This is a genomic window from Streptomyces sp. F001 (assembly GCF_004187715.1).
In the GTDB taxonomy this organism is placed as follows: domain Bacteria; phylum Actinomycetota; class Actinomycetes; order Streptomycetales; family Streptomycetaceae; genus Streptomyces; species Streptomyces flavusporus.
Map to the genome: position 1 here is coordinate 283329 of NZ_QZWF01000001.1, position 56641 is coordinate 339969.

Annotated in this window: 47 protein-coding genes and 6 pseudogenes (2 of these 53 only partly in view); 16 read left to right on the forward strand and 37 right to left on the reverse strand. The window is 71.6% G+C overall.

Annotated features, from left to right (window positions below):
- From StrepF001_RS01370 to StrepF001_RS01390, 5 genes and pseudogenes are all read right to left on the reverse strand, one after another.
- Nucleotides 1-823: pseudogene (locus StrepF001_RS01370) on the reverse strand (MFS transporter) (it extends 414 nt beyond the left edge of the window).
- A pseudogene (locus tag StrepF001_RS01375) lies at nt 807-1851 on the reverse strand (enolase C-terminal domain-like protein). Before StrepF001_RS01375 ends, StrepF001_RS01370 begins: the two co-directional pseudogenes overlap by 17 nt.
- Nucleotides 1848-2930, reverse strand: a complete 1083-nt coding sequence (locus tag StrepF001_RS01380; RefSeq protein ID WP_129796420.1) for a pyridoxal-phosphate dependent enzyme — start codon at nt 2928-2930, stop codon at nt 1848-1850. The pseudogene StrepF001_RS01375 and the gene StrepF001_RS01380 overlap by 4 nt, the downstream one beginning before the upstream one ends.
- Nucleotides 2927-3766 carry a DUF364 domain-containing protein gene (locus StrepF001_RS01385; protein ID WP_129796421.1) on the reverse strand — a complete coding sequence of 280 codons (840 nt, stop codon included), beginning with the start codon at nt 3764-3766 and terminating at the stop codon, nt 2927-2929. Before StrepF001_RS01385 ends, StrepF001_RS01380 begins: the two co-directional genes overlap by 4 nt.
- The gene (locus StrepF001_RS01390; protein WP_206306755.1) at nt 3763-5019 is read right to left on the reverse strand and encodes an ATP-grasp domain-containing protein; all 1257 of its coding nucleotides are present in this window, start codon (nt 5017-5019) and stop codon (nt 3763-3765) included. Before StrepF001_RS01390 ends, StrepF001_RS01385 begins: the two co-directional genes overlap by 4 nt.
- Before the next feature lie 145 nt (nt 5020-5164).
- On the opposite strand from StrepF001_RS01390, the gene StrepF001_RS01395 reads away from it, so the two are divergent.
- Nucleotides 5165-6649, forward strand: coding sequence for an alpha/beta hydrolase (locus tag StrepF001_RS01395; RefSeq protein ID WP_129796422.1), 1485 nt, complete (start codon nt 5165-5167; stop codon nt 6647-6649).
- 229 nt (nt 6650-6878) lie between these two features.
- The gene (locus StrepF001_RS01400; RefSeq protein ID WP_240797305.1) at nt 6879-7361 is read left to right on the forward strand and encodes a GNAT family N-acetyltransferase; all 483 of its coding nucleotides are present in this window, start codon (nt 6879-6881) and stop codon (nt 7359-7361) included.
- A gap of 147 nt (nt 7362-7508) precedes the next feature.
- On the opposite strand, the gene StrepF001_RS01405 is transcribed toward StrepF001_RS01400, so the two are convergent.
- Together StrepF001_RS01405 and StrepF001_RS01410 are read right to left on the reverse strand one after the other, a co-directional pair.
- Nucleotides 7509-8150: a Rid family hydrolase gene (locus StrepF001_RS01405; RefSeq protein ID WP_129796424.1), complete on the reverse strand. Its 642-nt coding sequence runs from the start codon at nt 8148-8150 to the stop codon at nt 7509-7511.
- On the reverse strand, nt 8147-9757 hold the full coding sequence (locus StrepF001_RS01410; RefSeq protein WP_129796425.1) for a flavin monoamine oxidase family protein: 1611 nt from the start codon (nt 9755-9757) through the stop codon (nt 8147-8149). Before StrepF001_RS01410 ends, StrepF001_RS01405 begins: the two co-directional genes overlap by 4 nt.
- A gap of 243 nt (nt 9758-10000) precedes the next feature.
- Here StrepF001_RS01410 and StrepF001_RS01415 point away from each other — a divergent pair, with 243 nt between their 5' ends.
- Nucleotides 10001-10447 (forward strand): archease, encoded by a 447-nt coding sequence (locus StrepF001_RS01415; protein ID WP_129797470.1) that lies wholly within the window; start codon nt 10001-10003, stop codon nt 10445-10447.
- 12 nt (nt 10448-10459) lie between these two features.
- On the opposite strand, the gene StrepF001_RS01420 is transcribed toward StrepF001_RS01415, so the two are convergent.
- The 3 genes from StrepF001_RS01420 to StrepF001_RS01430 are packed head-to-tail and all read right to left on the reverse strand — an operon-like array spanning nt 10460 to nt 13123.
- Complete coding sequence (locus StrepF001_RS01420) at nt 10460-11872, reverse strand: RtcB family protein (protein ID WP_129796426.1); 1413 nt, start codon at nt 11870-11872, stop codon at nt 10460-10462.
- Nucleotides 11873-11931: 59 nt separating this feature from the next.
- Entirely contained in the window at nt 11932-12612 is a 681-nt protein-coding gene (locus StrepF001_RS01425) for a phosphoribosyltransferase family protein (RefSeq protein WP_129796427.1), read from the reverse strand.
- A 40-nt stretch (nt 12613-12652) separates the two neighbouring features.
- Nucleotides 12653-13123 carry an Hsp20/alpha crystallin family protein gene (locus StrepF001_RS01430; protein WP_240797254.1) on the reverse strand — a complete coding sequence of 157 codons (471 nt, stop codon included), beginning with the start codon at nt 13121-13123 and terminating at the stop codon, nt 12653-12655.
- A 276-nt stretch (nt 13124-13399) separates the two neighbouring features.
- Here StrepF001_RS01430 and StrepF001_RS01435 point away from each other — a divergent pair.
- Nucleotides 13400-14880, forward strand: a pseudogene (locus StrepF001_RS01435) (serine/threonine-protein kinase).
- A gap of 19 nt (nt 14881-14899) precedes the next feature.
- On the opposite strand, the gene StrepF001_RS01440 reads toward StrepF001_RS01435, so the two are convergent.
- From StrepF001_RS01440 to StrepF001_RS01465, 6 genes are all read right to left on the reverse strand, one after another.
- Nucleotides 14900-15724, reverse strand: a complete 825-nt coding sequence (locus StrepF001_RS01440; RefSeq protein WP_129796428.1) for an ATP-binding cassette domain-containing protein — start codon at nt 15722-15724, stop codon at nt 14900-14902.
- Nucleotides 15721-16752, reverse strand: coding sequence for an ABC transporter ATP-binding protein (locus StrepF001_RS01445; RefSeq protein ID WP_129796429.1), 1032 nt, complete (start codon nt 16750-16752; stop codon nt 15721-15723). Before StrepF001_RS01445 ends, StrepF001_RS01440 begins: the two co-directional genes overlap by 4 nt.
- 6 nt (nt 16753-16758) lie before the next feature.
- Entirely contained in the window at nt 16759-17610 is an 852-nt protein-coding gene (locus StrepF001_RS01450) for an ABC transporter permease (RefSeq protein ID WP_129796430.1), read from the reverse strand.
- Complete coding sequence (locus StrepF001_RS01455; protein ID WP_129796431.1) at nt 17607-18560, reverse strand: ABC transporter permease; 954 nt, start codon at nt 18558-18560, stop codon at nt 17607-17609. Before StrepF001_RS01455 ends, StrepF001_RS01450 begins: the two co-directional genes overlap by 4 nt.
- 6 nt (nt 18561-18566) lie before the next feature.
- Nucleotides 18567-20210 (reverse strand): ABC transporter substrate-binding protein, encoded by a 1644-nt coding sequence (locus StrepF001_RS01460; protein WP_129796432.1) that lies wholly within the window; start codon nt 20208-20210, stop codon nt 18567-18569.
- A 71-nt stretch (nt 20211-20281) separates the two neighbouring features.
- Entirely contained in the window at nt 20282-21448 is a 1167-nt protein-coding gene (locus StrepF001_RS01465; protein WP_129796433.1) for a C45 family peptidase, read from the reverse strand.
- Nucleotides 21449-21559: 111 nt separating this feature from the next.
- Between StrepF001_RS01465 and StrepF001_RS01470 the strand changes: the two genes are divergently transcribed.
- Nucleotides 21560-22474, forward strand: a complete 915-nt coding sequence (locus StrepF001_RS01470; protein ID WP_129796434.1) for a MurR/RpiR family transcriptional regulator — start codon at nt 21560-21562, stop codon at nt 22472-22474.
- Between the two features lie 31 nt (nt 22475-22505).
- On the opposite strand, the pseudogene StrepF001_RS01475 reads toward StrepF001_RS01470, so the two are convergent.
- Nucleotides 22506-22811: pseudogene (locus tag StrepF001_RS01475) on the reverse strand (alpha/beta hydrolase); the annotation flags it as partial.
- Nucleotides 22812-23121: 310 nt separating this feature from the next.
- Nucleotides 23122-23292, reverse strand: a complete 171-nt coding sequence (locus StrepF001_RS45410) for a hypothetical protein (protein ID WP_165396130.1) — start codon at nt 23290-23292, stop codon at nt 23122-23124.
- Between the two features lie 158 nt (nt 23293-23450).
- Between StrepF001_RS45410 and StrepF001_RS01480 the strand changes: the two genes are divergently transcribed.
- Nucleotides 23451-24014, forward strand: coding sequence for a CGNR zinc finger domain-containing protein (locus tag StrepF001_RS01480; RefSeq protein WP_129796435.1), 564 nt, complete (start codon nt 23451-23453; stop codon nt 24012-24014).
- A 121-nt stretch (nt 24015-24135) separates the two neighbouring features.
- On the opposite strand, the gene narI is transcribed toward StrepF001_RS01480, so the two are convergent.
- Genes narI through StrepF001_RS01500 form a run of 4 tightly spaced genes read right to left on the reverse strand, consistent with a single transcriptional unit; the run spans nt 24136 to nt 30997 of the window.
- Nucleotides 24136-24912: a respiratory nitrate reductase subunit gamma gene (narI, locus tag StrepF001_RS01485; RefSeq protein WP_129796436.1), complete on the reverse strand. Its 777-nt coding sequence runs from the start codon at nt 24910-24912 to the stop codon at nt 24136-24138.
- Complete coding sequence (gene narJ / locus StrepF001_RS01490) at nt 24909-25571, reverse strand: nitrate reductase molybdenum cofactor assembly chaperone (RefSeq protein ID WP_129796437.1); 663 nt, start codon at nt 25569-25571, stop codon at nt 24909-24911. The genes narI and narJ overlap by 4 nt, the downstream gene beginning before the upstream one ends.
- A gap of 39 nt (nt 25572-25610) precedes the next feature.
- Complete coding sequence (gene narH / locus StrepF001_RS01495; RefSeq protein ID WP_206306756.1) at nt 25611-27320, reverse strand: nitrate reductase subunit beta; 1710 nt, start codon at nt 27318-27320, stop codon at nt 25611-25613.
- Complete coding sequence (locus tag StrepF001_RS01500) at nt 27320-30997, reverse strand: nitrate reductase subunit alpha (RefSeq protein ID WP_129797472.1); 3678 nt, start codon at nt 30995-30997, stop codon at nt 27320-27322. The genes narH and StrepF001_RS01500 overlap by 1 nt, the downstream gene beginning before the upstream one ends.
- A gap of 335 nt (nt 30998-31332) precedes the next feature.
- Here StrepF001_RS01500 and StrepF001_RS01505 point away from each other — a divergent pair, with 335 nt between their 5' ends.
- On the forward strand, nt 31333-31797 hold the full coding sequence (locus tag StrepF001_RS01505) for a cyclic nucleotide-binding domain-containing protein (protein WP_129796438.1): 465 nt from the start codon (nt 31333-31335) through the stop codon (nt 31795-31797).
- A gap of 52 nt (nt 31798-31849) precedes the next feature.
- Here the strand turns inward: StrepF001_RS01505 and StrepF001_RS01510 are convergent, their stop codons facing one another.
- The 6 genes and pseudogenes from StrepF001_RS01510 to StrepF001_RS01535 form a co-directional block, all read right to left on the reverse strand.
- Nucleotides 31850-32542 (reverse strand): response regulator transcription factor, encoded by a 693-nt coding sequence (locus tag StrepF001_RS01510; protein ID WP_129796439.1) that lies wholly within the window; start codon nt 32540-32542, stop codon nt 31850-31852.
- 147 nt (nt 32543-32689) lie between these two features.
- Nucleotides 32690-35071, reverse strand: a complete 2382-nt coding sequence (locus tag StrepF001_RS01515) for a phosphoketolase family protein (RefSeq protein ID WP_129796440.1) — start codon at nt 35069-35071, stop codon at nt 32690-32692.
- Nucleotides 35072-35453: 382 nt separating this feature from the next.
- Nucleotides 35454-36720: pseudogene (locus StrepF001_RS01520) on the reverse strand (MFS transporter).
- Between the two features lie 157 nt (nt 36721-36877).
- Nucleotides 36878-37201, reverse strand: a complete 324-nt coding sequence (locus tag StrepF001_RS01525) for a hypothetical protein (RefSeq protein ID WP_224739586.1) — start codon at nt 37199-37201, stop codon at nt 36878-36880.
- 41 nt (nt 37202-37242) lie between these two features.
- Nucleotides 37243-38448, reverse strand: coding sequence for a globin domain-containing protein (locus StrepF001_RS01530; RefSeq protein WP_129796441.1), 1206 nt, complete (start codon nt 38446-38448; stop codon nt 37243-37245).
- 261 nt (nt 38449-38709) lie between these two features.
- Complete coding sequence (locus StrepF001_RS01535) at nt 38710-38859, reverse strand: universal stress protein (RefSeq protein ID WP_129796442.1); 150 nt, start codon at nt 38857-38859, stop codon at nt 38710-38712.
- A 299-nt stretch (nt 38860-39158) separates the two neighbouring features.
- On the opposite strand from StrepF001_RS01535, the gene abc-f reads away from it, so the two are divergent.
- Together abc-f and StrepF001_RS01545 are read left to right on the forward strand one after the other, a co-directional pair.
- Entirely contained in the window at nt 39159-40811 is a 1653-nt protein-coding gene (abc-f, locus tag StrepF001_RS01540; protein WP_129797474.1) for a ribosomal protection-like ABC-F family protein, read from the forward strand.
- Nucleotides 40812-40900: 89 nt separating this feature from the next.
- Nucleotides 40901-41851, forward strand: a complete 951-nt coding sequence (locus StrepF001_RS01545; protein WP_129796444.1) for a phosphotransferase — start codon at nt 40901-40903, stop codon at nt 41849-41851.
- A 32-nt stretch (nt 41852-41883) separates the two neighbouring features.
- Here the strand turns inward: StrepF001_RS01545 and StrepF001_RS01550 are convergent.
- Nucleotides 41884-42329 (reverse strand): annotated as a pseudogene (locus StrepF001_RS01550) (site-specific integrase); the annotation flags it as partial.
- A gap of 395 nt (nt 42330-42724) precedes the next feature.
- On the opposite strand from StrepF001_RS01550, the gene StrepF001_RS01555 reads away from it, so the two are divergent.
- Both StrepF001_RS01555 and StrepF001_RS01560 read left to right on the forward strand, forming a co-directional pair.
- Complete coding sequence (locus StrepF001_RS01555; protein WP_129796445.1) at nt 42725-43414, forward strand: pyridoxamine 5'-phosphate oxidase family protein; 690 nt, start codon at nt 42725-42727, stop codon at nt 43412-43414.
- A gap of 117 nt (nt 43415-43531) precedes the next feature.
- The gene (locus tag StrepF001_RS01560; RefSeq protein WP_129796446.1) at nt 43532-44272 is read left to right on the forward strand and encodes a maleylpyruvate isomerase family mycothiol-dependent enzyme; all 741 of its coding nucleotides are present in this window, start codon (nt 43532-43534) and stop codon (nt 44270-44272) included.
- Nucleotides 44273-44288: 16 nt separating this feature from the next.
- On the opposite strand, the gene StrepF001_RS01565 is transcribed toward StrepF001_RS01560, so the two are convergent.
- Nucleotides 44289-44693, reverse strand: coding sequence for a MarR family transcriptional regulator (locus StrepF001_RS01565; protein ID WP_129796447.1), 405 nt, complete (start codon nt 44691-44693; stop codon nt 44289-44291).
- Between the two features lie 86 nt (nt 44694-44779).
- Here StrepF001_RS01565 and StrepF001_RS01570 point away from each other — a divergent pair, with 86 nt between their 5' ends.
- Both StrepF001_RS01570 and StrepF001_RS01575 read left to right on the forward strand, forming a co-directional pair.
- Nucleotides 44780-46267 carry an MFS transporter gene (locus StrepF001_RS01570; protein WP_129796448.1) on the forward strand — a complete coding sequence of 496 codons (1488 nt, stop codon included), beginning with the start codon at nt 44780-44782 and terminating at the stop codon, nt 46265-46267.
- Between the two features lie 200 nt (nt 46268-46467).
- A complete protein-coding gene (locus tag StrepF001_RS01575) occupies nt 46468-46752 on the forward strand; it encodes a DUF6332 family protein (protein ID WP_129796449.1) in 285 nt (94 codons plus the stop codon).
- Here StrepF001_RS01575 and StrepF001_RS01580 read toward each other — a convergent pair.
- From StrepF001_RS01580 to StrepF001_RS01590, 3 genes are all read right to left on the reverse strand, one after another.
- Nucleotides 46713-47378: a response regulator transcription factor gene (locus StrepF001_RS01580; RefSeq protein WP_129796451.1), complete on the reverse strand. Its 666-nt coding sequence runs from the start codon at nt 47376-47378 to the stop codon at nt 46713-46715. The genes StrepF001_RS01575 and StrepF001_RS01580 overlap by 40 nt on opposite strands.
- The gene (locus StrepF001_RS01585; RefSeq protein WP_129796452.1) at nt 47375-48601 is read right to left on the reverse strand and encodes a sensor histidine kinase; all 1227 of its coding nucleotides are present in this window, start codon (nt 48599-48601) and stop codon (nt 47375-47377) included. The genes StrepF001_RS01580 and StrepF001_RS01585 overlap by 4 nt, the downstream gene beginning before the upstream one ends.
- Before the next feature lie 249 nt (nt 48602-48850).
- Nucleotides 48851-49618, reverse strand: a complete 768-nt coding sequence (locus tag StrepF001_RS01590; RefSeq protein ID WP_129796454.1) for a TetR/AcrR family transcriptional regulator — start codon at nt 49616-49618, stop codon at nt 48851-48853.
- 399 nt (nt 49619-50017) lie between these two features.
- On the opposite strand from StrepF001_RS01590, the gene StrepF001_RS01595 reads away from it, so the two are divergent.
- Nucleotides 50018-50485 carry a nitroreductase family deazaflavin-dependent oxidoreductase gene (locus StrepF001_RS01595; RefSeq protein ID WP_129796456.1) on the forward strand — a complete coding sequence of 156 codons (468 nt, stop codon included), beginning with the start codon at nt 50018-50020 and terminating at the stop codon, nt 50483-50485.
- Here StrepF001_RS01595 and StrepF001_RS01600 read toward each other — a convergent pair.
- Entirely contained in the window at nt 50475-51713 is a 1239-nt protein-coding gene (locus StrepF001_RS01600; RefSeq protein ID WP_129796458.1) for a geranylgeranyl reductase family protein, read from the reverse strand. The genes StrepF001_RS01595 and StrepF001_RS01600 overlap by 11 nt on opposite strands.
- Nucleotides 51714-51947: 234 nt before the next feature.
- Here StrepF001_RS01600 and StrepF001_RS01605 point away from each other — a divergent pair, with 234 nt between their 5' ends.
- On the forward strand, nt 51948-53303 hold the full coding sequence (locus StrepF001_RS01605; protein WP_129796459.1) for a dipeptidase: 1356 nt from the start codon (nt 51948-51950) through the stop codon (nt 53301-53303).
- Nucleotides 53304-53345: 42 nt separating this feature from the next.
- Here StrepF001_RS01605 and StrepF001_RS01610 read toward each other — a convergent pair whose 3' ends face one another.
- The 3 genes from StrepF001_RS01610 to StrepF001_RS01620 form a co-directional block, all read right to left on the reverse strand.
- Nucleotides 53346-54389 (reverse strand): NUDIX hydrolase, encoded by a 1044-nt coding sequence (locus StrepF001_RS01610; protein ID WP_129796461.1) that lies wholly within the window; start codon nt 54387-54389, stop codon nt 53346-53348.
- A gap of 142 nt (nt 54390-54531) precedes the next feature.
- Nucleotides 54532-54720 carry a hypothetical protein gene (locus StrepF001_RS01615; RefSeq protein ID WP_129796462.1) on the reverse strand — a complete coding sequence of 63 codons (189 nt, stop codon included), beginning with the start codon at nt 54718-54720 and terminating at the stop codon, nt 54532-54534.
- A 105-nt stretch (nt 54721-54825) separates the two neighbouring features.
- Nucleotides 54826-55779: an ROK family protein gene (locus StrepF001_RS01620; protein ID WP_129796464.1), complete on the reverse strand. Its 954-nt coding sequence runs from the start codon at nt 55777-55779 to the stop codon at nt 54826-54828.
- Between the two features lie 146 nt (nt 55780-55925).
- Between StrepF001_RS01620 and StrepF001_RS01625 the strand changes: the two genes are divergently transcribed.
- A protein-coding gene (locus tag StrepF001_RS01625; protein WP_206306757.1) for a LacI family DNA-binding transcriptional regulator crosses the window boundary here: on the forward strand, nt 55926-56641 show its 5' portion. The gene runs 391 nt beyond the window's last position; 716 of the gene's 1107 nt are visible here — the first part of the coding sequence; it begins with the start codon at nt 55926-55928; its stop codon lies beyond the right edge, outside the window.

The following is a 56641-nucleotide window of genomic DNA, read 5'->3' on the forward strand; positions in this document are numbered from 1 at the left end:
GGCTCTGCTGCCCCGCTCCTTGAGGGCACGGGTGAGCCGCAGTTGCAGGGTGAGGTTGACGAGTGTGCCGACGAGGAAGACGAGGCCGGCCGCGCCGTCCCAGCCGGTGGCCTGCCGGGCGCCGGACGGCAGCAGCAGGTAGAGCTGGTTCTCCAGGGTGAACATGCCGACCATGGCGAGCGCGAACGCCAGGAACGCCGGTTGCCGACCACCTCGCGCCAGTCGGCGACGATCCCGCTCCTGCTCGGTTCGACCTCCCGCGCGGGCAGCACCAGCGCCTGGGCGACGGTGAGCGCGGCGAAGACAGCGGCGGCGGTGAGCGCGGACGTGCGGAAGTCGACGAGGAGGAGCAGGCTGCCGAGGAGCGGGCCGATCAGCGCGCCGGTCGTGGCGAACACGTTGAACAGCGCGAACGCCTCGGCCTTGCGCTCCCCCGCCTCCTGCGCGAGGTAGGCCCGCACGGCCGGGTTGAACAGGGCGCCGGCCAGCCCGCTGAGCACGGACGCCGCGAGCAGTACGGCCAGTCCGTCGCCGAGGCGAACAGCCCGAACCCGACGGTGCGCAGGGCGCAGCCGGCGATGATCACGCCGCGTGCGCCGAGCCGGTCGGAGGCGGAGCCGCCGATGATGAACAGGCCCTGCTGGCTGAGGTTGCGGACACCGAGGACGATGCCGACGACGGCCGCGGACATGCCGAGGTTCTCGGTGAGGTGGGTGGCGAGATAGGGGATGAGGAGGTAGAAGCCGGTGTTGACGCCGAGCTGGTTGACCAGCAGGAGGCGGACGGCGAGCGGGAACTGCCGCATCTCATGCCACGTTTTCATGCGCCACCTCCTCGATGCCGAGCCCCGGCAGGTCACCGGCCCGTACGAACCCGTCCGCGCCGCCGATTCCGGTCCACGGGTCGTGGGCGAGCAGCAGATGCCCGTCGAGGTCGGCCCAGCGGGCGCGGTCGGCGAGGTGGACGGCGGGGGCGAGGCCGAGGGTGCTGGCGGTCAGGCAGCCGAGCATCAGCGCGGTGCCGCTGCCCTCGATGGCCTCGGCGATGCGCAGGGCGGCGTGGACGCCGCCGCACTTGGCGAGCTTGACGTTGACGCCGTGCACACGTCCGGCCAGTCGGCGGGCGTCCGCGAGGTCCACGGCGTCCTCGTCGGCGATGACGGGCAGCGGGGAGCGCTCGGCGAGGCGCCCAGCGCCTCGGGTCGCCGGGGGCGACGGGCTGTTCGACGGCCTCGACACCGAGGTCGGCGAACCGTGGCAACAGGGCTGCGGCCTGCGCGGCCGTCCAGGCGCCGTTGGGGTCGAGGAGCACCGGGCGGCGGGGGCGGCGTCGTGGATCACGCGGACGCGCTCGACGTCGTCCTCGGGGTCGGGGGTGCCGGCCTTGACCTTGATGACCTGGAAGCCGCTCGCGGCCAGACGCCGGGCCTCGGCGGCGGCGTGCAGGGGTGCGGTGATGCCGATGGTGCGGGCGGTGGCGGCCACGGGGGCGGCCGGGGCGCCGAGGAGCGGTGGACGGGGCTGCCGCGCGTTTGCCGACTAGGTCGAGGAGCGCGGCGTCGACGGCGGCGGTGACGGCGGGCGGTATGTCGCTCCCGGCCAACTCACCTGCCCGCAGGGCGTCGAGGGCGCTCTCTGGGTCGGCGAAGCGGTGCAGGTCGACGGCCGCGAGGAGCCGTCCCAGGGTGTCGGCATCCAGGCCGTAGTAGACGCTGGTGACGGCTTCCCCATGGCCGCAGAGCTCATCGTGTTTGACGGTGAGCCACACGGCGTCGCGTGCGGACATGGTGGAGCGGGAGATGCGCAGCGGCTCGGCGAGTTCGAGGCGTACGGTGCGCTGGGTGGCCTTCACTGGATTTCTTTCGGGGAGTCGAGCGGGTCGGTGACACGGGTGCAGCGGACCCAGCCGGTGGCCTCGGCAGCGCGCGGGTGCGGTATCTCCACGGGGCGCCGGGCCGCGCCGACCGGGTCGATGCCGTGCGCGGTGGTGAAGTCGTCGTCGTAGACCGTGCCGAGGTAGCGGTGCGGGCCGTCGGGAAAGATGGTGGCGACGACCGCCCCCGGGTGCACACGGGCCGCCCAGGCGGAGACGAGCGCGACCGCGCCGGTGCTCCAGCCGCCGGTGACGAAGCTGCCTCGGGCCAGCCGGCGGCAGCTGTCCACGGCCTCGGCCGGGCCGACCCAGTGCACCTCGTCGAAGGCGTCGTAGGCGACATTGCGGGGGTGGATGCTGCTGCCCAGGCCGCGCATCAGCCGGGGCCTCGCGGGCTGGCCGAAGATCGTGGAGCCGGTGGCGTCGACGCCGATGAGCCGCAGAGCGGGCCAGTGCCGGCGCAGCGGGCCGATGATCCCGGCGCTGTGGCCGCCGGTGCCGACGCTGCACACCAGGACGTCCAGGTGGTCGAGCTGGGCGGCGAGTTCGGCCGCCAGGGAGGCATAGCCGGCGGTGTTGTCCGGGTTGTTGTACTGGTCGGGCCAGTACGCGTCGGGCAGAACGGCGAGCAGTTCACGCAGCCGGTTCAGGCGGGCGGCCTGCCAGCCGCCCTGCGGGGCCGGGCGGTCGACGATCTCCAGCCGGACCCCGTGGGCGCGCAGCAACTGCCGCATGGACGGCTCGAGTTCGCTGTCACCGACCAGTACGACGGGGTGGCCGAGCGCCTGGCCCGCGAAGGCCAGCCCGAGGCCGAGCGTGCCGGAGGTGGACTCCACCACCGGCGCGCCGGGCCGCAGTTCGCCGCGCTCGCGGGCGCCCAGCAGCATCGACACGGCGGCCCGTGCCTTCATTCCGCCCGCCGCGAGCCCTTCGAGCTTGGCCCAGAAACCGGGCTGCGGTCCGGGCAGATCGGCGGTGATGCGCACCAGAGGCGTACGGCCGAGCAGGGCGAGCAGTTCCCTGCGCGCAGCGGGCCGTACGGCCGTGGTCACGGTCATCGCTCGCTCTCCGGACAGTGGCCGCCGTAGCGGTGGATGACGCCGGGTCCGCCGTCGAGCCAGAAGAAGGGGTACGGCTCCGCGCACACCGCGCTCACTCCCTGGCCGAGGAAACGGGGCAGGACGGCGCTGCCGGTCTGGGCGAACACCACCAGTTGCTTGCCGTGCCGCAGCGCGTGCCGGCGCAGCGGCTCGAAGGTGCCGTTGCCGAGCGTCATACCGGAGACGAGCAGGGCGTCGCAGCGGTCCGCGGCGTCGAGCGCGTCGGTGACGACCGGCTCGTCCCACTCGGTGACACCGCCCTTGAGGTCGCACGGCACGTAGCCGATGCCGCGCGAACGCAGCGCTTCCAGCAGGGAGTTGACGACACCGACGACGAGCACGGTCGAGCCGGGCGGCACATCGAGCAGCTCGACGACGGCCTGGGCGCGGGCCCGCGACTTCTCCAGCGACGATCCGGCGGGCAGCGGGAACGGGCGCGCCCCGTGGTCCGGAGTGTGCGGGGTGACGTGCATCAGGTACGCATCGAGAGCGGCCACGCGGACCGGTATCAGCGGATGGTCGAGGAGCCGGGCGACATCGGCGCCCACGCAGTCGTCGAGCGCACCGTCGGGCAGGGCGCCGGGTTCGACCGCGCAGGAGCCGACGGCCTCGGCCAGGCGCAGGCTGAGGACCTCGTTGCGGTAGCCGGTGCCGCGCCCGGCGTGCCGTACGGCCTGTCGTGTGGTGAAGGCGACGGAGATCCGCTGGGAGGCGGGGTCCGGGCCGAACTCGCCGGTGCGGACGCGGTCCACGAGATCGAGAAGCGCCGGATACGTCGCCGTGTCGGCGGTCATCGGATCACCAGCCCCGCCCGCAGCCCGGCCAGCAGCGCCTCGACGCGGTCGCGGGCGCCGGGCCCGTCGGCGTCGCCCGCCATGACGTGCCCGAGATACTCGTTGTTGCTGCCGGCCGCCTTGACGGCCTTGCCGGACTCGGCGAGCTGCACCTCCAGCACGCCGGGTGCACCTCGCAGTTCGCTGCCGTCGAGCGCTTCGAGAGTGCCTGCGGTGTGCGGTACGAGGAAGCCGATGGCGGCGCTGCTCAGCCCGGTGTCGGTGCGCCGCAGGTCGGGGGCGGTGCCGAGGGCTACGTCCACGAAGGCGGCGGCGAGGTCGATGCCGGTGACGTGGCGGACGAGTTCGGTGATGCGGTTGCCGGCCGGCCGGGGGTTGACCTCGACCACGCGCGGCCCGGCGGACGTCAGCTTGATCTCGGTGTGCGCGACCACGCCGTCGGTCAGGCCGAGCGCCTTCAGGGCGCTCAGCGCGGTCTGCTCGGCGGCCTCGGTGTCGGCGGGCGTCAGGGCCGCCGGGAACATGTGGCCGGTCTCGATGAAGGCGGGCGCTCCGCCGATGCTCTTGTCGGTCACGCCGACGACGTGCACCGCTCCGCCGTGGGAGACGGTCTCGACGCTCACCTCGGCCCCGTCCAGCAGCTCTTCGAGCAGCACGACGGGGGCCCGCCGCTGACCGCGCGCATTGACCGGGAAGTCCGCCAACGCCTGGAGTGCAGCGGCGAGTTCGGCCTCGTCGTCCACACGCCGTACGAACATGCCCGCACACAGGTCGACGGGCTTGACGACCAGCGGGTAGCCGATCTCCCGTGCGGCGCTCGCGAGGTCGGCCCACTCCTCGTGGACGGCGAAGCGTGGCTGGGGCAGTCCGGCGTCGGCGAGGATGCGGCGGGTGGCGTCCTTGCGACAGGCGTTCTCGACCGCCTCGGGGCCGGGTCCGGGCAGGCCGAGGAGTCCGGCGATCCGCGCGGCCGTCGGCAGGTAGTAGTCGCAGGACGTCAGCACCCCGTCGAAGCCCAGCACCGCGTGCAGCCGCTCGGCCTTGGGCAGCAGGGCCCCGAGGTCGTTGGTGTCGGCGGTGATGATGTTCCGGGCGCCCAGCAGCGGATGCGCCGTTCCCTCCGGCGCGGACCGCAGATAGTGGTGCAGGTCACGAGTGAGGAAGGTGAACTCGTGCCCGCCCTCCCGTATCGCACGCGGCAGCAGCCTGCTCATCGAGCCGACCCAGCTCTCGACCACCAACAGATGACCCACAACTCTCCTTTGCGTGGCGCGACGTTCGGACGTCAGGGCAACCCGACGGACCCCTGTTTCGACGGGGCGCCGGTTTTGCGCTGCACACGTTATCGATAATGATTCCCATTGTCATCTGATCATCGAGAGTTTTCCGGAGAGACTCGTGACCCCTCCCCCACGCCGCACCGCCCTGCTGTGCGCCCTCGCGGCCGGCGCCGCGACGCTCCTCCCCACGACACCGGCACCGGCCGCCACCCCCACCCTCCGCTTCGGCGCCTGCCCCGACTCCGTACCGGCCCCGCCCGCCCCGGACCGCGTCGAGTGCGGCAGCGTGACGGTGCCGCTCGACTGGAACCGTCCCCGAGGGCCACGCATGGAGATAGCCGTCTCCCGGGTTCCCGCCTCCGGCACGCCGTCCGAACGGCGCGGCATCCTGCTGGTGAACCCGGGCGGCCCCGGCGGTTCCGGACTGCCGTACGCGGTGACCAAGCGGGCCAGACTGCCGGAGAGCGTCCGGCGTTCGTACGACGTCATCGGCTTCGATCCACGCGGAGTCGGCGCGAGCGCCCCCGTCGACTGCGGCCCGATGGGCGGTCTCTTCGACAGTCCGGGCGCGGATCCCGTGCCGGTCGGACCGCAGACGGAACGCACCTACCTCTCCTCGCTCCGCGAGCTGGCCGACGACTGCGCGACGGGCGCGAACGGCACACTGCCGTACATGTCGACAGAGCAGACCGCGCACGACATGGATGCGATCCGCTCCGCGCTGGGCGAGCCGTCGACGGGCTTCCTCGGCGTCTCGTACGGCAGTTACCTCGGCGCGGCGTACGCAGCCCGGTTCCCGCACCGCGTGGGCCGCATGGTGCTCGACAGCGTGGTCGGACCGTGGGACTGGTACGACTTCGATGTCGTCCAGAGCCGCGCGCTGCTGCGTCAGCGCGACACCTTCTTCGCATGGACGGCCGCCCACGCGGACCGCTTCGGCCTCGGTGGCCGTGCGGGCGCGGTGCGGGAGGCGTATCTGCGGGTCCGGCAAGGACTCGCGGACAACCCGGTGGAGGGCGTCGGTGCGGCGGAGTTCGACCGCGCCGTGTACCGCGCACTGGGGCGTACCGAACGCTGGGCGGGCCTCGCCGACGCCCTGCGCGCTCACCTGCGGGAAGGCACCGTTGCGGGCCTGCGCCCCGCCTCCCCCTTCGACAGTCCCGCATCACGCAACTACGAGGCGGCGAACCGCGTCGTCAAGTGCGCCGACGGCCCCGGCCCCGACCCCGCCCGGATCCTGGCGGACATCCGCCGCACCCGCCGTATCGACGCCCAGCCATTGCTGAGCGGGATGGAGGCGTCCACGTGCGCCCACTGGCACCACCGGCCCGCCCACCGCACACCGCTCGGCAGCCCCGACGCGCCCCCGGCCCTGCTGGTGGCCTCGGCGCACGACCCCGTCACACCGATCGAGGGGGCCCGCGAGCTCCGGCGACTCCTGCCCGGTTCGCGTTTGGTCACGCTGGAGAACGACTACTCGCACGGTGTGTTCGCCAGCAGGGGCAACGCCTGCGTGGACGACACGGTGGCCGCGTACCTCATCGACGGCACCGCGCCGGCGGCCGATGTGCGCTGCGCGGGGCCGGGCCTGCCCACGGCCTGACGACACACCACGGGCAGGCCTATATGAAAACGATTTTCACCTGACTGGTAGGGTGAACCGTCCGAGCCGGAGCGTCCGCGCCGTCGCCGCGCGGACGCTCCGCCCTTCTCTCATGCACGAAGGCCACAGAAGCCGGAGAACAGGAGCTTTCCCCGTGAGCGAGACCGAGCACCGCGAGTACACGGTGCGCCCCGCGACCCCGGCCGACGTGGACAGTGCACGGCGCGTCATGCTCGACACCTTCTACCGGGAGTTCGGATACGGTTACGTGCCCCAGTGGCACGGCGACGTGATGGACATCGAGGGCACGTACCTGGACGACCCTCGCCATCTGCTCCTCGTCGCGGTCCGCGACGGCGAGGTGGTCGCCACAACCGGTGTGCGCTCCGCGGGCCCCGCCCACCCGCCGCATCCGCGCCATCTGGCCGAGCGCTACCCGTCGGGTACGACCGCCCAACTGGTCCGCGTCTACGTCCACCCGGACCACCGACGGCGCGGACTCGCCCGCACCCTGGTCGACACCGCCTGCGACTTCATCGCCGCCACTCCCGGCTACGAGCGCATCTATCTGCACACCAACGTCGACGTCGAGGGCGCGGAGGCCTTCTGGCGCGGGCTGGCCAAGGAGATCTTCGACGCCCGCACCACCGGCGAGCACGGCCCGGGAGTGGCCACGGTCCACTTCGAGATCCCGGTTCCGGTGGGCAGGTGATCAGTGGGCGTCGTGGCTCTCCCATGAGGATCCGCGGGTCTTCCGCGACCGCGGGGTCGGCACCGAGCAGGGGCTGCGCCGTGACCGTACGGGGCGGTGCCCGCCTTGCGGACCCCGCCCCGATACGTCTCGGCCGATCTTCAGCCCTCAGCGCTTCCGGTACGCCGCGGTGACCTCGACCTCCACCAGCCAGCCCTTGACGGCCAGCGAGGCGACCTCCATCGTGGCGCGCGCCGGGCGGGCCTTGTTGGCGAGCAGCGGCGGCTTCGGGGCGGACGTGCCCATGGGCACCGGCACGACCTGATGCGTGGTCAGGTCGATGTTGGCGAAATACTGCCGGTACGCACGGTTCCATCCCGCGTAGTCGGCGGTCTCCGCGCCGGGCGGCTTCATCAGGTAGCACTTCATCGTGATGACGTCGGCCGGGCTGAGTCCCGCGGCCTCCAGGTTGGTCTTGATGTTGCGCAGCACGACGAGCGCCTGCGCCTCGGTGATCGTGACGCCGGTCGCGCCCTCGGTGAGGGACGGGTCGGTGTAGTACTCCGGAGTCCCTGGCGGCGCTGCCGGGTTGAGGGCGGACGGCCCGAGCCCGCTGCTCTGGTACGCGGCCACTTCGCCGCCCGTCGCCACGCCGTTCGCGATGGCCGGGTTGGACTGGCCGTCGGGCAGCATGACGCGCACCTCCTTCGGGCCGGGCCACCAGCCCCGGGCGTCGGCGAGCGCGGTGCCGCCCGTGAGGAGCGAGGCGGTCAGGGCCGTACCGATGACAGCCTTCGTACGCCGGTTCATGCGGCCATCACCCTCTCGTGGATGTCGGTCACGACCTTGCGGGCCGAACTGAACGCGCCGTGCTGCCAGGCGATGACGTGGCTGAGCCAGTCGCCGGCGAAGTACACGTGTCCGGCGGGCTGGTTGAGGAGCTTGTACTCGGGGCCGTACTGCGAGGGCCAGCCGACCCAGCCGCCCTCGATGTGCGGGGTGCGGTGCCAGGCCACGCTGAAGGAGTTGGCGAGTTCCGTGCGGTACTTCTCGCCGTGGATCTTCACACCGCGGCTCACCGCCCGCGCGAGCCGCTCCTCGTGCGGCAGGGCGCTGTACGCGAGGGCGTTGGCGCCGAAGTTGTAGTAGCCGATGAGGGTGCCGCGGCGGCCGAAGTAGCCGTAGGACGGGTACCAGATGGTGGCCAGGTCCGTGTCGGTGGGCGTGATCCCGCCGTAGATGTGCTCGTCGGTCTCCCACCAGCGGCTGCGGTACTCCAGGCCGATCTTGCCGACGGGTGTCGAGACGGGGTACTTCAGCGCGGCGGTGACGTCCGTGCCGAGGTTGTGCTTGATGCGGGCCATGACCATGGGCGGTACGGCGGCCACGACGAAGTCGGCGTGCCGGGTGCGGGTGCGGCCCTGGGCGTCCTTGTAGGTGACGTCGGCGCCGTCGGCCAGGTTCTTGACCTCCAGCACTTCGGCGCCGTACGTGATCCGGTCCCGCCCGATCGCCTCGGCCAGGGCGTACGGGATGGCGTCCATGCCGCCGACCGGCTGGAACATGAGCATGGCCTGGTCGTAGCCGAGTTCGAAGGAGAAGCGCTGCCCGACGCCGCTCGCGATGACGTCCGACAGCGAGGGCACCGGCCCCAGCACCGTGCCCTCCTCGAACGCTGCGCCCGGTTCGACGGAGTAGCCGCGCCGGTCGGTGCCGGTGTAGGCGTAGCCGTCCGCCTTGCCCTTGATGGCGCCGAAGTTCTGCAGGAAGGCGATCAGCCGCTCCTTGTCGGCGGCGGTGAGCTGTGCGTCCAGGGCGCCCTGGTCGGTGGCCTTGGCGAGCAGTTCGGAGACGTAGCCGTAGACGTCGGCCTTCGCGGTGCGCCAGCGGATCGGCTGTCCGGCGAGGGCGGGGCTGTTCTCGTGGTAGATGTACGCGTTGGCGTTCTGGTTGGTGAACACCTCGACGGGGACGCCGAGTTCACGGCAGTACTCGAGCGTGACGTGCGACTGGGGCAGCCGGGCGGGCCCGGCGTTCATGTACTGGCCCTTGGAGAACGACGCGGTCTGTTTCCGGCCGTCCAGGTCGGTCAGGGTCGTGCCGCCGCGCACGGTCCAGTTGCGGCCGCCGGGCCTGTCCTTCGCCTCCAGGATCCGGCAGTCGTAGCCGGCCTTGCCGAGTTCGTAGGCGGTGGCCAGGCCGGCGATGCCGCCGCCGAGCACCAGGACCTTCCTGGCACTGCGCCCGCTGAGCGCGAAGTCGCTCTTGCGCGGTGCCCGGTACTCCGCGGCCCGTACGTCCGGCACCGGTGCGAGGCCCAGCGCGCCCATCGCCGAATAGAGCACTCCCGCGCCGCCCGCGATCCCGACGGAACGCAGGAAGTCGCGCCGAGATGCCGTGGATCTCTCCGCAGCCATCCACTCCTCCTCACCCGCGCCCGTGATGCGGGCGCGGCGTCCGATCAACCCGGTCACGTGGGGGGTGAGTTGTTGCCGATGAGACCGGAGGTGCGAGATGAGCCTCGGTCAGGAGTGTTACGTCGCCATACCGATGACGTATCCGTGACATGAGCATGCGAGCGACAGGTGCATGCGCCCGGTCATGCCATGGGGACCGGCGTGGTGGTGCGTGCGATCCGGCCGAGCGGGCACTCGGTGGGCATGACCGAGGGCACAGCGGCGGCGCACGGGCAGGGACGGAGCGGACACCGGTCGGTGCCGCACACGGCGGACGTGCGCATCGAGGCGTGGGGAGCGAGCCGGGAGCGCTGCCTGGTGGAGGCCGTCCTGGGGATGGTGGAGGGCTTCGCCGACGTCTCCGGTGCGCGGCCCAGCGGCGAGGCCCGGCTGCGGCTCGCCGAAGGGAATGACGAGGACCTTCTGACCGCGCTGCTGGACGAGGTCGTTTTCCGGCTGGAGGTGTACGGCGAGGTTCCCGTCGGCCTGGAGGTCGAGGCGTCGGACGGCGGCCTCGATGTCCGGATGGCGGTGGCCCACCTCGGGGCGGTGGAGGTCACCGGTGCAGCGCCGAAGGGCGTGTCGTGGGAGGACCTGCACATCGGGCCCGGTCCGGACGGCTGGTCCTGCGCGGTCACCGTCGATGTGTGACGCGCCGGGCGGTCACCCCTTGACCACACCCAACGGAACCAGCCGGGCCACCGTGCGGGACAGTCCCGCGGCCTCGGTCGCCGCCACCACCGCGCTCACGTCCTTGTAGGCCTCGGGAGTCTCTTCGGCCAGACCCCGCCATGACTTCGGGCGTACGGCGATACCGGCCCGTTCCAGTCGGGCGCGCAGTTCCCGGCCCGTGACCGTGCGGGCGGCCCGGTGGCGGCTCAGGGTGCGGCCCGCGCCGTGGCAGGCGGAGTGGAACGCGTCGCCGACCGGCACACCCACGAGGACGTAGGAGGCCGTGCCCATGGTGCCGGGGATCAGCACCGGCTGACCGAAGTCCCGCAGGTCCTCGGGCAGTTCGGGGTGGCCGGGCGGGAAGGCGCGGGTGGCGCCCTTGCGGTGCACGCACAGCAGGCGCGGTGTCCCGTCCACCGTGTGTGTTTCGATCTTGGCGAGGTTGTGGGACACGTCGTACACCAGGGACAGCGGCACCCCTGCGACGCGGCGGAAGACCCCGCGTGCCGCATCGGACAGCAACTGGCGGTTCGCCCGGCCGTAGTTGGCGGCCGCGGCCATCGCGCCCAGATACGCCTGTCCCTCGGGGGAGTCGACCGGTGTGCAGGCCAGTTGGCGGTCGGGGACGGTGATGCCGTACCGGTTCATGGCGCGGTCCATCCTCCGGACGTGGTCGGTACAGATCTGGTGCCCGAGGCCGCGCGAACCGCAGTGGATCATCACGCACACCTGGCCGCGGGCGAGCCCGAAGGCGGTGGCGACCGGTTCGTCGTACACCTCGGCGACCTCCTGGATCTCCAGGAAGTGGTTGGCGGAGCCAAGGCTGCCGACCTGCACCAGGCCCCGCTCCCTGGCCCGCTCGCTCACCTGCGTCACGTCGGCGTCCGCGACCGCCCCGCCATCCTCGCAGCGGGTCAGGTCGCGCTCCTGGCCGTGGCCCTGCTCGACGGCGTACCGGGAACCGCCCTGCAGGATCCGCTCCAGCTCCTGCTGCCCGCTCAGCTGCCACACCCCTCCCGGGCCCGCACCCCGCGGAATCCGCCGGCCCAGGCCATCCATGATCGCGGGCAGCATCCCCCGCAGCCCCTGCCGGTCGCAGTCGGCCGCCAGCAGCCGTACCCCGCAGGAGATGTCGAAGCCGACCCCGCCGGGCGAGACCACGCCGCCCGTGTCCACGGCGGTCGCCGCGACCCCACCGATGGGGAAGCCGTACCCCCAGTGGATGTCCGGCATGGCGTACGAGGCACCGACGATGCCCGGCAGCGTCGCTACGTTGGCCACCTGCTCCAGCGACTGCTCGGCATCGCTCAGCAGGTCACGGGAGGCGAACACCACGCCGGGCACCCGCATCCCCGCGTGCGGGTCGATGCGGAAGCGGTAGGGGCGCTCCTCGACCAGTTCCATCGCTCGGTCTCCCTGACGCGAGAGTCAAACCCGTGAGTAACAGCTCGCGTGCACTCGTTTCACCCCGCACTGCCCGTGGCCGGCGGCGCGGGCACAGCCCGTGGGCCGTACAGCGCCTGGAGCACGTCGTCGTCGGTCAGCTGGTCGAAGTTCTCGTACCAGAGGCCCACGGCCATGAACGACTCGGGCCGGTGCAGGCAGACCACGTCGTCGGCCTCACCCCGCAGCAGCTCGACCGCCTCGGGGGAGCCCACCGGCACCGCCAGCACCACCCGCCCGGGCGCCTCGCGGCGTACCCGGCGCAGCGCGGCGCGGGCGGTCGCCCCGGTGGCCAGTCCGTCGTCGACGACGATCACGGTGCGGCCCTGCAGATCCGGGGCGGGACGGCCGCGCCGGTAGCGCTGTTCGCGCCGCTGCACCTCCTTGCGCTCCCGTTCCACGATCCCGGCGACGTCGGTTTCGCTCAGGCCCAGGCCGTCGAGGGTGCGTTCGTCGAACAGCGGAGGGTCGTCCCCGGCGATCGCCCCGACACCCAGCTCCTCCTGGAACGGCGCCCCGATCTTGCGGACGACCAGCACGTCCAGCGGCGCCTGAAGTACCTGCGCGACCTCGCGGGCGACCACGGCACCGCCGCGGGGCAGGGCGAGGACGACGGGGCGCGGGAGAGCCCCCTCCTCCCGCAGGATGCGCAGCCGCTCGGCCAGGTCCCGTCCGGCCTGTCTGCGATCACGGAACTGCATGCGCTGCCCTGCCTTTCTTCTCGGTCCTCAGCCTCTTCCTTCAGCCCTTGCCCCCGATGGAGATGCGGCGGCGCTTGGCTTCACCGGACTTGGGGAGGCGAATGCGCAGGACGCCGTCGTTCAGCTCGGCCTCGATCCTGTCGGCGTCGACGTCGGTCGGCAGGCTGGTGCGGTAGAAGAACCGGCCGCTACGGCGGGAGAGGACGCGGCCCTGGTCCTCGTCCTTCATTGCGCCGGAGATCCGCAGCTCATGATCGCCGACGTCGACGGAGATGTTCTCCCGCGGAATGCCGGGCAGCTCGGCCCGCACCTCGTAGGCGTCCTCGGTCTCGTCCTCCTCGACCAACGGCACCCAGAGGCCGCCGCCCCACGCGGGGGCCGTCCGCTGTTCGAAGAGGCGGCCCATGTCGCGCCACAGGTTCTCGAACTCGGACAGCGGATCCCAGTCGAGCAGACCCCGTCGGCGCCATGCTTCCGGAGAGCCGCCGGTACGGTGCACTGGAAAATCCACGACGCACCTCCGTTCTCCACCTGACCTGGTACGGGTATCCGCCGCCCGAGCGTCCACACGTCCCTGCCCGGCCGGTGTCGGACCGGCAGCGGGAGACCGTCCTCGCCGGTGGCACGATTCCGGCCCTCGCCCGGCGCAGCCGGTCGGCATGACCGGCCGCCCCAGGGATACGCCGGGGCGCATGACCGACAGCGACCCTCGCCGTCAAGGCGCCCCTGCCGTCACCGGGGGATCTGCTCCTGCCCTAACCTGAGGCACGTGAATGCACCGGGGGACATGATCGACGGACGTTTCGAGTTGCTCCAGCGGCTCGGCAGCGGAGGAATGGGCACGGTGTGGCGGGCCCGGGACACCGTGCTGCAGCGCGAAGTCGCCCTCAAGGCCGTGCGCCCGGATGCGGAGGCCTCGCCTGCCGTACGTGAGCGGGTCATGCGCGAGGCGAGGGCACTGGCGCGGCTCAGCAACCCCCATGTGGTGACGGTCCATCAGATCATCGAGGCGGACCCCCACCCGTGGATCGTGATGGAGCTGGTCCCCGGCAGCTCGCTCCAACAGCGGGTGGACGACGGCCCGTTGAGCCCGGTGGAGGCGGCGCGCCTCGGCCGCCAGGTGCTGGCCGGTCTGCGCGCCGCGCATGCGACGGGCATCCAGCACCGGGACGTCAAGCCCGCGAACATCCTGCTCCGCCCCGACGGCACCGCCGTCCTCACCGACTTCGGCATCGCCGCCCTCCAGGGCGCGACCGCGCTGACGGCCACGGGCGAACTCGTCGGCTCACCCGAGTACATGGCCCCCGAACGGCTCCGCGGGCGCGACGACGACCCGGCGTCCGACCTGTGGTCCCTCGGGCTGCTCCTGTACGTGTGCGTGGAGGGGGTGAGTCCGCTGCGCCGCGCGACGACGCTCGCCACCCTGGCCGCGGTTCTCGAGGACCCCGTTCCCCCGCCCGTGCGCTCCGGGCCGCTCGCCCCCGTCCTGCAGTCCCTCCTCGTGCGTGACCCGGCGGCACGCCCCGGCGCCGAGCAGCTGGACGCGCTGTTGGCGCAGGTCGAGTCCGGCACCGCACCGCCGTGGGCCAGCCGACTCTGACGACTCTGACAGCGGCACCGTGCCGCCGCCGGCCCCGGCCGCGACGCCCACACGAGCACCCCCACCCGGGCCCCGCCCGCCGCCGTACACCCGTCCTCGTCGCCGTGGCCGCCGTCCTGGCCGTCGGCGCGGCCACCGCGCTCGCGCTCACCCTGCACGCCCCCGGGGACGAGAAGAAGGACGAGACGACCGCCGGTGCCGTCGGCGCAGCGGGCGGCTCCGCGACGAGCACGTCGTCCGCACCGACCGCCCGCACGACGCCCCCGAGCCCGACGCCGAAGCGGACTCCGACGCCCACACCGACCGGTCCCGAGGCCTCCCCCACCCCGGTCGGCGACGGCCGCTGGATCGCCCAGCTGTACTCCGAACCGCTGTCCGCAGGCACCGCGGCCCGCGACCGGCGCCTCGCCCGGATCCGCGAGTCCGTGCCCGAGGCCGGCTTCGTGCGCAGTGACGACTACGCCTCCCTCCGCCCGGGCTACTGGGTGTTCTACGCCCCGGGCCCGTTCGCCGACGGCCGCGCGGCACTCGCCTTCTGCGCCGAGCGCGGGCGAACGACGGTGAACGGCTGCATCGGCCGCTATCTGAGCACCAGTCCGACCGATTTCGTTCTCCAGTGCCGCCCACCGGCAGCGAACCCCACGGGCCGCTGCACCCGCGACAGATAGGCGCCGGACGGCTCAGGCCTCACTTCTGCCGGGCGTCAGCGGGATCCCAGCCCTGATGGGGCACCGAGGCGAGCAGACGCCGGGTGTACGTGTGCTCGGGGGCGCTCAGCACCTGCCCGGTCGGGCCCTGTTCGACCACGACGCCCCGGCGCATCACCACGGTCTCGTCGGTGATGTGGTGGACAACGGCCAGGTCGTGGCTGACGAAGACGAGGGCGACACCGGTGTCGCGCCTGATCTCGCCGAGGAGTTGGAGGATCTGGGCCTGGATCGACACGTCGAGTGCCGCGACCGCTTCGTCGAGGACCAGGATCCGCGGTTCGACCGCGAGGGCCCGCGCGATGGCCAGCCGCTGCCGCTGGCCGCCCGACAGCGCGTGCGGCTTGGCGTCCGCCTCGCGGGGGCCGAGGCCGACTTGGTCGAGCAGCGCGGTGATGTGCGTGTCCGTCGAGGTGTGGCCGTGCAGCCGGAGGGCGATACGCAGGCACTGGCGGGCCGTCAGCCGGGGGTCGAGGGAGACGTAGGGATCCTGGAAGACCATCTGGATCTCGCGGGCTCTGGCCAGCCGGTCACCGCGGATGCGTCGCCCTCGGCCGGGCGTGCGGTCCCTGCCGTTCACCGTGATCGTGCCCGAGTCGGGCCGGGTCAGCCCGACGAGCATGCGGGCGACGGTGCTCTTGCCCGACCCGGACTCGCCCACGATGCCGACCGATCCGCCGCGGGGAACGGTGAAGGACACCTGGTCGGCGGCGGTCAGCCGGTTGCCGCCCGGCAGCCGGTAGGTCTTGCGCACGGCGTCGACGACCAGCAGCGGTGCGGGCGGAGGCGTGGAAACGTCGTTCACCGTGTACTCCCGGTGGGCTGCGCGGCGGGGCGCGCGGACGGATCGAGCGGGTCGGACTGAGCGGCGTACGGATCAGGCAGGTCGGGCAGGCGGCGGCACGCGGCCACGCCGCCGCCCGGGACCGGGAGCGGCTCCGGCTGCCATGTGTCGCAGGCCGGTTCGGCGTGTACGCACCGCGAGGCGAACGGGCAGCCGGTGAACGCGTCCGCGAGGGACGGCGGGCGGCCGGGGATCGGGGCCAGGGGCCGGGCCGAGTCGCCCAGTTCGGGTGAGCACGCCAACAGCCCGCGGGTGTAAGGGTGCCGGGCGTCGGAGAAGAGGCGATGTGCCTCCTGCTCCTCGACGACGCGGCCCGCGTACATGACGTACACGCGGTCGCAGTAGGCGGCGGCCAGATGCAGGTCGTGGGTGATGAACAGCAGCCCCAGGTCGCGCTGTTCGCGCAGCGAGCGCAGCAGGGCGAGGATGTCGGCCTGCGTGGTGACGTCCAGCGCGCTGGTGGCCTCGTCGGCCAGCAGCAGAGCCGGCTCGGCGGCGAGGGCGCCGGCGATGACGACGCGTTGCAGCATGCCGCCGGACAGTTCGTGGGGGTGCTGCCGGACATGTCGTTCGGGGTCCGGCAGGCCGACGGCGTCGAGGAGTTCGACCGCGCGGGTGCGGGCGGCGCGCTTGTCGGGGGAACCGGTCCGGGCGAGCCGTTCGACGAGGAAGTCCCCGATCCGGCGTACGGGATTGAGCGCGGAACGCGGGTCCTGGTGGACCATGGCGACCGTGCGGGCCCGGTGTGCGCGCAGCCGTGCGCCGGTCAGGGACAGGGCGTCGGTGCCGTCGACCAGGACGCGGCCGTCGGCCCGCGCATCGTCGGGGAGGATGTTCAGCACGGCCTTGGCGGTGGTGGACTTGCCGGAGCCGGACTCACCGACGAGGCCGACGACCTCTGAGCTGCGGACCTGCAGGGACACGTCCGCGAGCAGGGGGCGGGCGGCGGCGGGCAGCAGCACGGTCAGGTTCTCGATGTCGAGCAGCATGGCGGGCTACCTCCTGGCGCCGAGCCGGTCGGCGGCCCAGACGCCGACCACGTTGAAGGCCACCACGACGGCGGCGATGGCGGTGCCCGGCACGAGTGCGGGGAGCAGGGCACCCTGGACGATCGCGGCCTGCCCCTCCTGCACCATGAGCCCCCAGTCGGAGCTGGGCGGCTGGGCGCCGAAGCCGAGGTAGCTGAGGGTGGCGAGGCTCATCAGGGACTCGCCGAACAGGACCACCAGGTAGCCGGTGATCGAGCGGGCGAGGTTGGGCACCAGGTGGGCCACGCAGATGCGGGTGCCGCTCATGCCCTGGACGCGGTAGGCGTCGATGTAGGACTTGGACCGTTCGGCCAGGGCGACGCTGCGGGTGTACTTCGCGATCGTCGGCGCGAAGGCCAGCCCGAGCGCGATCACGGACGTCGTCATGCCGGTGCCGAACACGGCGATGACCAGGACGACGAACAGCAGGCCCGGGAAGGCGTACATCACGTCGGTGATCCGGGAGACGAAGGTGTCCACCCAGCCCCCGCGCCAGGCCGCGACCGTGCCGAGAGTGACGCCGAGAACAGCCGCGAGCAGGAGCAGCAGAAGCGGCGCGATCAGGCTCGTGCGGGCCCCGTAGAGCACGCGGGAGAGCAGGTCCTGCCCGGAGGCGTCCGTGCCGAGGGGGTGGGCGCCGGTCGTGCCGGCCAGGGACGACGACAGGTCGACGGCGTCCGGCGCGTACGGCGCGAGCAGGGGGGCGAAGAGGGCGGCGAGCACCACGAGCCCGAGGAAGGCGCCGGCGACGGTCACACCCCAGGGACGGCGCGGGTGCCGGCGGGTGGGGAGGAGGGCGCCGGCGGAGACGGCTGTCATACGGGGCTCCTCATGGCTTTGAGGCGCGGGTCGAGCAGGGGATGCACGAGGTCCACGACGGTGGTGACGACGATGTACGAGGTGACCATCAGCAGCAGGACCGCCTGGGCGACCGGGAAGTCGTGACCGTTGATGGCGCCGACGAGCAGGGAGCCGATGCCGCTGATCCCGAAGACGGTCTCGATGGCGACGGTGCCGGCGAGCATGCCCGCGGTGACCAGACCGCACATGGTGACGATCGGGCCCAGGGCGTTGCGCAGGACGTGCCGGCGGATGATCTCCCGTTCGGGCAGTCCGGCGGCCCGGGCCACCGCCACGTGCTCGGCGGTGCCTGCGTCCACCATGGCCTGCCGGGTGACCCGGCTGATGACGGCGAGCGCGCCGAGCGCCATGGCCACTGCGGGCAGGGTGAGGTGGTGCAGGGTGCCGGCGAGGCCCTCGCCGCTGCCCGTCACAGGGAACCAGCCGAGTTCGACGCCGAAGAGGGCGACCAGGGCGATGCCGCCGACGAAGGACGGCACGGACGCGGCGAGTGTGGTGCCGCCGACCACGGCCGAGTCGACCCAGCTGCCGCGCCGGACGGCGGCGAGCACTCCGGCCCCCACGCCCAGCACGACGAACAGGACCGTGGCGTAGCCGACGAGGGCGAGCGTGGTGGGGAACCGCGCCGCCAGCAGGTCGGTGACCTGGTCGCTGTACTGGAAGGAGCGGCCGAGGTCGAGGTGCAGGCAGTCCCAGAGCCAGCGGCCGTACTGGACGACCAGGGGCTCGTCGAGGTGGTACTGCTCCCGGACCGTGGCCAGCCGCTCCGGGGTGAGCTTGTCACGTCCTCCGGCCAGGAAGACGGCGGGGTCGCCGGGGGCCGCGTACACGGCGGCGAAGATCACGAAGGAGGCCGCCAGCAGGGTGGCCACCAGTCCCGCGATCCGCCGTCCAAGGGCGACGATCATGGTTGCTCAGCCCTTCTTCGCGCCGAGCCGGGCGGCCCAGGGCGAGTAGAGGTACGCCATCGAGGCGGGCGGGCCGGTGAGCTCGTCGTTCAGGACGAGGACGGCCGGCATCTGGGCGACGGGGATCCACACCGCGGCCTCGCTGAACTGCCGCTGGGCGTCGACGACGAGGGCGGCGCGCTTGCTGTCGTCGATCGTGCGCAGGGCCTCTTCGATCTTGCGGTCGTAGTCCGGGCTGCTGAAGCCGACCCAGTTGTTGGAGTTGTCGGACACGCCGTTGTCGTAGAAGCCGGCCGGGTCGCTCTTGGAGATGTACCAGTCGGCGACCAGGACGTCGATGTCGGCGCGGGCTTCCTGGTCGCCGTAGAACTCTCCGTACGTGGCGGACGGGACCGTCTTGATCTGCGCCTTGAGGCCGATCTGTGTGAGGGCGGCGCGTACGGCGTTGGCGATGACGAGGCGGCCCTGGGTGCTGTCGGTGCCGATCACGATGGGGGTGTCGGGCGCGGACTTGGCGTTCTTGACGAGTTCCTTCGCCTTGGCCAGGTCGTCCGCGTCGGGTGTGGCGGGGGCGCCGGTGAGCTGCTTCTGGGCGGCTTCGAAGGTGGCCTTCTCGTAGCCCCAGGCTCCGGAGCCGACGGGCGTGGCCCACGGCTGAACGAGTCCGCCGTACCCGGACTTCGCGATGCCCTCACGGTCGAGGGCCAGGGACAGCGCCCTGCGGATGCCGGGGTCGGCCAGTCCGCCGCGCTCGGTGGGGATGAGGGCGAGGGCGGCGGTGCTCGGACCGTAGTGCTGGTCGAGGCCGGACCTGCCGCGCAGGGCGGCGGCCGTGGAGACGGTGTCGAGGTAGGCGCCGTCGGCGGCCCCGGTGCTCAGCGCGTTGACCGTCGCGCTGTCCGCGGCCCAGCGGAAGACGACCTTCTCGGTCAGGGGCTGCTCGCCCCAGTAGTCGTCGTAGCGGGTGATGGTGATCGAGTCGCCGGACTTCCAGCCGGTCAGTTCGTACGGTCCCGAGCAGGCGTCGCCCTGGCCGGGTGTGCCGAAGTCCTCGCCCGCCTTCTCGACCTGCTCGCGGTTGTAGACGAGCCCGGCGTCGCCCGCGAGGGCCTTGGTGAACAGGGCGTCGGGCTGCTTGAACGCGATGGTGATCTCACGGTCGCCGGTCTTGGTCATCCGGCTGACGTTCGTGAACTCGTCGGACTGTTCCATCTCCGGCTCGGCGTGGCGCCGCAGGCTGTAGAGGACGTCGTCGGCGGTCATCGCGGACCCGTCGTGGAAGGTGACACCGTCGCGCAGCGTCAGTACGAGGGTCTTCGCGTCGGGCCGGATCTCCTTCTCGACGAGGGAGGGACGCACGGACATGTCGGGCTGGAGCTGATAGAGGCGTTCACAGACGTTGCCGAGGACGGTGCGTCCGGCGCTGCCGCCCTGGGTGTCGAGGTCCAGGGACTCGGGCTCGTCCTCGAGGAGCCAGTTCACCGAGTCGACGGTGCCGGTGGCTTCGACGGTGGTCGGGGTGAGCTTCAGCTTCGAGATGTCGACGTTCGCGGTGCCCTGGGAGGAACCGGTGTCGGCGCCGCTGCACGCGGCGGTCAGGGTCATCACCCCGACGAGACCGACGGCGGTGATACAGGACGTGAGTTTCATGGCGGGGCTCCTGAGCGGGGCGGGCTGAGGGGGCGGGGAGCTTCGCAATGTGGGGGGTGCGGAAGAGCGGATCAGTTCGGTGCGTGGGGGCCGTCGTAGAGGTTCCAGGGCAGGTGCTGGTACTCGCGGTCGCAGGGGGTGCCGGCCGTGACGTGGTAGTCGCCCGCGGTCAGGTCCACACAGGAGGACACCAGCGTGGTCCAGTGCCTGAGCTCGGGCATGCGCGGGTCGGCGTGGGTGCACAGCGACTCGGGGAATCCGAGGTGGTCCGACATCGCCTGCTTGATCAGCTTGCGGGACTCGTCCGGGCCGGTGGCCTCGCGCAGCAGGCGCAGGCCCTCCTCGGCGCGCGGGACTCGGACGAGGGAGTCGGGGGACAGCGGCCGGTAGTCCGCGGCGAGGGCGGCCGGGACGCCCGCCTGGTAGTGGTTGCCGTGCACGAGGAGGCCGTCGGCCGGGTACATCCAGCCGTGGCCGGCCGGGGTGGTCTCGATGTCGACGGCGAAGCCCTCACGGCAGGTCAGCAGGGCGTTGCTGGCGATGTGGGCGCGGGTGCGGTTCAGCACGTCCAGTGCATCGGTGATGGACGACTGGTCCAGGACACTGCGCCGGATCACGGTCTGCGGCAGCCCGACGGCGTCGTCGAAGCGTCCGCCGAGGCCGTTGGCGTTGAGGGCGATGCCCGCGGAGTTGGCGCCCTGGCGGCCGATCTGCCCGGCCTCCACCTGCATGATCACGGTGGGCTTCGGCGGCTGGACGATCCGGAGCATGACGACGGTGTCGGCGACGCCGGCCCGCCAGTCCCAGTTCTGTCCCGCCCAGACGTGGCCGTCGCCGCTCGCCGGGCCGTACGCGGCGAACGAGGTGCAGCCCTCGGCGGGCTCCTCGACCGGTCCGTCCGATCCGCTGGTACGGCCCTCCCGCATCCGCGCGAAGGAGTCGTCGTAGATGACCTCGCCGCGTGCGTTCAGCGCGAGCACGTCGAGCAGGTGCACGCCGGCACCGTCGGCGATGCCCTGCATCTCCTCCAGCAGGTGGGGTGCGTAGTCACGGACGGGCTCCAGCCAGCGGGCGGCCCGCGCGGTGACCTGCTCCCAGGTCAGGCCGGAGGACGCCCCGAAGGCTTCCGCGTAGTAGCGGAGGGCGGCGTCCAGCTGGGGGGCCACGGCCTCTCCGTACTGCCGGCCCCTCTGGGACGGCGTCCCGGAGATGTCAATGACCGGAAGGCTGCGTTTCATGGAGAGGCTCCTCGAAGGACCGACGTGCTGTAACATTCGTTTCAGGTGTTCATGTTCCTGGAACGAGTTGTTCAGAGCGTAACGTCGATACCGCGGGAGTCAAGAGGCGTAATGGAGATTTCAAAAACGGGCAGTGCGGCCCCCGGAGGACTCACCCGCCTGCGCGCCACCGTCCGCGACCTGTGGGACGAACTGTCCGCCTCCGAACGAACCGTCGCGCAGTACCTGGTCAGCGCCCCGGTCGAGCAGGTGATGTTCGCCAGCACCCAGGAGCTCGGCACGGCCAGCGGCACCAGCAACGCGACCGTCGTACGCGCCCTCCAGCGGCTGGGATACGCCGGACTGCCCGCACTCAAGCGTGAGTTGGCGGCGGACTTCACCGCCGCCCAGGCCCCCGACGTGCGGCTCGCCCAGCGCATCGCGCATGTCGGCAAGGACCTCGACAAGATCTGGAACGACGTTTTCGACGAGACCCAGGAGCGCATCGACCAGTGCCGACGACTGGCCGACGCCAAGGCCCTCGAACGAGCGGTGACGGTACTGGCCGAGGCCCGCGAGGTGTTCTGCTATGGCGTGGCCGCCTGCGAACTCGCGGCCCGCCACCTCACCCGCTCCCTCGGCCGCATCGGCCGCCGGGCCCGCTTCGTCGGCGCCACCGGCTTCGCCCTCGCCGACCCGCTGCTCGCCCTCGGCCAGGGCGACGCCGTCGTCATCTTCCAGCCGGGACGGCCCTTGTCCGAACTGACCGTTGTGGTCGAACGAGCCCGCTCGGTCGGCGCCAGGGTCGTCTTCGTCACCGACGAACTGAGCGATGCCTACGGGGACCGCGTCGACTCGGTCCTCCTCGCCCCCTACACCCCCACCGGAACCACCAACGAATCACTGACCGGCCTCGTCATCGCGGACGTTCTCCTGCTCGCCCTCACCACCCTCGACGAAACGTCCGCGGTCGAACACGCCCACCAGCTCGACGCCCTGCGCGGCCAACTCCTCGATCCGGGCGACCAGCGCGGCCGACGGGCCTGACCGCCCTGGAGGGGGTCGCAGCAGGGCCGGGTCAGGGACGGTTGAACCCGTCGGCTTCGAGGACGGCTCGGGCGAATTCCCCGGGTGCCTCCTGTGGCACGTTGTGGCCGATGTTCTTCAGGGTGCGGTGCGCGTAGGGGCCGGTGAACTTGTCGCGGTAGGACGAGCCGTCACCCGGGGGCGCGAAGGGATCCTTCTCGCCGTCGAGGGTGACGGTGGGTACGGCGATCGTGGGGCCCGCGGCAAGCCGCTGCTCGAGTCGGTCGTGGCGCGGGTCGCCGTCGGCCAGGCCCAGCCGTCGGCGGTAGTTGTGGACGACGATGTCGACGTGGTCCGGCAGGGCGATGATGTCGAGCGCCACCACCGCCTGCCGGGCGTTGCGGAACGTCCGTTCCGACAGGAATCCCGCCGGCGAGAGTCGCCCCGGCGGCACCCACGCCCACGATCCCGCCGAAGCTCCGCCTGTCGAACATCCGGACTTCCCTTTCGCCATCAGCGTGTCCGGCGTTCTCCGTGGCCATGCGATCAGAAGACCTGCGCGAAGCAGCCGAATCCGATCACAGCCGCCGTCACGATCACTGCAAGGACCGTGCACATCCGTCGCACCTGCACCGGCATCCTCGAGACCCTTGCCGCTCCGCGCGGCTCTACAGGCATGTACGCGCGAGCCATTCGTCCTCGTTGTACGCGTCTCGCGCCGGATCCGGCGCGATGGCCGGCCGCTCCTCGATGGTGTCCTCCAGGCGAATGCGCTCCGGCAGCCTGCCGAACCGCGCCCGGCGCGCCACCTCCGCGGCGTCCGTGTAAGTGACAGCCATGCTCAGCTCCTTTCTCGACACACCAGCGACAGGCTTGCATCACTGGTTCAACTGGTGACGATACTTGCAGTCGGCTCGCCACCCGTCAAGCCGGTGACGATGCACGAGGGCCGGTGGCGCGATTGCAGAACCTCGCGGTCACCCGTCAGAATGGTGATGTGAATCTGGATCATGTCTTCGTGTGCGGAAACCCGGCGCTCGACTTCGCAGCGACACTCCGGGCCCGCCGGTCCGTACGGTTCGAAATGTTCGTGTCACCGGACCGGCTGGACGCCTGGTACCTGGGATCCGGAGTCGTGGATGCCGTCTCGCCGAGCCAGGAATCCGACGTCGAGCAGGCCATAGCGGTGCGGGAGGCCGTCTACGCGCTGGCCACCAACCGTCGGCGCGGCGAGCCGTACGACATGGAAGCGCTCGCTGTGCTGAACGACACCGCCCGCAGGCCCCCCGCCACACCGCAGCTCACCCCGGCGGGCCGGTGGACGGCGGCGACTCCGGAGCAGGCACTGTCCACCGTGGCACGGCACGCCGTCGAGCTCCTGAGCGGACCGGATGTGCCGCTCATCAAGGAGTGCGGCAATCCGGAGTGCACCCGCATCTACATCGACCGGTCGCGCGGCATGCGTCGGCAGTGGTGCGGCATGGAGTCCTGCGGCAACAAGATCAAGGCCGCGGCATACCGCGCCCGCAAGCGGCAGGCCCAGCCGGCGGAGACGGTCTGACCGACGGCCCGGGGGCAGCTCGTGGGGCGGACACCGCGTCGGCCATCCTGAAGCTGAGGCCGGCTGGGCGGCGAAGGGGAGCTGTGGTGACGGGCCGGCCGCTGACGGCAGGCCATCTGAGTCACCTCCCCTGTCCGGCCCGTTCCCAGCCGCGGCGCGGGGCTCGGGCGCCGAGCTGGGTGTCGCGGCTGCGGTAGACGATGTAGGGGCGGGTCAGGTAGCCCAGGGGCGCGGTGAGCATGTGGACGAGGCGGGTGAAGGGCCAGGCCGCGAACAGCAGCAGCGCGCTGAGGGCGTGGAGCTGGAAGAGGATCGGGGCTCCGGTCATGAGGTCCGGGTCGGGCCGGAGGTAGAAGATCGAGCGGAACCAGGGGGAGATGGTCTCCCGGTAGTCGTAGCCGCCGCCCACGATGTTGGCGGCGACCGTCGCGGCCAGACCGAGGACGATCGTCGCGGTGAGCAAGACGTACATCGCCTTGTCGTTGCGGGTGGTGGCGGAGAAGACCGGGCCGACGGTGCGGCGGCGGTAGATGAGGATGGCCAGTCCGCCCAGGGTGCACACGCCGGCGATGGTGCCGAGGACGACCGCCGAGACATGGTACGTGTGCTCGCTCATCCCGACCGCTTCGGTCCAGCTCTTGGGGATGAGCAGGCCGCCGATGTGGCCGATCAGCACGACGAGGATGCCGAAGTGGAACAGCGGGCTGCCGATGCGCAGCAGGCGGCTCTCGTAGAGCTGGGAGGAGCGGGTGGTCCAGCCGAACTTGTCGTAGCGGTAGCGCCAGATGTGGCCGAGGACGAAGACCGCGAGCACGACGTAGGGCAGGACGACCCACAGCAGGATGCCACCGGTGCCGGCCTCCACCGCCAGGGTGAGGGGCTGCGCGGGTGCGGTCATCGGTGACCTCCTGCGACAGGGTCGGGCAGGAAGACGGGGGATGCGTACGGGTCGAGGCCGACCTGTTCCTCGGGCGGGCCGTCCGCGGCCAGACGCACAACGGCTTCGCGCTCGTCACCGGCGAGGGCGGGCAGGGTGGCCGAGACGGAGTCCAGCACGTGTGCCCAGGGCGAGCCTTCGTCGGCCAGGGCCAGGCGCAGCAGCTCCAGGCCGGCACGGTGTTCGGTGAGCAGACGGTGTCCAGCGACGGGGTCGGTGGCGGCGAACTCGAGGACGACGGCGAGGTGATCGGGCAGTTCGTCGTCGCTCAGGCGCCATCCGGCCGCGGCGTACGTCTGCTTCATCCGCAGCAGGGCGACGCCACGCTTCCGGGTGTCGCCGTGGGCGTAGTACGTCAGGTACGGGCAGCAGCGTTTGCGGTGGTCGAAGGTCGCGACGTAGGCGGCGGCCAGGTCTGCACCGGGTGTGCGTTCTGCGTGCGCGGTGAAGCGCAGCAGCGGTTCGGCGACCGCCTCGGACAGCGCAGGGGCGACCTTGTGGGTGAGGGCGAGGCGGGGCGGGAACCGGTCGTCGGGGTAGGCCAGCAGGAGGGACTGGGTCTGCCAGGCGTAGGGGTTCCAGGGCTCGGTGCGCGCCGGGCGTCGTGTCGTCCGCTTCATGGTTTCGGCCCCACCTCCCCGCCGGAGTCCGTGTGCGAGTCATGGCCGGCGTCGGACGGCTTGGGTGGGAAGAGGCCGGGTGGGGAGCCCTTGCCGTCCCAGTTGAGGAGGTTGACGCGGCTGGCCTTGTCGGTGGGGCGACGGGGTGTCGGAGGTCTGCCGGTCGTGCAGCGCCCGGTAGTTCTCCACCGCGATCGGCGCGGCACCTCCCGATGCCTCACCGAAGGGGCCGGAGCCTCCCACCCGTCGCCCACCGCCCTTGCCGGACGGGCTTCGCCCGGCCCCTCCCATCCCGGGGCCGCCCTCGTAGTCCAGGCTGCACTCGGTGGCCAGCTCCTCCAGCTTGTGGGCCTGTTCGGCGTGGGCGGGCGGGATGACGTACCGCTCGTCGTACTTAGCCAGGGCCAGCAACCGGTACATGTCGTAGATCTGTTCGCCGCTCATGCCGACGGACTTGGGGATGGTGTCGTTCGGTTCGCGGCCGAGGTTGATGTCGCGCATGTAGGAGCGCATCGCTGCCAGACGGCGCAACACGGCGTCGACCGGCGCCGGGTCACCGGCCGTGAACAGCTGGGCGAGGTAGTCGACGGGGATGCGCAGGGCGTCGACGGCGGCGAACAGGTTGTGGTGGCTCTCGGCGTCGTGACCGGTGTCGCGTACGGCGTCGAGGACCGGGGACAGCGGCGGGATGTACCAGACCATGGGCAGGGTGCGGTACTCCGGGTGCAGCGGCAGCGCCACCTTGTAGGTGTTGATCAGGGCATGGATCGGGGAGCGCTGGGCGGCGTCGATCCAGTCCCGGGGGATGCCGGCCTTCTCCGCCTCTGCGATCACCTGCGGGTCGTGCGGGTCGAGGAAGACCTCTCGCTGGGCCTCGTACAGGCCGGTGTCGTCGGGGGTGGAGGCGGCATCGAGGACGCGGTCGGCGTCGTAGAGGACGAGACCGATGTAGCGCAGGCGGCCGACGCAGGTCTCGGAGCAGACGGTGGGCAGGCCGACCTCCACGCGCGGGAAGCAGAAGGTGCACTTCTCGGCCTTGCCGGTGCGGTGGTTGAAGTACACCTTCTTGTACGGGCAGCCGGTGACGCACATCCGCCAGCCCCGGCAGCGGTCCTGGTCGACCAGGACGATGCCGTCCTCTTCCCGCTTGTAGATCGCGCCGGACGGGCAGGACGCCGCGCACGAGGGATTGAGGCAGTGCTCGCAGATCCGCGGCAGGAAGAACAGGAAGGTCTGCTCGAACTCCAGCTTGATCTTCTCCGAGACCTCCCGCAGCAGCACGTCCTGCTCTCCGGTCGCGGCGGAGCCGCCGAGGCTGTCGTCCCAGTTCGCCGACCAGGAGATCTTCATGTCCTTGCCGGAGATCAGGGACTTGGGGCGGGCGACCGGGGTGTGCTCCTGCAACGGGGCGTTGGTGAGGGTCTCGTAGTCGTAGGTCCAGGGTTCGTAGTAGTCGTCGAAGGAGGGGAGTCTGGGGTTGGCGAAGATGCCGATCAGCTTCTTGAAGCGCCCGCCCGCCTTCAGTGTCAGCCGGCCTCGCCTGTTCAGTTTCCAGCCGCCCTCCCAGGTGTCCTGGTCCTCGTAGCGGCGGGGGTAGCCCTGGCCGGGGCGGGTCTCGACATTGTTGAACCACACGTACTCGACGCCCGTGCGGTTGGTCCACGCCTGCTTGCAGGTGACCGAGCAGGTGTGGCAGCCGATGCACTTGTCGAGGTTCATCACCATCGCCATCTGGGCCATGACACGCATCAGTACTCCACCTCCTGGTTCGCGCGGCGGCGGATGACGGTGACCTCGTCGCGCTGGTTGCCGGTCGGGCCGAGGTAGTTGAAGGCGTACGACAGCTGGGCGTAGCCGCCGATCAGATGGCTGGGCTTGATCAGCAGCCGGGTCAGGGAGTTGTGGATGCCGCCGCGCCGGCCGCTCGTCTCGGTGCGGGGCACGTCGATGAGCCGGTCCTGGGCGTGGTGCATGTAGACGGTGCCCTCGGGCATGCGGTGCGAGACGATCGCGCGGGCGGCGACGACGCCGTTGCGGTTGACGGCCTCGACCCAGTCGTTGTCCTTGACCCCGACCTTGGCCGCGTCCTGCGTGCTCATCCAGATCGTCGGCCCGCCCCGTGAGAGGGAGAGCATGAACAGGTTGTCCTGGTACTCGGAGTGGATGGACCACTTGTTGTGCGGGGTCAGATAGCGGACCGTCACGCCCAGCTCGCCGACGTCCCCCAGGCGGGGCTCGTCGAACAGGGCGTCCATATTCAACGGTGGGCGATATACAGGGAGTTGCTCGCCCAGCGCGGTGATCCAGTCGTGGTCGAGGTAGAAGTGCTGCCGGCCGGTGAGGGTGTGCCAGGGCTTGAGGCGCTCGACGTTGACCGTGAACGGCGAGTAGCGGCGCCCGCCGGTCTCCGAACCCGACCACTCCGGCGAGGTGATGACCGGGACGGGGGCGGCCTGGGTGTCGGCGAAGGTGATCTGCTTGCCCTCGTGTTCGGCCGCCAGGTCGGCCAGCCGGGTGCCCGTGCGGGCCTCCAGCGTGTGGAAGCCCTGGGTGGCGAGGTGGCCGTTGGTGGTCCCGGACAGGGCGAGGATCGCTTCGCAGGCGTGCACGTCCCGGGCGATGGAGGGGCGGCCGTCAGCCACTCCCCCGCGCACGGTGCCGTTCTTGTGCCGCAGGTACTCCAGCTCCCGGTCGAGCTTGAAGGTCACGCCCTTGGTGGTGGCGCCGAGGGTGTCCAGCAGCGGGCCGAGCGCGGCCATCTTCTCGGCCACGGCGCCGTAGTCACGTTCGACGGTGATCAGCTTCGGCATGGTGCGGCCGGGTACGGGCTCGCACTCACCCGCCTTCCAGTCCCGCACTTTGCCGTGCGGAGTGGCCAGTTCGTCCACCGTGTCGTGCAGCAGCGGCGCGGCCACGACGTCCTTGCGTAGGGCGAGATGGCCGACGGCCTGGCGGCTGAACTCGCGCGCGAGGGTGTGGAAGGCGTCGAAGTCGGTGCGGGTCTGCCAGGGCGGGGCGATCGCCGGGTTGAAGGCGTGCACGAACGGGTGCATGTCCGTGCTGGACAGGTCGTGCTTCTCGTACCAGGTGGCGGCCGGCAGGACGACGTCGGAGAAGACCGTGGTGCTGGTCATCCGGAAGTCCAGCGTCAGCAGCAGGTCGAGCTTGCCGACCGGGGCCTCCTTCCGCCACACCACGTCACGGGGGCGCGCGTCGGGCGGTGCCTCGGCGGCGCGCAGAGAGGAGTCGGCGCCCAGCAGGTGCTTGAGGAAGTACTCGTTCCCCTTCGCCGACGAGCCCAGCAGATTGGCCCGCCACACGGTCAGTACCCGCGGGAAGTTCTCGGGCGCGTCCGGGTCCTCGACCGCGAACCGCAGCCTGCCCGCCTTCAGCTCCCCCACCACGTGCTCGCCCACGTCGCGCCCCGCCCGCGCCGCTTCGTCGGCCAGGTCGAGCGGGTTGCGGTCGAACGTCGGGTACGAGGGCATCCAGCCCATCCGCGCCGACGCGGCGATCACATCCGCGGTGGCCTTTCCGGCGAACGGGCCGCCGGCCCCGGCCGCCGCCAGAGTGTCGGCGGAGAACGGGTCGTAGCGGAACTGGTCGCTGTGCAAATACCAGTACGCCGTCTGGATCATCAGGCGGGCCGGCCGGTTCCAGTCGGCCGCCGTCGCGATCGCCTGGTAGCCGGTGATCGGGCGGACCTTCTCCTGGCCGACGTAGTGCGCCCAGCCGCCGCCGTTGACGCCCTGGCAGCCGGTCAGCGTGGTGAGCGTCAGGAACGCCCGGTAGATGGTGTCGGAGTGGAACCAGTGGTTCGTCCCCGCCCCCATGATGATCATCGAACGGCCGCGGGACTCCTCGGCGGTGGCCGCGAATTCCCGCGCGATCCGGGCGGCCCGGTCGGCGTCCACCCCGGTGATCGCGGCCTGCCACGCGGGGGTGCAGGGCTCGGTGGCGTCGTCGTAGCCCGTGGGCCACCGGCCGGGCAGACCGTCGCGGGCCACCCCGTACTGGGCCAGCAGCAGGTCGTACACCGTGGTCACCAGCCGCCCGGCGATCCGCCGCACCGGCACCCCGCGCGGCAGGCGCCCCGCGCTGCCGTCGGGGGCGTCGAAGCGCGGCAACTCCACCACGACCGGGGCCTCGTCCCCGCCCGCCGCGGACAGCAACGGGTCGATGCCGCCGAGGTCCAGGTTCCACTTCCCGGCGCCGCTCTCGCCGTAGCGGTCGCCGAGCGTGCCGTTCGGGACCGTCGGCCGCCCGCTCGCCGCATCGAGCAGGACGGTGCGGAACTCCGCGTGCTCGGCCTCCGCATCCGCCCCGCCGAAGTCGGTGGCGGTCAGGAACTTGCCCGGCACGTACGTCCCGGGTTTGCGCTCGTCCAGCGTGACCAGGAACGGCAGGTCGGTGTACCGCTCGACGTAGTCCTGGAAGTACGGGGTCGTGCGGTCGACGAAGAACTCCTTCAGAACGACGTGCCCCATGGCCATCGCCAGCGCCCCGTCGGTGCCGGGCTGGGCCGCGAGCCACTCGTCGGCGAACTTCACGTTGTCCGCGTAGTCCGGGGAGACCGCCACCACCTTCTGGCCCCGATAGCGCGCCTCGGCCATCCAGTGGGCGTCCGGGGTGCGGGTCACCGGCAGATTGGAGCCCCACATGATCAGATACCCGGCGTCCCACCAGTCCCCCGACTCCGGTACGTCGGTCTGGTCGCCGAACACCTGCGGCGAGGCCACCGGCAGGTCGGCGTACCAGTCGTAGAAGGACAGCATCGCCCCGCCGAGCAGGGAGTAGAAGCGGGCCCCTGCCGCGTGGGAGACCATCGACATCGCCGGGATCGGGGAGAACCCGGCCAGCCGGTCCGGACCGTACTCCTTGATCGTGTGGACGTGCGCGGCGGCGACCAGTTCCACCGCCTCGTCCCAGCTCGCCCGCACCAGGCCACCCCTGCCCCGGACCGCCTTGTAGCGGCGGGCGCGCTCCGGGTCGGACACGATGTCCGCCCAGGCCGCCACCGGATCGCCCAGCCGCTGCTTGGCCTCCCGGTACATCTGCAGCAGCACGCCGCGTACGTACGGGTAGCGCACCCGGGTGGGCGAGTACGTGTACCAGGAGAACGCCGCCCCGCGTGGGCAGCCGCGCGGCTCGTACTCCGGGCGGTCCGGGCCCACCGACGGGTAGTCCGTCTGCTGGGCCTCCCAGGTGATGATGCCGTCCTTGACGTACACCTTCCACGAGCATGAACCGGTGCAGTTCACGCCGTGCGTGGAGCGCACCACCTTGTCGTGCGACCAGCGGTCCCGGTAGAACTCGTCCGCTTGACGGCCACCGGTCCTGTGCAGCGAGCGCAGATCCTCCGAGACCTCCGCGCGGGTGAAGAACCGGCGTGAGCGCACCAGCGCCTCGGCCACCTCCCCGTCCAGCGCCGCCTGCCGCTTCCTGCCTTGCCTGCCCGATGTCGGCCCGGTCTGTGCGGCCACCGCTCCGCCCCTTCCTCAGGCCTCGTCGCCCATCTGGATGCTCGGTTCGGTCTCACCAGGGAACGCCGTTCCTCGCCTTGCCTCAAACTCTGGCATCGACACCCGACACCTCATGGTTTTTGTTGCGCCGAACGGCCGCCCGGCAGCAGGCGGTCTGCCGTATGCAGCCGCCTGGCCCGAGTGGTCCCTGACCAGGGCCGTGTGGCCCATGGGCACGGGCCGTACCGTGCCTGCACGCTGGAAGCGGCAGGTCCCCAGACCCTCACCGGAGGCAGGTCATGACCGCTCCCACCGCCCTCAGCATCCTGCGCGCCCTGCCCGCCGAGCACCGGCAGCGGCTGATGCGGATCCCACGGGAAGTGATGTTCCCCCAGGGCACCCGTCTGTTCGAGGAGGGTGGCCGGGCAGAGCGGTTCTGGATCATCCGCACCGGCGCGGTCGCCCTCGACCTGCATGTCCCCGGTCGCCGGGCCGCTGTCATCGAGACCCTCGGTCACAACGAACTCATCGGCTGGTCATGGTTGTTCGCCCCGCACGTCTGGCATCTGGGCGCGGAGGCGACCTCGCCGGTCCGGGCGTACGAGTTCGACGCCACGGCCGTGCGCACGATGTGCCAGGACGACCCCGGGTTCGGCCTGTCCATCACCCAGTGGGTGGGCGACATCCTCGCCCACCGGCTGCACTCGACCCGTACCCGCCTGCTCGACCTGTACGCCCCGTACGGCAGCGGCAGCGTCGTCTGACCCAGCCGGGCCCGAGTCAGCGGCCGGCACGCCCCTGGATGCGGATGCCGGCTCAGTGCCCTTGCTGCCTCAGCCGGTCCCGGGCCTGGCTGGCGATCATCGCGGCCTGGATGCGCCGCTCGACACCGAGCTTCGCCAGCAGGCGGGAGATGTGGTTCTTCACGGTCTTCTCGGCCAGGTACAGTCGCTGCCCGATCTGGCGGTTGGTCAGGCCCTCGCCGATCAGCGCCAGAATCTCCCGCTCCCGGTCGGTCAGGCCCGGCAGCCCCTCCGGCTCCGGTTCCTGCTGCTGCCCTCCGCGGAGCCTGGCCATCAGCCTGGTCGTGGCGCTCGGGTCGAGCAGCGACTGGCCACGTGCCACGGTGCGTACGGCCGACACCAGGTCGGAGCCCTGGATCTGTTTGAGGACGTACCCGGACGCGCCCGCCATGATCGAGTCCAGCAGGGCCTCCTCGTCGTCGAACGAGGTCAGCATCAGGCAGGCCAGCTCGGGCATGCGCGAGCGCAGCTCCCGGCACACGGTCACACCGTCGCCGTCCGGCAGCCGGATGTCGAGCACCGCCACGTCCGGGCGCAACGCCGGGACACGCACCAGTGCCTGCTCGACCGTGCCGGCCTCGCCGACCACCGAGATGTCCGGCTCGTCGTCGAGCAGGTCGCGCACTCCCCGCCGTACCACTTCGTGGTCGTCCAGCAGGAAGACCCGGATCGGGCTGCCGGGGCCGGACTGCTCACTGTCCGCCATCAGTTACTCCTCGTGTCCGTGTGTCGCGTTCCTTGCCGGTGCCCGGTCGTGGGCGAACCCGGCCTCTCCTCCAGATCCTGCTCGCCTCAGGGCCGAAGGGACAGGGCCGATCGGCCCTGTCCCTTCGAACCCGCCTCACCGCGCCGGTCAGCCGTCCCAGGTCCAGTCGGCGACTTCCGGCAGGTCGGTGCCGTGCTCGCGGATCCAGTCGTGGTGGCGCAGCCGCACGTCCTCCATCCGCTGCCGTACGGCCGCGGCGCGCACCGCGAGGCCGGGAACGCGGTCGATGACGTCCATGACCAGGCGGTAGCGGTCGAGATCGTTGCGGACGACCATGTCGAACGGCGTGGTCGTGGTGCCGATCTCCTTGTACCCGCGCACGTGCAGATGCCGGTGTCCGGTGCGGCGGTAGGCGAGCCGGTGGATCAGCCAGGGATAGCCGTGGTAGGCGAAGATCACCGGCTTGTCGGGGGTGAACAGGCCGTTGTATTCGAATTCGGTCATGCCGTGCGGGTGTTCCCCGCTCGGCATCAGCCGCGCGATGTCGACCACGTTGACCACGCGCACCGACAGCTCCGGCAGGTGGCGGCGCAGCAACTGCGCGGCGGCCAGCACCTCCTGGGTGGGAACGTCGCCGGCGCAGGCCAGTACCACGTCCGCTTCGCCGCCGTTCTCCGTCCCGGCCCACTCCCAGATCCCGGCGCCGCGCGCGCAGTGGACGCGGGCCTGCTCCATGGAGAGCCAGTCGAAGCAGGGCTGCTTCCCGGCGACGATCACGTTGACGTAGTCGCGGCTGCGCAGCGCGTGATCGGCCACCGAGAGCAGCGTGTTGGCGTCCGGTGGCAGGTAGACCCGTACCGCTTCCGGGCTCTTGTTCATGATGTGGTCGACGAAACCGGGGTCCTGGTGGGAGAAGCCGTTGTGGTCCTGGCGCCACACGTGCGAGGTGAGCAGGTAGTTGAGGGAGGCGATGGGGGCGCGCCAGGGCAGGCCGCGGGTGACGCGCAGCCACTTGATGTGCTGGTTGACCATCGAGTCGACGATGTGGACGAAGGCCTCGTAGCAGGAGAACAGGCCGTGCCGTCCGGTGAGGAGGTAGCCCTCCAGCCAGCCCTGACAGGTGTGCTCGGAGAGGATCTCCATCACCCGGCCGTGCCGGTCGAGGTGCTCGTCGACGTCCAGGGTGCCGGCCTGCCAGGCCTTGCCGCTGGCGGCGTAGACCGCCTGGAGGCGGTTGGAGGCGGTCTCGTCAGGGCCGACCAGGCGGAAGTCGCGTCGTTCGGCGGTCGCCCTCATGACGTGTTCCAGGAAGTCGCCCAGCACGCGGGTCGGCTCGTGCAGCGTGGCGCCGGGCTTGTCGACGTCGACCGCGTACGACTCCAATGGCGGAAGCGGGAGTTCGCGCAGCAGCAGGCCCCCGTTGGCGTGCGGGGTGGCGCCGAGCCGACGGGCGCCCTCGGGGATGCAGGCCAGAACCTCCGGCCGGGGGCAGCCCTGCTCGTCGAACAACTCCTCCGGGCGGTAGGAGCGCAGCCAGTCCTCCAGCTGCCGTAGGTGCTGGTGATTGTCCCGTACGGCAGACAGCGGGACCTGGTGGGAGCGCCACGTGCCTTCCACCGGCAGGCCGTCGACTTCGGCCGGTCCTGTCCAGCCCTTGGGGGTGCGCAGCACGATGACCGGCCACCGGGGGCGCTCAGCCGCGCCCTGCTCGCGGGCGGCGTGCTGGATCGCGGCGATGCGGTCCAGGGCGGTGTCCATGGCGTGCGCCATCGCCTGGTGTACGGCGGCCGGGTCGTCGCCCGTCACGTGGATCGGGTCGTGGCCATACCCTTCGAGCAGGGCGTCGAGTTCGGCTTCGGGGAGCCGGGCCAGCACGGTCGGGTTGGCGATCTTGTAGCCGTTGAGGTGGAGAATCGGCAGGACGGCACCGTCGTGGACCGGGTCGAGGAACTTGTTGGAGTGCCAGGAGGCGGCCAGGGGGCCCGTCTCCGCCTCGCCGTCGCCGATGACGCAGGCGACGATCAGGTCGGGGGCGTCCAGTGCGGCCCCGTAAGCATGGGAGAGCGAATAGCCCAGCTCACCGCCCTCGTGGATCGAGCCGGGCGTCTCCGGCGCGACGTGGCTGGGTACCCCGCCCGGGAACGAGAACTGCTTGAACAGCCGCGCCATGCCGGCCGCGTCCCGGGTGACATCGGGGTAGGTCCGGGTGTACGAGCCTTCCAACCAGGAACCTGCGACCACTGCGGGGCCGCCGTGGCCGGGCCCCCAGATGCACAGGGCATTCAGGCCGCGGGCCCGGATGACACGGTTGAGGTGGGTGTACACGAGGTTGAGGCCGGGGGACGTGCCCCAGTGGCCCAGCAGCCGCGGCTTGACGTGCTCGGGCCGCAGCGGCTCGGTCAGCAGCGGGTTGGCCATGAGGTAGATCTGGCCGACGGACAGGTAGTTCGCGGCACGCCAGTGGGCGTTCAGCGTCCTGAGCTCGTCATCGGTGAGGTGGGCGGGCGCCTGCGAGGTGTCGACGGACATCTGGGTCCCCTTCCGGATCGGGGTTCGGCGGCAGGTGCATGTCGTTCCGCACCAGACCACCCTCCGACGGATCCCCGGGTACCCGACAGGGCCGATCGGACCACACCCACCCGCTGAAGGGGCCGGGACACCGCTGAGCGCTCCGCTGGAAGTCCGGTACGCCACCCGCGGGTGCGTCGCGGCTGGTCGCGCCCACGGTGGGAGTCCACCCGCTCGAGCGAAGCCGAGAGTGAGGAAGGAGCCGCATCCAGATGGAGCCCCGCGCCCCTGTCGGGCGCTGCCGAACCGCACCGGACTTCGCCGAGTCCACTCAAAACCGCACGATGGCCACAGGGCGGCGGAAGCGGTGCGGCAGGGTGTGCGCCATGGTGCCGGCACCCGCTCAGTGCTGCTGCGCGGGCACGCGCCGGGAGACGGCGTGGCGCACGCCGGTGCCGGTGAAGGCGAGGGCCGCTGCCGCGACCAGCGCGAGCAGGGCCAAGCCGATCGCGTACGTGCCGCCGTAGAGGGAACCCATCACCAGCGGCGGGAGGAAGCCGCCCAGGCCGCCCGCGGCGCCGACGACGCCGGTGACGGAGCCGACCTGGTTGGCCGGGGTCAGCAGGGCCACCAGGGCGAAGGTCGCCCCGCTGCCTGCGCCGAGCGCGGCGGCCATGGAAAGGAAGGCGATCGTGCCCACCGGGGCCAGGGCCGGGGTGAACGACTGCACCACCGCTCCGGCGACGACCACGGCCAGCGAGCCGGCCAGCACCCGGACCGGGCCCAGCCGGTCCGACAGCCAGCCGCCCACCGGGCGCATCGCCACCGCGAGCAGCACGAACCCGGCCATCCGGTTCGCGGCGTCGGCCTGGGTGAGGCCGTAGCCGGTCCTCAGGTAGGTGGGCAGGTAGACGGAGAGGCCACGTAGCCGCCGAAGGCCACCGCGTACAGGGCGGATGCCTGCCAGGTGATGCCGAGGCGGGCGGTGGCGGCGAGGCGGCGGGCCAGCGGCTCGGTGGGCACGGTGCGTCCGGGTGCGTCGCGCAGCAGCAGCGCGGCCACCACCGCGTAGACCGCGAGTACACCGGCGGTGATCAGGAACGGGGTCGCCATGGTGTTCGCGTCCACCAGCTTCACCGTGGTCAGCGCGCTGATCGCGGTGCCGCCCATGCCGGCGCCGAAGACGCCGATGGCAAGTCCGCGCCGCTCGGGCGGGAACCAGGCGCTGACGAGCGGCACACCGACGGCGAACGCGGTGCCGCCGATGCCGAGGAAGAAGCCGCCGATCAGGAGGGCGGTGAGGGAGGAGTGTCCGGCCAGACCGAGGTAGAGCACCGGCACGATGGTGGCCGCCGACACGATCGGGAACATCACCCGGCCGCCGACACGATCGGGAACATCACCCGGCCGCCGTACCGGTCGGTCAGGGCGCCGACCGGGATCCGGCCTAGCGACCCGACCACCACCGGCACCGCGACCAGCAGCGACTGCTCGAAGGAGGTCAGGTCGAGGCTGTCCTTGAAGCGGGGTCCGAGCGGGCTGAGCAGCGCCCACGCCCAGAAGTTCACGGCGAAGCCCACCGTCGCCAGGGCCAGCATCAACCAGGCTCTGCCGGGCGGCGACGAGCCCGGTCCTGACGTGTCCCTGTCGTTCCTCGCCGACTCGAGCATGCCGTCCGTCCCTTCCTCGGGCGATAGCACGGCACCGGACAGCAGTGACCAGGCCGTCCCACCAGACGCACCTGTGTCCAAGTTGCCCACGCGGCTCAGTCGAAACAGCGGCTGCGGATCGGTGTGGACGCGCCGGGAACCCGGTGGAAGGGCGGACTCAGGAACGCGGCGACAACGTCTTCGCCTGCGCTTCGTATCCGGCGAGGCAGAGCCTGAGACTGCACTGGTCCTCGGCCTCGACGAACACCTGCTGTCCCCAGTAGGTGGTGAGGCGGTGCGCGACGTCGACCAGCCGACGGCGGTCTTCCGGCGTATACGCCGGGAAACGCGCCCAGCCCTGGTCGGCGACCTTGTTGCCGAGTTCGCTGAACAACACAGCCCGGAAGCGCTGCTCTTCCTCGTCGGTCAGCGGTGTGGTGGCGCCCTCCGCGGGCAGCACCCGGACGTTGTAAAGGTCTCGTATCACTGCGCGGCTCGCCATCCACTCAAGGTCGGTGCGCCAGAGCCTACCGGCCGGTTCGCTCAGCCCTCCGCCTGGGCCAGCCACAGGTCGGGGCCGAAGACCTCGTACCGGATCCTGCGCGCGGGGACGCCTGCCTGCAGCAACTGGGCGCGCACGGCACGCATGAAGGGCAGCGCGCCGCACAGGTAGACGTCGGCGTCCGTGGGCAGGTTCTGGTCGCCCAGGTCCATCAGTCCGGTACGGGCACCCGGTTCGTCGGCGGCGTCCTGCTCGTACCAGAACTGGGCCTGGGCATCCGGCAGTTCATCGATGATCCGGCGGGTGTCCGCACGCAGGGCGTGGTCGGCCGGGGAGCGGTCGGCGTGCAGCACGCGAACCGGGCGCTCCGAGCCGGTCGCCGCGAGGTGCTCCAGCATGCCGACCATCGGGGTGCAGCCGATGCCCGCCGAGACCAGCAGCAGCGAGGTGTCGGCGTTGTCGAGCACCACGTCGCCGAACGGTGCGGACAGGGTCAGCTCGGCACCGGTGCGGACGGTGCGGTGCAGGTGGTTGGAGACCTCACCCTCCGGCGCGGCGGCCACGCTCGCGACCCGCTTGACGGTGATGCGCCGCATCTGGTCGCCGGGCGCGTTCGACAGGCTGTACTGGCGGACCTGGTGCACGCCGTCGGTCATCCGCGCCCGGACGCTGACGTACTGCCCGGCACGGGCGGGCGGCACCGGGCCGCCGTCGGCCGGGCGCAGCAGGAAGGACACGGCGTCGGGGGTCTCCTCACGGCGCTCCACCACGGTCCACTGCCGCCAGGGATGACGCGGGTCGACCTGCGCCTCCTGATAGAGCCGGGCCTCCAGGGCGATCAGGGCGCCGGCCATCAGCCAGTACACCTCGTCCCAGGCAGCGGCGACCTCAGGGGTGACCGCGTCGCCGAGCACGTCGCCGATGGCACGGAACAGGTACTTGTGGACGACCGTGTACTGTTCCTCGGTCACGCCCAGCGCGGCATGCTTGTGCGCGATCCGGGACAGCAGCGCGTCCGGCCGGGTCTCGGGATCGGCGAGCAGCGCCGTGGCGAACGCCGCTATGGACCCGGCCAATGCCCTGCGCTGTTCGCCGCTGGCCTGGTTGCCACGGTTGAACAAACCGTCCAGCAGCTCGGGGTGCTCACTGAACATCTGCTCGTAGAAACGTGCCGTGATGTCGTCCAGGGCCCCGCCGACGGCGGGCAGGGTGGCACGGATGACAGCGGCCGACTCGGGCGTAAGCATGGGTCTCCTACAGAGTACGGGTGTTCGAGGAAGGGCCGCTCGCAATCGCAGCCATGTCCCGTCTATCAGGTCGGATCCGCCTCATTGGCCGTGATTGCGGCCCCAGTGGTCGATTGGGGCCGAACGTCCCTGGACATCGGACCGTTCGGCCCCACAGGCCGGGCATGGTCCGGGTCCGGACGGCCCTACCGATCCGCCCGCGCCCTCAGGCATCGCTGCAGTCCAGCCGGCGTGGGCCGGAGGCGTGGTCGGCCTCTGGTTTCAGCGCCACTGCGGGACGACGGTCACCGGGCAGTACGCCTGCGCTGCCACCGCGAGACTGACCGAGCCGAGCAGCAACTCGGTGACCGTTCCACGCCCGCGGTGCCCCATGACGAGGGCCGCGGGACCCTTCACGATGTGCTCCGGCATCCCCGTTCCGGGGCGCGGCCCAGGCTGCCGCCGAGGTCAACGCCTTCGTACCGCTCCCACAGGGAGGCGTACATCAGGTGTCCCCGACCCGGCGCCTGGCCCGCGGTACACCTTCTGCGGGACGGCGGACTCGGGCGGTGATGCGGATCACGGGCTTCGCACCACGCACGAATGGAGGCGAGACGGTCCGTCTTGTTATGGTGAGGGCATGGCTTTCCTTTTCTTCGTCTGAGTCCGGGCACGGCCGACACCGCCGTTTCTGCTGCCCGTAGACCCTTCGCATGCCCAGGGAAAGTCATATGCGCGACCGCGCCCATACCGCCCTGCCCACCACCGCCCCCGCGGCCGTGGCGCAGCTGTCCGTCAAGAACGTCACCAAGTGCTACGGCACCCGGACCGTCCTCGACCAGGTCTCCTTCACCGTCCGCCCAGGAGAGAAGGCCGCCGTCATCGGTGAGAACGGCTCCGGCAAGTCCACCCTGCTGCGGCTGCTCGCCGCGGCCGAGGGGCCGGACACCGGGGAGATCAGCGTCAGCTTCCCCGGCGGCACCGGACACCTCGCCCAGACCCTCGACCTCGACCCGGACCGCACCGTGCAGGACGCCGTCGACCTCGCCCTGACCGAACTGCGCGACATGGAGCGCCGGCTGCGCACGGCGGAGGAGCGTCTCGGCGAGGCGTCGCAGGACGAGCTCGCCGCGTACGGCGAGCTGCTGATCGCGTACGAGGAATGCGGCGGATACGAGGCGGACGCCCGTGTGAATGCCGCGATGCACGGCCTCGGGCTCGCCCGGGTCACCCGCGACCGCCCGCTCGGCTCGCTCTCCGGCGGGGAGCAGTCGCGGCTGGCGCTCGCCTGCGTGCTGGCCGCCGCCCCCGAGCTGCTGCTCCTGGACGAGCCGACGAACCACCTCGACGCGGCGGCCGTGCGCTGGCTGGAGGAACACCTGCGGGCGCACCGCGGCACCGTCGTCGCGGTCACCCACGACCGCGGCTTCCTGGAGCGCATCGCCACCACGATCCTCGAGGTCGACCGGGACGCGCGCACCGTGCGCCGGTACGGCGACGGCTGGGCCGGCTACCGCGCCGCGAAGGCCGCCGCCCGGCGCGGCGCGGAGCAGCGGTACGCGGACTGGGCCGAGGAGGTGGCCCGCATGGAGGAGCTGCTCGAGGCCGCAGGGAGGCGGCTTGCCACCACCGGCCGCGACCCGAAGCAGGGCTTCGGCAAGCACCGCCGGTCCAGCGAGGCGAAGCTCGGCGGGCAGGTGCGCTCCGTCCGGGAGCGCCTGGCCCAGCTGCGACGCAACCCCGTGGCGGCACCACTGGAACCCCTGCGGTTCACGGCGGCACTGTCGGCGGCAGACGGCCCGGCCCAGGGCCCCCTCGCCGAGTTCGACGGCGTACGGGTCGGCGAGCGGCTGCGTCTGGACGGGCTCCTGGCGATCACCCCCGGACAGCGGCTGCTGGTCACGGGCGAGAACGGCGCGGGCAAGACGACGCTCCTGCGCGTCCTGGCGGGCGACCTGGAGCCGGACGCGGGCGCGGTACGCCGCGCTGCCCGGATCGGCTACCTCGCGCAGGAGCTGCCCGTGCGCTCCACGCGGCTCCCGCTGCTCGCCGCGTTCGCGGCCGGGCGGCCCGGACTGCCGGAGGAGTACGCCGAACAGCTGCTGGCCCTGGGCCTGTTCCGCGAGGAGGACCTGCACGTCCCGGTCGCCGCCCTGTCCGCGGGACAGCAGCGGCGGCTGCAGATCGCCCGCCTGGTGACCCGGCCCGCGGACCTCCTCGTCCTCGACGAGCCGACCAACCACATCGCGCTCGACCTGGTCGAGGACCTTCAGGCGGCGCTCGCGGCGTACCCGGGGGCGGTGGTCGCGGTCTCGCACGACCGCGGCTTCCGCGCACGCTTCGAAGGGGAGCGGCTGGAGTTGCGCGCCGGCCGCAGGTGCTGACCCTCTCGGGTCCGCCTCCGCCGCGAACGGCCCGCGCCCCCGCCCCGGCCTGCCCAACATCCGGAAAAATCCACCGAAACGATGGAGCCATGACCACCTTCCTGACACCACAACAGCTCGCCGACCGCACCTCCGCCGCCGTCGAGGCGGCCGTCGCGGCAGGGCGCGAGCTCGGCCTGACCGTCACCGACCCCACGGTGCTCCACGACGTCTTCTCCGTCGTCGTCCACCTGGCGCCCTCGCCGGTCGTGGCCCGGATTCCCACCGTCCTGCCTCGCCCGGACGATCTGATCGCCCTCGCGCGCCGCCAGCAGGGCGAGCTGGACGTGACACGGTGGCTCGACAACCAGGGAATCCCCGTGATCGCACCCAGCCCGCTCGTGCCGCGGGAACCCGTGCAGCGCGACGGGTTCTCCATGACGTTCTGGCCGTTCGTCGAGGAGGACCGGGACAAGGAACCCGACTACGTGGCGAACGCCGAGAGCGTCGCCGACCTGCACGCGGCCCTGCGCGCCTACCCGGGCCGCCTGGAGTTTCTGTCCGCGGCCGAACCGCGGTTCATCGCGGAAAGCCTCGCCCGGCTCGACCAGCACCCCAGCCTGATCGGTGCGGCCGAGCTGGACCGCGCCCGCCGCGAGTGGCAGATCCTCGAACCCCTTGTGCGCTCACGCAGGGCCTTCGAGACCCGGTTCCCGGGCATCGGCCTCCAGCCCATCCACGGCGACTCCCCGCCCGCGAACATCTTCTCCGGGGTGGACGGCGACCTCTACGCCGACTTCGAACTGGTCACGCTGGGGCCCGTCGAGTGGGACCTGGCCGCTCTCGGGTCCGAGCACGAAGCCGCCTACAACCGCGGCGCGCGGCGCAACAGCACGAGGCCGCTCGACGAGGAGGTCCTGGGCTTCGTCAACGCCCTGGGCATGCTGCGGGTCATCGCCACCCTCATGCTGGTCCCGCAGCTTCCCGAGCTGATGGAGTACCTCGAGCCGGCCGTCGACCAGTGGCAGACGATGCCCTTCGCCGGCGGCATGGCCGGCTGACACCGACAAGTACACGGCAGCCATCGGACACCCTCCGCCCGCGCGCACGTCTCGTACAGCATCCGGCAGAGCGTCTTCCCCCGCAGGTGGACCTCACGGCGGGCGATCAGCCGGTCGATGGCCGTCCTCGAGCGGGCCGGGGTCTCCGAGTCCGGTGGGGTGAGCCGCTTCGTCCAGGCCGGGAGGGACCATGGTGCCCGCGCTCGCCGCACCAGCCGAGCCAGGACAGCACGGAGGCCCGGCGCGCGTTCCAAGTAGTGACCGCGGCCTCGCCCCACAGCAGTTCGGGGGCCTCGCCGATCTCGTCGTCCGCGACAGACGCCGGCGGCCGGTCCTCACCGAGCCGCTCGGCCGTCCTGCCCACTCCGATCCCATGGTTGCGGACCGTGTTCGGGTTGCCGAGCGAGTCGAGGAACGCGTCGGCCGCCGCGCGGACGGTCAGCGCCTTCCCGGCGGGCAGGCGGACGACGGTGGACACCCGAATTCCCTTCCCCGGGCAACAGGGCCGCTTCGCGCACGGCGTCGCGGCCGTTCCCGCAGCTCGCGATCAGCAACGTCACAGGTAATGGTGTTATCTGCTACAGGTTTCGGACATGGTCCGAGACAAGCCGGACGGGCCGGTGTACGGCAGGGCCGGCCGGCCCTGCCGACGGCACTTCATGGAGCCCGACGGGACCCCATCCCGGCGATCGGACCTTTCGACCCACCCGCTCGGACAAATAAGGACTTTCGACCCAAGCGAATGTCGCTTGCCCAGGCAACGCTGAACCTGCGGAGCCACCCCCGGTACCGCATCCACGCCCGTCCGGTGCCCGGCCCCTCCGACGAACCCCGAGGGAGTACGCAGGCGGCGCGACGAGAGGACGTGAGGACATGGCCAAGCAGACATCGCCGAACCTGGTGAGCCCCGCTGAGGGACTCCGGCCGGGCGACCTCGGACGCCGCCTCGCCCGGCGACGCGCCGAAGCCGGCCTGACGCTGCACGAAACGGCCGCGCGGGCGGGCGTACCGCCGAGCTACCTGCAGTATCTGGAGGAGTGCCCCACCGGACTGCCGGGTACGGGCGTCCTTCGCAAGCTGGCGGGCAGCTTGGGGACCTCTCTGAACGAGCTCACCGGTGGCCGCGCCGACCTGCCGACCGGCCTCGGGCAGGCCGCACGCGCCCCCGTGTTCGTGGAGCTGAGCGTCCAGGAGTGCCGGACGCTGCTGTCGACGCACGGCGTGGGGAGGGTCGCGGTGCCCGACATCTCGGGGCCGGTCGTCGTCCCCGTCAACTACAGCGTCGTCGACGGTGCGATCGTCTTCAGGACCGCCCCCGGCACGACGCCCTGGCGGGCTGTCGACACCCAGGTCGCCTTCGAGGTCGATCACGTCGACGACGCACTCAGCCAGGGCTGGAGTGTGCTGGTACGCGGCCACGCCCGGGCCGTGACGGATCCCGACGCGGTGAGCCGACTGGAGAGGCAGGCGTACAGCGCCCCCTGGGTCGGCGGCCGGCGGGATGTGTGGGTGAGCATCGAGCCCCTGAGCATGACCGGGCGTCGGATCGTGTCCAGCCTGTAGCTCCGCAGCGGCCCAGCTGCTCGAACGGTTGGGCCGGACCTGCACGGCTTCTTGATCACGGGCCAGGCCGTCGTACCTCTTCCCTTCGACCCCGCTCCATGCGGCAGACTCGGCGCCATGCAGACCGCCGACTTCGTCCGCACACTCGACCGGGAGGGCCGCGCCCTGGCCCTGGCTGCCACGGCGGCCGGCACCGAGGCCAAGGTGCCGACCTGCCCGGACTGGCAGGTGAAGGACCTGCTGCGGCACACGGGCATGGTGCACCGCTGGGCGACGGCGTTCGTCGCCGAGGCGCGCACCTCGTACCACCCCGGCGAGGGGCTCCCCGACCTCGACGGCGCCGACCTCGTGACCTGGTTCCGCGAGGGGCACCGCCGACTCGTCGACACCCTCACCGCCGCCCGACCCGACGTCGCTTGCTGGCACTTCCTGCCCGCCCCGTCGCCGCTTGCGTTCTGGGCCAGGCGGCAGGCACACGAGACGACCGTGCACCGGGTCGACGCGGAGGCGGCACGCGGCGGTACGGGCGAGGAGATCGCCGTCGACTTCGCGGTGGACGGCATCGACGAGTTGCTGCGCGGGTTCCACGCCCGCAGCAAGAGCAGGCTCCGCACCGACATGCCCCGGGTGCTGCGGGTGCGGGTGACGGACGCGGACGACGCGGTGTGGACCGTACGGCTGTCACCCGAACCACCCGTGACGGAGCGGAGCGACGCGGGTGCCGCCGACTGTGAACTGGCCGGACCGGCCGCACGGCTCTACCTGGCACTGTGGAACCGGTTGCCGTTCCCCGGCGCCACCGGTGACGCCTCGCTGGCCGACCTGTGGCGGGAGAAGTCGGCCGTCGTCTGGAGCTGATCCCCGCTCCGGAGCGTCAGCCGGCCGAGCCGCCCGCCAGCATCCGGCTCAGCACCGCCCGCTGCACCGGCAGCACCTCACCGTGCAGGGCGCGGCCCTTGCCGGTGAGCGCCACTCGGACGCCGCGACGGTCCTCCGGGCACATCGCGCGTTCGACGAGCCCGTCCTTCTCCAGCCGCGCGATCAGCCGCGACAGCGCACTCTGGGTGAGATGGACGCGCTCGGAGATCTCCTGGACGCGGTACGCGCAGACGCCGTCCGCCGCGGCGCCGCCGGCCAGGACGTCGAGCACCTCGAAATCACTGGCGCACAGGCCGTGTCGGTGCAGGGCACGGTCGATCTCGCACTGCGTGCGTGCATGCAGTGCGAGGATGCCCCGCCACTGCTCCACAAGCGCCGGCTCGGCGCTTTTCGTCGCCATGTCCGCACGGTAGCAGAGAAGTAAATTCGCTACGCAGGCATTAAATGCACTTGCAATCAATGCATGTGCATGTAGTGTGCTGAGGCATGACCTCTCCGCTCACCACTTCCGCGTCCGAGGGACGCTGGACCCCCCGGCTGTGGGGCACCCTGCTGGTGCTCTGCGCCGCGATGTTCCTCGACGCCCTGGACGTGTCGATGGTCGGCGTCGCCCTGCCGTCCATCGGCTCCGACCTCGGCCTGTCCACCTCGGCACTGCAATGGATCGTCAGCGGCTACATCCTGGGCTACGGCGGTCTGCTCCTGCTCGGCGGCCGCACCGCCGACCTGCTCGGCCGGCGCCAGGTGTTCCTGGTGGCCCTGGGCGTCTTCGCGCTCGCCTCGCTGCTCGGCGGACTCGTCGACTCCGGCCCGCTGCTGATCGCCAGCCGCTTCATCAAGGGCCTGAGCGCGGCCTTCACGGCACCCGCCGGCCTGTCGATCATCACGACGACGTTCCCGCAGGGCCCGCTGCGCAACCGGGCTCTGTCCATCTACACCACCTGCGCGGCCACCGGATTCTCGATGGGCCTGGTGCTGTCCGGCCTGCTCACCGAGGCCAGCTGGCGCCTGACCATGCTGCTGCCCGCGCCCATCGCCCTGATCGCCCTGATCGCGGGCCTGAAGCTGCTGCCGCGCAGCTCCCGCGAGCGCGACCACAACGGCTACGACATCCCGGGCGCCGTTCTCGGCACCGCCTCGATGCTGCTGCTGGTCTTCACCGTCGTACAGGCCCCTGAGGTCGGCTGGGCCTCCGCCCGCACACTGCTGTCCTTCCTCGCCGTCGCCGTCCTCCTCACGGTGTTCGTCGTGGTGGAGCGGCGCTCCCCGGGACCGCTGATCCGGCTCGGCGTGCTGCGTTCCGGTACCCAGATCCGTGCCCAGCTCGGCGCCATGACCTTCTTCGGGTCGTATGTGAGCTTCCAGTTCATCGTCACGCTGTACATGCAGTCACTGCTCGGCTGGTCCGCCCTGCACACGGCCCTCGCCTTCCTGCCGGCCGGCGCGCTGGTGGCGATCTCCTCGACGACGGTGGGCTCGATCGTCGACCGGTTCGGCACCCAGCGGCTCCTCGCGGTGGGCTTCGCTCTGATGGTCGTGGGATACGCGCTGTTCCTCGGCGTCGACCTCGACCCGGTCTACGCCGCCGCCATCCTGCCCAGCATGCTGCTGATCGGCGCGGCCTGCGCGCTGGTCTTCCCGTCGCTCAACATCCAGGCCACCAACGGCGTCGACGACCACGAACAGGGCATGGTCTCCGGCCTGCTCAACACGTCCGTGCAGGTCGGCGGGGCGATCTTCCTCGCAGTCGTGACGGCGGTGGTCACCGCGGGCGCCCCGGAGAACGCCTCACCGCAGGCCGTCCTCGACAGCTACCGACCCGGACTGGTCGTGGTCACGGCCATCGCCGTCGCCGGCCTGCTGATCGCGCTGTCGGGGCTGCGCACCCCACCTGCCCGGCAGTCGGTGGTGGTCGCCCAGTCCCAGTCCCTGGTGAAGGAGACGGACGCGGAGCGCGTGCCGGTCCGCGACTGAGCGCGCCGCTGGAAGTCCGGTACGCCACCTGCGGGTGCGTGGTGGCTGATCGCGCCCCGCATGTCGATACAGCCCCGCGCCCCTTTGGGGTGCTGCCGAACCGGACCGGACTTCGCCGAGGCCGCTTAGGGGGCCGTCTCCATTGCGTGGGCCCGGCGGGGCTGTTGCTCCGCCGGGCCCACGCCTGCTTGACTTGCCGGATGACCAGGCACGGGGGACGGCGCACACAGGCCGAGCGGGATGCGATCACCGTCGAGACCGGGTACGCGCTGTGCAGCGCGGCGTTCGCGGCGGCGGTGGTCCTCGGGGCGGTCGCCGGTCCGGCATTGCTCTTCGAACTGCCCGATGTGGTGGAGACGTTACTGGTCCGCACGGGCCTCGTTCTCGCGCCGGTCCTGTTCATCGCCCGGGTGGTCGCCGTCCTCGTCCGGTTCCGGCACGCGGATCAGCCCAGCCAGCCGGGCCGTACCAGCCCCGACTCATAGGCCAGCACGACCAGTTGGGCCCGGTCCCGGGCGCCCAGCTTCACCATCGTGCGGCTGACGTGGGTCTTGGCGGTGAGCGGGCTGACGACCAGGCGGCGGGCGATCTCCTCGTTGGACAGGCCGATGCCCACCAGGGCCATCACCTCCCGTTCCCGCTCGGTGAGTTCGGCGAGGGCGTCCGCGGCCGTGGGCTCCTTGGAGCGGGCCGCGAACTCGGCGATCAGCCGACGCGTCACGCCCGGTGAGAGCAGTGCGTCACCCGCGACCACCGCCCGTACCGCGCGTAGGAGTTCCTCCGGTTCCGTGTCCTTCACCAGGAACCCGGAGGCGCCCGAGCGGATCGCCTCGAAGACGTACTCGTCCAGCTCGAACGTCGTCAGCATGACCACCTTGACGTCCTCGAGCCCCGCGTCCTCGGTGATGCGGCGGGTCGCGGCGAGGCCGTCGAGCGCGGGCATCCGGATGTCCATCAGCACGACGTCGGGCCGCAGTTCGCGCACCTTGCGCAGCGCCTCCGCACCGTCGGAGGCCTCCCCGGCCACCTCGATGTCGGGCTGGGCGTCCAGCAGGGCACGGAAACCGGCCCGGACCAGTGACTGGTCGTCGGCGAGCAGTACGCGGATCACCGGTTCTCCTCCTGCGCGGTGAGCGGCAGCACGGCGAGCACCCGGAAGCCGCCGTCAGGCCGCGGGCCCGCCTCGATCGTGCCACCCAGAGCCGCGGCCCGCTCCCGCATTCCGGCCAGTCCGTTGCCGCTGCCGCCCGCGTCGGCGCCGGTCGCCGGCCCGTCGTCGTCGATACGCAGCCGCAGTGCACCGGCGGCGTGATCGAGGTGCACGCGCGCGTGCCGGGAGCCGGAGTGCCGTACGACGTTGGTGAGGGCCTCCTGGACGATGCGGAACGCGGCGAGGTCCGTGCCCGGCGGGAGGCGGGGCGGCTCGCCCTCGACCGCCACGGTCAGGCCCGCGCTCGCCGCCTGCTCCACCAGCTCGGGCAGCCGGTCGAGGCCGGGCGCCGGAGCGCGCGGCGCGTCCCCCGGCGTACGCAGGGTGTCGAGTACCTGGCGTACCTCTCCGAGCGCCTCCTTGCTGGCGGCCTTGATGGTGGTGAGCGCGGTGCGCGCCTGCTCGGGTTCGGTGTCGAGCAGCGCCAGTCCGACGCCCGCCTGCACGTTGATGACGGAGATGCTGTGCGCGAGGACGTCGTGCAGCTCGCGGGCGATCCGCAGCCGCTCCTCGTCCGCGCGGCGGCGTGCCGCCTGCGCACGCTCGGCCCGCTCCCGCGCCCACTGCTCCCGGCGGATCCGGGCCAGCTCCGACAGCGCCACGATCGCCACCACCCAGGTGGCGATCACGATTTCCTGCCCCCAGGAGGCGGGCCCGTCCCCCGACGGCGGCAGCCATCGGTAGAGCCAGTGGGCGACCAGCACATGCGCCGCCCAGAGCATCCCGAGAGCGGCCCAGGCAGCTCTGCGTCGGCCCGCGACGACCGCACTGAAACAGGCGACGGCGACGGTCAGCAGGACCGGCCCGTAGGGGTATCCGGCACCCAGATACACCGCGACGGTCGCCGCGGTGCCGAACACGACGGGCACCGGGTACCGCAGCCGCCACAGCAACTGTCCCGCGGCCACGAGCAGCAGCACGCGCGCGAAGAGGTCGAGGGCCGCCCGCTCGCCCTCCTGGGCGTGCGCGGCGAAGTTGGAGCCCATCAGCACGAAGACGGTCAGGAGCACCGTGGAGCGCCAGGGCCACCGGACCGCACGCTCCTCGTCCCAGCGGTTCAGCCACGGCGGCCCGTGACCCCACCGCAGGGGCGGTCCGCCCCGCCGTATGCGCTGCTCCTCCATGACCGCCACGCTAGACCGCGCGCGCCACCGACGGCGTCACCCGGGCGAGGTGATCATCCGTACTCCCGGCGAAGTACCTCCCCCCACCTCGCCGGACTCCCTGATCCGCAGCCGGCGCAGCCCATCCGGTGACGAGCCGGCCGGCTGCGGGACGCGCTCGCCGCCTGCCCGGGCGTAAGGCAACAGCTCACCGAGGCGATGGGCACGGACCCGGCGCCCGCGTTCCGGTCACTGCACACCGGATCCGCGTCAGGAGCCCGAACTGCTGCCCTTGCCGGTGCTCCGGGTGCCCTGGCGGGCCTTCGCCGCGCGCCCCTGCTGCGGATAGACGAGGCCAACGGTGTGGGCGAGCTCCGCCACAGCGTGCCGGAAGAACGGCTCCCGGTCCTCCACGATCCGGTTGAACTGTCCGAACACCTCGAACCCCACCAGCCCGAACAGCTGCGCCCAGGCCGCCACGAGGGTCGCCACCACCTCGGGCGGGAGGTCGGGCGCGAGATCGGCGGCCATCCGCACGGCCTCCGGACGCAGCTCGGCGGTCAGCCGGGGCTTGGCCACCCCGAGACCCTGGTGTGCGTCGCGCACGATGGCGATCAGCAGGAAACCGACACGCCCCGCGGCCTCGACGGTCGTCTGCGGTGCGGAGTAGCCGGGCACCGGGGAGCCGTAGATCAGCGCGTACTCGTGCGGATGCGTCAGCGCCCAGGTGCGCACGGCCGCACAGACGGATTCCCAACGCTGCACGGGGCCGGCCTCGGCGACCGCGTCATGCGTCGCCTCGGCGGCCTCGCCGAGGGAGTTGTACGCGTCGATGATGAGCGCGGTGAGCAGGTCGTCGCGGCTGGGGAAGTAGCGGTAGACGGCGGACGAGACCATGCCGAGCTCGCGGGCGACCGCGCGCAGCGAGAGCTTGGCGGCCCCTTCGGCCGCGAGCTGTCTGCGGGCCTCGTCCTTGATGGCCGCGGTGACTTCGATCCTGGCTCGGGCGCGGGCGCCGTGTGTGGGGTTGCTGGACATGGGGGAAGTTTCCCATGTTCCGGAGCGGTGCTCTACAGCGTGAGCAGTGCGCCGTCTCGTGACTGGTGCTTCGTTGTGAGAGCGGGGGACCGCTTCGCGACTGGCGCTCCGTTACGAGAGCACCGCTCACGCAACCGAGCGCCGCTCCACCCTCCCCGCCCACAGCACCCGCCACACCACCGCACGCCAGCCCTCAGCCGACAGCCGACAGCCGACAGCCGACAGAGCATCGCTCAACAAAGAGAGCACCGCTCTTGCTTTAGAGCACCGATCTCCGCCACACTGCTCTCAAGCGAGAGCACCGCTCACGCTTCCCGTCCCTCTCCTGCCACTCCGGCTGCCCTTCGGCCGCCCACTCCCACTTCGGCCGCCCATCCCCGCTTCCAGGAGGAAGTCCGCATGTCCACCCACGTCCAGAAGCCCGGCTGGTTCACCGTCAACGTCTTCAATCGCGCGGTGGCCTGGATGACCCGTCGCGGCATCAGTATCTGGGGCTCCCGGGTCCTCGCGGTCCGCGGCCGCAAGAGCGGCACGTGGCGGACCACCCCTGTGAACCTGCTGACCGTGGACGGACAGCAGTACCTCGTCGCCCCCCGCGGCCACGTCCAGTGGACGCACAATATGCGGGCCGCGGGCGGCGGCGAGCTCAGACTCGGCAAGAACGTGGACGTGTTCACCGCGACCGAGATCGCCGACGACGACAAGGCCGCGCTGCTGCGCGCCTATCTCAAGCGCTGGAAGGCCGAAGTCGGCGTCTTCTTCAAAGGTGTCGGTCCCGACTCCTCGGACGAGGAGCTGCGCCGTGTCGCCCCCGACCACCCCGTCTTCCGGATCACCTACACAAACGCCACGGGCGTCAGGAGCTGACCTCGCCACCCGGCGTGGACCGGCGGTCCAGCGCGGTCAGGGCGCGCTGGGCCAGGGGATGACCGCGGACGATCTCGCCCAGGGACGTGGCGCCGCGCGTGATGTCCATGAACGCCTTCCATGCGGGCCGGAACCCGGTCACGGCCGCATGGAAGAGACCGGGACGCCGCTCGAACACCGTCAGCAGGCGCTTGCCGACGGCCATCTCCACGCCCAGTCCCGCCTTGATCGCGAACGCGTAGTTCAGGGCCTGCCTACGGGTGTCCACCGCGTCGTGCGCCTCGACGATCCGCACCGCCCACTCCCCCGCGAGCCGCCCCGACCGCAGCGCGAAGGAGATGCCCTCCCGAGTCCACGGCTCCAGCAGCCCCGCTGCGTCCCCGCATACCAGCACCCGCCCCCTCGACAGGGGCGAGTCGTCTGCGCGGCACCGGGTCAGGTGGCCGGAGGAGATGCTCGGTTCGAAACCGGCGAGTCCCAGCCGCCCGACGAAGTCCTCCAAGTAGCGCTTGGTCACGGCGCCTTCACCGCGTGCGGAGATCACTCCGACCGTCAGCGTGTCACCCTTGGGGAAGACCCAGCCGTAACTCCCGGGAATCGGTCCCCAGTCGATGAGGACACGCCCCTTCCAGTCCTCGGCGACCGTTTCCGCAACCGGGATCTCCAGCTCCAGGCCGAGGTCCACCTGCTCGAGCTTGACCCCGACGTGGGCTCCTATGCGGCTGGCGCTGCCGTCCGCACCGACCACCGCATGTGCCAGCACCGTCTCACCGCTCTGCAGGACGACGGCGACCGTACGCCGGTCGGGCACTGCCGGTCCGTGCTGCTCGACCCGCGACACCGTGACACCCGTGCGGAGTTCGGCGCCCGCCTTCTGGGCCTGCTCGACGAGCTGCTGGTCGAACTCGGGCCGGTTGACCAGCCCGAAGAGCATCTGCTTGGAGCGCCGGGTACGGGTGAACCGTCCGTTGTGGGAGAACGTCACCGCGTGCACCCGGTCCTGCAGGGGCAGTTCGAAGCCGGGCGGCAGTGCGTCGCGCGACGGGCCGATGATCCCTCCGCCGCACGTCTTGTACCGGGGCAGCTCCGCCTTCTCCAGCAACAGCACGCGCCGTCCCGCGACCGCCGCCGCGTAGGCGGCCGAAGCCCCTGCGGGTCCCGCGCCCACCACGACGATGTCCCACACCTGCCGCACGTCGTCGTCCGCCGAAGAGTTCTCGCTGCTCACGATGGTCTGCTGCTCCCGATCTGCCGCCTGCCGCATCTGTCCCCCGCATCCTACGGCGGGCATCGCCGCCGACCGCTGTGGGAGGATCGGCAGCGTATGCGCCCGCACACCAGGACGCGCCTACACGCGCGGTCATCCGCGCGCACCGCAGCGGATGTCCGTGCACCACACCACGGGCCCACCGCGCAGACCCGTACCGAGAAGTACAACGTCGCACCTACGAGGAGCGTGCCCATGTCGTCGAATCCGGTCGCCGAGACCGTCGCCTCGCTGATGCCCAGGGCGAAGGCGGAACTCACCGAGCTGGTGGCCTTCAAGTCGGTGGCGGACTTCGACCAGTTCCCGCGGAGCGAGAGCGAGGGCGCCGCACGCTGGGTGGCGGACGCGCTGCGCGCCGAGGGCTTCGAGGACGTGGCGCTGCTCGACACCCCGGACGGGACGCAGTCGGTGTACGGCTACCTGCCCGGTCCCGAGGGCGCGAAGACCGTCCTGCTCTACGCGCACTACGACGTGCAGCCGCCGCTGGACGAGGCCGCCTGGACGACCCCGCCCTTCGAGCTGACCGAGCGCGACGGCCGCTGGTACGGGCGCGGTGCCGCCGACTGCAAGGGCGGCGTGATCATGCACCTGTTGGCGCTGCGCGCGCTGAAGGCGAACGGCGGCGTGCCGGTGCACGTCAAGGTGATCGCCGAGGGGTCCGAGGAGACGGGCACGGGCGGCCTGGAGCGGTACGCCGAGGAGCACCCGGAGCTCCTGGAGGCCGACACGATCGTCATCGGCGACTCGGGCAACTTCCGCGTCGGGCTGCCGACGGTGACCTCGACCCTGCGGGGCATGACCCTCGTACGGGTGCAGGTCGACACGCTCGAAGGCAACCTGCACTCGGGCCAGTTCGGCGGCGCGGCGCCCGACGCGCTGGCCGCACTGATCCGCGTACTGGACTCGCTGCGCGCCGAGGACGGTTCGACGACGGTCGACGGACTCACGTCCGAGGCGCGGTGGAAGGGTCTGCAGTACGAGGACGAGCAGTTCCGCAAGGACGCCAAGGTGCTCGACGGCGTCGGTCTGATCGGCTCCGGTACGGTCGCCGACCGGATCTGGGCGCGTCCGGCGGTCACCGTGCTCGGTATCGACTGCCCGCCGGTCGTCGGCGCCACCCCGTCCGTGCAGGCGAGCGCCCGGGCGCTGATCAGTCTGCGGGTGCCGCCGGGCGTGGACGCGGCCGAGGCGACCAAGCTGCTCCAGGCGCACATCGAGGCCCACACTCCGTGGGGTGCGCGGGTGAGCACCGAGCAGATCGGCCAGGGCCAGGCGTTCCGCGCCGACACGACCAGCCCGGCGTACCAGGCGATGGCCGACGCGATGGCGGTGGCATACCCGGGCCAGGAGATGCAGTACGCGGGGCAGGGCGGCTCGATCCCGCTGTGCAACACCCTCGCCGCGCTCTACCCGCGCGCGGAGATCCTCCTCATCGGTCTGAGCGAGCCGGAGGCCCAGATCCACGCCGTGGACGAGAGCGTGTCCCCCGAGGAACTGGAGCGGCTGTCGGTGGCGGAGGCCGTGTTCCTGCGCAACTACGCGGCGAGCTGACCGGCCTCCGCCACGCCCCCGACTGAGCGCGGACAGCTGCGCTCAGCCGACCGGGATCCCGGCCTCCAGGTAGAGCGCCGCGCCTCGTTCGCGGGCCCGCAGTGCCCAGCGCAGCCGCTCGTAGCGCACCGGCGGCAGCAGGCCGGCGGCCTCCTCCTCGGTGACGAAGCGCCAGGCGCGCAGCTCGGGTCCGGGCAGCAGCACCTCACGGGCCTCGGCGGAGTCGAGGCTTCCGCCGTCGAAGAGGAGGCGCAGCCCGCCGTAGCCGGGCGGTGCGGGCGCCTCCCAGTCGACGACCAGCAGGCGGGGTACGTCGTCGAGGTGGATCCCGGTCTCCTCGGCGACCTCGCGCATGCCGGCCCGGGCGGGCGCCTCGCCGGGTTCGACGACACCGCCGGGGAACTCCCAGCCCGCCTTGTAGGTGGGGTCGACGAGCAGCACGCGGCCCTTTTCGTCGAAGAGGAGGACACCGGCGGCCAGCGTCTCGGCGGTGGGTTCGGGGGTCTGCACGATGTCACAGACGGGCGCGGCCCCGGAGGCGACGGCCTCGGCGATACGGGAGGCGGTCTCGTACGGGGGGAGGGCGCCGTTGTCGATGGGGTGGGCGTCGGCGGTCAGCCAGGAGGCGAGGGCGGCCTTGTACGGCTCGATGCGGTCGTACGACCACTGGCGTGTGCGTATCTCGCCGTCGGGCACGTCGGGCGGGAGCTCACGGTTCGCTATTCGGTCGCGCAGGATCGTTTCGGCCGGGGTGAGAAGCACATGCCGGACGGCGATACGGCGGGCTGCGAGACCGCCGAAGATCTCGTCGCGGTACTCCTGGCGCAGCAGGGTCATGGGCACGACGAGGGTGCCGCCGAGTTCGGCGAGCAGCGCGGCCGCGGTGTCGATGACGAGGCGTCGCCAGATCGGCAGGTCCTGGAAGTCGCCGACCTCGGCGAGGCGTTTGGCCGGCAACAGGTGTGTCAGTTCGCCGCCGATGACCTCGGGGTCGAAGAGCGTGCTGTTCGGGATCAGTTCGATCAGTTCCCGTGCGGTGGTGGTCTTCCCCGCACCGAACGCGCCGTTGATCCAGACGACGGTCACGTTTCCCCCTCTTCTGTTGGACCCCTGTGGCTTGCCCGTTCCACCCTGCCACGGAAACCAGGCCCAGTTGAGGGTGCACAAGCGGAAGCGCCGGCACCCCGTTCCAGGGCCGGCGCCTCGCGGTGCGGCTGTGGCCGCTGCGTCAGTTCTCCTGCCCGCCAGGGGTGCGGTCGTCCAGGGTCGGACCGTCGGTCACGCCGGTCCTGTCGAGGGTGCTGAGGGTGTCGTCCACCTTGCCCGGCTCTTCACCGCCGGCCTGGGAGGGGGTGACCGCCGCGACGACGAATCCGGTGGCGAGGGAGGCGATGGCGAGCATGCTGCGCTTCTTCATGCCCCGTTCAACCGACGGACCCGGTCCGGGGTCACGCACCTGTCCCGGGTCTGTCGGCTCGGGGGACCCTGTCCGACCGGGGATGAACGTTCCTGCCGGCGGCGCTCACACCCCCGCCGCCGTGGTGTCCGTCCGGCTCGCCAGGGCGGCCGCGGCGGCCCCCACCAGGCCCGCGTCCGTGCCCATCTGAGCCGGCATCACCTTCAGCCCTTGGACGAACGACAGCGTCGCGTAGTCGCCGAGGGCCTTGCGCAGGGGGGAGAAGAGGACGTCGCCCGCCTTGCCCACTCCCCCGCCGATGACCGCGATGTCGATCTCGACGAGAGTCGCGGTGGCCGCGATACCGGCAGCCAGGGCCTGGGCGGCGCGTTCGAAGGAGGCCACGGCGACCGGGTCGCCGACGCGTGCGGCGGCGGCCACCGCGGCGGCGGAGGTGTCGCCGTCGGGGCCGGGCCGCCAGCCGGCCTCCACGGCGCGGCGCGCGATGTTGGGGCCGCTGGCGATGCGCTCCACACAGCCGCGCGCACCGCACGGGCAGGGATCGCCGTCGAGGTCCACGCTGATGTGACCGATGTGGCCTGCGTTGCCGGTGGGGCCAGGGTGAAGGCGGCCGTTCAGGACCAGGCCACCGCCGACGCCGGTGGAGACCACCATGCACAGCGCGTTGTCGTGGCCTCGTGCGGCGCCCTGCCAGTGCTCGGCGGCGGTGATCGCGACGCCGTCGCCGATCAGCTCGACGGGCAGTCCGCCGGCCGCAGCCCGGACCCGCTCCACGAGGGGGTAGTCGCGCCAGCCGGGCACGTTCACGGGGCTGACCGTGCCCGCCGAGGCGTCCACCGGACCTGCGCTGCCGATGCCGACGGCGTTCGCGCGGCCCCACAGCGGCGCCGCGGTCAGCTCGCCGATCACCTCCTCGACCGCCCGCATCACGGTGTCGCCGTCCTGCTGGGCGGGCGTGGGGCGCTGGGCGCGCACCACGATCCGGCCGCCGCCGTCCACCAGCCCGCCTGCAATCTTGGTACCGCCGATGTCGAGCGCGGCCACGAGGTCGGTGTGCATCAGTGTCGGATCTCCCCGTCAACCTGGGTAAAAGGGCTGGCCGGTCCAGCGGTGGGGCGTGGGCCGGAGATTGCGGTGGACAGTCTCCCCTGCGTCTGACAACGTTGTCCAGGCTCTATGCTCGACGCCACATCCTCATACAAACCATGGACCGACGCATCCCCGTGGACCACAGGACAGGACACCGCACCGTGCCCGAGACCCACCGCCGAGCAGACCGCCTCTCCGCGCCTCTCTCCGCGAACCGCTACGGCAACCGGCCGACCATGAAGGACGTCGCGGCCCGTGCCGGGGTCGGACTGAAGACGGTCTCCCGGGTCGTCAACGGTGAACCGGGGGTCACGCCGGAGACCGAGCGCCGTGTCCAGGAGGCCATCGAGGCGCTCGGCTTCCGGCGCAACGACAGCGCGCGGGTGCTGCGCAAGGGCCGTACGGCCAGCATCGGGCTGGTCCTGGAGGACCTGGCCGACCCGTTCTACGGGCCGCTCAGCCGTGCGGTCGAGGAGGTGGCGCGCGCCCACGGCGCCCTGTTGATCAACGGTTCCAGCGCCGAGGACCCCGAGCGCGAGCAGGAGCTGGTGCTGGCGCTGTGCGCGCGGCGGGTGGACGGGCTGGTCGTCATCCCGGCCGGTGACGACCACCGCTATCTGGAACCCGAGCTCAAAGCGGGCGTCGCCACGGTGTTCGTGGACCGTCCGGCCGGGAAGATCGACGCCGATGTCGTCCTGTCGGACAGCTACGGCGGCGCCCGGGACGGCGTCGCGCACCTGATCGCGCACGGTCACCGGCGGATCGGTTTCATCGGCGACATGCCCCGTATCCACACCGCGGCGGAGCGGCTGCGCGGCTACCGGGCGGCGAT

Coding starts and splice junctions, on each gene's coding strand:
- StrepF001_RS01570 (WP_129796448.1), top strand. CDS start 44,780: ATGACCTCTCCGCTCACCACTTCCGCGTCCGAGGGACGCTGGACCCCC.
- StrepF001_RS01515 (WP_129796440.1), bottom strand. CDS start 35,071: ATGTCCGTCGACACCTCGCAGGCGCCCGCCCACCTCACCGATGACGAG.
- StrepF001_RS01470 (WP_129796434.1), top strand. CDS start 21,560: ATGGAGATTTCAAAAACGGGCAGTGCGGCCCCCGGAGGACTCACCCGC.
- StrepF001_RS01410 (WP_129796425.1), bottom strand. CDS start 9,757: ATGGCTGCGGAGAGATCCACGGCATCTCGGCGCGACTTCCTGCGTTCC.
- StrepF001_RS01505 (WP_129796438.1), top strand. CDS start 31,333: ATGACCGCTCCCACCGCCCTCAGCATCCTGCGCGCCCTGCCCGCCGAG.
- StrepF001_RS01545 (WP_129796444.1), top strand. CDS start 40,901: ATGACCACCTTCCTGACACCACAACAGCTCGCCGACCGCACCTCCGCC.
- StrepF001_RS01455 (WP_129796431.1), bottom strand. CDS start 18,560: ATGATCGTCGCCCTTGGACGGCGGATCGCGGGACTGGTGGCCACCCTG.
- StrepF001_RS01425 (WP_129796427.1), bottom strand. CDS start 12,612: ATGCAGTTCCGTGATCGCAGACAGGCCGGACGGGACCTGGCCGAGCGG.
- StrepF001_RS01510 (WP_129796439.1), bottom strand. CDS start 32,542: ATGGCGGACAGTGAGCAGTCCGGCCCCGGCAGCCCGATCCGGGTCTTC.
- narH (WP_206306756.1), bottom strand. CDS start 27,320: ATGCGTGTCATGGCCCAGATGGCGATGGTGATGAACCTCGACAAGTGC.
- StrepF001_RS01620 (WP_129796464.1), bottom strand. CDS start 55,779: ATGCACACCGACCTCGTGGCCGCGCTCGACATCGGCGGTACCAAGATT.
- StrepF001_RS45410 (WP_165396130.1), bottom strand. CDS start 23,292: ATGGCTGTCACTTACACGGACGCCGCGGAGGTGGCGCGCCGGGCGCGG.
- StrepF001_RS01385 (WP_129796421.1), bottom strand. CDS start 3,766: ATGACCGCCGACACGGCGACGTATCCGGCGCTTCTCGATCTCGTGGAC.
- StrepF001_RS01560 (WP_129796446.1), top strand. CDS start 43,532: ATGCAGACCGCCGACTTCGTCCGCACACTCGACCGGGAGGGCCGCGCC.
- StrepF001_RS01405 (WP_129796424.1), bottom strand. CDS start 8,150: ATGAACCGGCGTACGAAGGCTGTCATCGGTACGGCCCTGACCGCCTCG.
- StrepF001_RS01575 (WP_129796449.1), top strand. CDS start 46,468: ATGACCAGGCACGGGGGACGGCGCACACAGGCCGAGCGGGATGCGATC.
- narI (WP_129796436.1), bottom strand. CDS start 24,912: ATGACCGCACCCGCGCAGCCCCTCACCCTGGCGGTGGAGGCCGGCACC.
- StrepF001_RS01565 (WP_129796447.1), bottom strand. CDS start 44,693: ATGGCGACGAAAAGCGCCGAGCCGGCGCTTGTGGAGCAGTGGCGGGGC.
- StrepF001_RS01400 (WP_240797305.1), top strand. CDS start 6,879: ATGCTCGACACCTTCTACCGGGAGTTCGGATACGGTTACGTGCCCCAG.
- StrepF001_RS01530 (WP_129796441.1), bottom strand. CDS start 38,448: ATGCTTACGCCCGAGTCGGCCGCTGTCATCCGTGCCACCCTGCCCGCC.
- StrepF001_RS01450 (WP_129796430.1), bottom strand. CDS start 17,610: ATGACAGCCGTCTCCGCCGGCGCCCTCCTCCCCACCCGCCGGCACCCG.
- StrepF001_RS01525 (WP_224739586.1), bottom strand. CDS start 37,201: ATGGCGAGCCGCGCAGTGATACGAGACCTTTACAACGTCCGGGTGCTG.
- StrepF001_RS01585 (WP_129796452.1), bottom strand. CDS start 48,601: ATGGAGGAGCAGCGCATACGGCGGGGCGGACCGCCCCTGCGGTGGGGT.
- StrepF001_RS01415 (WP_129797470.1), top strand. CDS start 10,001: ATGACCGAGGGCACAGCGGCGGCGCACGGGCAGGGACGGAGCGGACAC.
- StrepF001_RS01605 (WP_129796459.1), top strand. CDS start 51,948: ATGTCGTCGAATCCGGTCGCCGAGACCGTCGCCTCGCTGATGCCCAGG.
- StrepF001_RS01590 (WP_129796454.1), bottom strand. CDS start 49,618: ATGTCCAGCAACCCCACACACGGCGCCCGCGCCCGAGCCAGGATCGAA.
- StrepF001_RS01555 (WP_129796445.1), top strand. CDS start 42,725: ATGGCCAAGCAGACATCGCCGAACCTGGTGAGCCCCGCTGAGGGACTC.
- StrepF001_RS01460 (WP_129796432.1), bottom strand. CDS start 20,210: ATGAAACTCACGTCCTGTATCACCGCCGTCGGTCTCGTCGGGGTGATG.
- StrepF001_RS01445 (WP_129796429.1), bottom strand. CDS start 16,752: ATGCTGCTCGACATCGAGAACCTGACCGTGCTGCTGCCCGCCGCCGCC.
- abc-f (WP_129797474.1), top strand. CDS start 39,159: ATGCGCGACCGCGCCCATACCGCCCTGCCCACCACCGCCCCCGCGGCC.
- StrepF001_RS01595 (WP_129796456.1), top strand. CDS start 50,018: ATGTCCACCCACGTCCAGAAGCCCGGCTGGTTCACCGTCAACGTCTTC.
- StrepF001_RS01420 (WP_129796426.1), bottom strand. CDS start 11,872: ATGGAACTGGTCGAGGAGCGCCCCTACCGCTTCCGCATCGACCCGCAC.
- StrepF001_RS01465 (WP_129796433.1), bottom strand. CDS start 21,448: ATGAAACGCAGCCTTCCGGTCATTGACATCTCCGGGACGCCGTCCCAG.
- StrepF001_RS01615 (WP_129796462.1), bottom strand. CDS start 54,720: ATGAAGAAGCGCAGCATGCTCGCCATCGCCTCCCTCGCCACCGGATTC.
- narJ (WP_129796437.1), bottom strand. CDS start 25,571: ATGAAGCGGACGACACGACGCCCGGCGCGCACCGAGCCCTGGAACCCC.
- StrepF001_RS01535 (WP_129796442.1), bottom strand. CDS start 38,859: ATGCCGGAGCACATCGTGAAGGGTCCCGCGGCCCTCGTCATGGGGCAC.
- StrepF001_RS01380 (WP_129796420.1), bottom strand. CDS start 2,930: ATGACCGTGACCACGGCCGTACGGCCCGCTGCGCGCAGGGAACTGCTC.